The following is a 54,055-nucleotide window of genomic DNA, read 5'->3' on the forward strand; positions in this document are numbered from 1 at the left end:
CCACCCCGGCCCGGGCAATCCAGCATGGCCCAAACGGACCGCAATGTCATAAGACAAGCGTTTTCGAAGCAGATAGAATCATCTGCTGACTCGGAAAACGCGGCAAAACAGAGACCTAGAGCAGACGAGCCGATGCAATCGGATCGGATTCTGCTCTAGGACGCCCGCCCGGCGCGCCTCAAAGCTCCCCGATCATCTCCGCCAGCACCGCCAGGCAGTCCTTGGCCAGTTGCTTCGACCGCGCCGGGGACCAGCCAAATTCCGGATCGGGCAGATCGTCATTGTCCTTGAACGGCATCTCCAGCGTCATCGCGACCGCGCCGAAACGCTCAGCGACCTGATTGGTGGACATGGTCAGATTGCCCTTGCCCGGCGCCGATGAAGGATAGCCACGCGCCGTCTGGAAATCGGGCGTTCGGGCGGCGAGCGTGTCGCGGAACCGATTATAGAGCATAAGCTGCCGCTCGCTGAGCGACGGGATGCCTTCGAACCCAGCCAGGAACACGGCGGCAATGGCTTCATCGCCATGCACGTCCATCGCGAAATCTACGCCGGTTCGGTCCATTTCCTGCCGGACAAGAAAGACCTCCGGACTACGCTCCATCGATGGCTCATGCCATTCGCGATTGAGGTTCACGCCCGCCGCATTGGTCCGCAAATGCCCCCGGCGGCTGCCGTCAGGGTTCATGTTGGGCACGATATGCAATGTCGCCCGCGCCCGGAGCAATCTGGCGACGGCGTCTTCCTTGTCGCAAAGCCGCTCAAGCGCGCCCTCCATCCACCACTCCGCCATCGTCTCGCCCGGATGTTGGCGGGCATAGAGCCAGATCTGCTTTGGCCCATCGCCCAGCGTCAGCAGGTCAAGCGGCTGCTTGTCGAGCGTCACGCCCAATTCCCGATGCTCGACGCCGGGCTGACAGGCTGCCCAGGCGATCAGGTCATGATGCCGTTCCATCGAATAGGGCGCGAAATAGGCGACCCAGAGCGCGTTGCGATCCGGCGAGAGGTTGATCGTGAGCACCCCGTCGGCATAGCTTGTATCCGCCTGCGTCCAGACCTCCCGATCCTCGCTGATGCGCGCCTTGTAGCCGGGCCAGCCATCCGGATAGGCGGACGTTCCGCCATTGACGATCGCCAGCTCCACCTCGCGCCCGGCAACGCCCGCGATGCGGAAGTGGAACCATTGGTAGAAGTCGCTCTGCCTGTCCTTGACGATTTCCAGTTCGGCCCGGACCCTGTCGCCGGTATCGACGATGGAGAGGACACGAATATTGCCGCTGTCGAAGGCATTGCTGATCGAGATGGTCATTTGACGGTTATAGTGCGCCCCGATTCCCCCGGATAGCCCCCGATCAACGCATTGGCGAGCTTTTGCGCGGCTATGCCGGGCTGCGCGGCGGGCGTGCCTTCCCGCGCCTGGGTGAAGGCGCGCCCCTCCCAAATCGTGGTCGAATCGGATCGCCTGCGGATCTGCACCTGCAACTCCGTCGTCACCACATCCTTGGGCCGCCCCGAAAGATTGATGCCGATGCCGACGCCCAGTCCCGAATAGCCGCCGCTGCCAACCCCGCCGCCCACACCGACGCTGACCGGCCTGCCGTCATTCCCGTAGCCAGCGGGTCGGAACGAGCGCCGGAAGCCAACCGACGCGACATATTCACTGCGCGTAACGGCAGGCACGGCGCTGAAGCCCGCCCGCTGCAACTCCTGTTCCACCGCAGCAGCATAAGTGCGAAATTCCAACCCGGCGTCGGGATTTGCGGGCATTTCCTCTACCGCCACCGTACCGCTTCGCGCCGGATTGCCGACATGGAAGCGTGTCACTTCGACCGGCGGCACAGCCGTCGCGCATCCAGCGAGCGAGAGGGCGAGAAATGAGGGCAGGATCATCTGCTTCATCATGCTAATCTCCGACAAAGATGCGGTGGTCCATAGAGAATGCAGCACCGTGCTTACCATCAACGCGTGAAGCCATGTCTTTGCTGCACATGGCGTGAACAGGTCAAAAGTAGCGCTGGCCGCCCTTGACTTTCAGCCGCCTCAGCCATAGGGGCTGCGCTTCGATTTTCCGATCACGCAAGATTCTTAAAAGGCTGGCTTCCATGAAGATCCGCAACTCGCTCAAGTCGCTCAAGGGCCGTCACCGGGACAACCGCGTGATCCGCCGTCGCGGCCGCACCTATGTCATCAACAAGACCAATCGCCGCTTCAAGGCCCGCCAGGGCTAATCAAAGCATCGCGAGGAAAAGTGGGAACCGGTTTTCCGCTTAAGCGATGCGATGGTTAAAGCGTGCGAGCCGATCTCCGCCGTCATATTCGACGTCGGACAGGTTCTGTACCATTGGGAGCCCCGGCTCCTCTACGAGCGCCTGATCGACGATGATCGGGCGCTCGACGCGTTTCTGCGCGACATCGTGTCGATGGAGTGGCATTTCCAGCATGACATTGGCCGCCCCTTTGCGGAAACCAGCGCCGAACTGATCGCTTGCCATCCTGAACATGAGGCGCTGATCCGCATCTGGGGTGAGCGTTTCATCGACAGCGTTCAGCCCGCCGTTGCTGGCATGGCACAACTGGTCGGCGAGCTGCACGAACAAGGCATCGCTCTATACGGCCTCACCAATTTCAGCGCGGAATTCTGGGAGCCGTTCCACGCGCGAGAGGCGGAATTCTTCGCGCATTTCCGTGACATTCTGGTGTCCGGCGCCGAAGGGCTGGTGAAGCCTGACCCTGCCATATACAGGCTGGCGCTCAGTCGATTTGGCCTAAGCGCCGGAGAAACATTCTTCATCGACGATCGCGAAGAAAATGTCGCGGCGGCGCAGGCGTTGGGCATTCGCAGCCACCTGTTCCAGGACGCAGCGACCCTGCGCCGCGCCCTTGTGGCCCACCGCCTGCTGGACGCTATTCCCGCCCTCTAAGCTCGTCACCCCGAATCGTTGCGACATGCAGCACGTTCGTCGATCCCGGCGTGCCGAACGGTACGCCCGCCAGCACGACGATCTTGCCGCCCTTCTGCGTCATGTCGTGCCGCAAGGCCATGCGCCGCGCCTTACCCACCATCTCCTCGAAATTGCCGATATCTTTGGTACGCACCGCATGCACGCCCCAGGTGAGGCCGAGCTTGCGCGCCGTGTCGAGCCGCGGCGTCAGCGCCAGGATAGGCGTCAATGGCCGTTCACGCGCCACCCGGCGCACCGTGCTGCCCGACAAGGTGAAGCATGTGATCGCGCTCGCCCCCACGACCGAGACGATGCTGCCCGCCCCTTCGGCCAGCGCGTCGGCGGTGGTGGCGTCGGGCTTGGTCTCGGTAAAGTGCAGGCGCGCAAAATAGCCGGGGTCGCGCTCGACGCTGTGCGCGATGCTGTCCATCATCGCCACCGCCTCTTCCGGCCAGTCGCCCGCCGCCGTTTCCGCCGACAGCATGATGGCGTCGGCACCGTCATAGACGGCGGTGGCAACATCCGACACTTCGGCGCGGGTTGGCGTAGGCGCCTTGATCATCGATTCGAGCATCTGCGTTGCGACCACGACCGGCCGCCCCATGCGCCGCGCCGTCGCCACGATCTGCTTTTGCAGCGGCGGCACGGCCTGGGGCGGCAATTCGACGCCCAGATCGCCGCGCGCGACCATCACGCCATCGGCGAGCTCCAATATCTCCTCCAGCCGCTGGACCGCCGCAGGCTTCTCGATCTTCGCCATCAACGCGCCGTGTCCGCCCATCAGCTTGCGCGCTTCCGCAAGGTCCTCCGGGCGCTGCACGAAGCTCAATGCAATCCAGTCGCAACCCTGCTCCACAGCGAAGCTGAGGTCGCGCCGGTCCTTCTCCGTCAAGGCCGGGACGGGCACGACCACGTCCGGAACGTTCACGCCCTTGCGGTTGGAAAGGGTGCCGCCCACTTCAACGACCGTGTCGATCCGCTCGTCGGATACTTTCTTCACCCGCAGCACCAACTTGCCATCATCGAGCAGCAGCCGGGTTTCAGGCACCAGCGCCGCGTAGATTTCCGGATGCGGCAAGTTCACGCGCCGCGCGTCGCCCGGCTTTTCATCACGGTCGAGTATGAAGGGCGCGCCTACCTCCAGAACAGCCAGACCGCTCTTGAAGGTGCCTACCCGCAGCTTGGGTCCCTGTAGGTCGCCCAAGATGGTGGTCGGCCGCCCAAATTCCTTTTCAAGGCTGCGGATGATAGCGATGCGGGCCGCATGATCCTCATGCGCGCCATGGCTCATGTTGATGCGGAAAGCGTCTGCCCCGGCAACAAACAGCGCGCGGATCACCTCCGGCGTGTCGCTCGCGGGTCCAAGGGTCGCGAGGATACGGACCTTGCGCGAACGGGGCGGCAGTTTCGTCATTCCCAAAAAGCTCCTGGCAGTGATGGTCAGCCCTCGGCTTGCCAGGGCGCCGTTTTCGATTATCCCTACTGCACGACAGGATGATGTAGATCAGCGAAAGGATCGCCGTGGCCGACAATATGCTCAACGACGCGGTGGCTGCAACCGCCTTCCGCCGCCTGATCGCGCATTTGCAGCACAGGACCGACGTCCAGAACATTGATTTGATGGGGACGGCGGGCTTCTGCCGCAACTGCCTTGCCGACTGGATCGCCGAAGCGGACGGCAATCTCGGCAAGGAGCAAGCGCGCGAAATCATCCACGGCATGCCCTTTTCCGAATGGAAACAGCGACACCAGAACGAGGCGACGCCGGAACAGATCGCAAAGATGCAGGAGAGTGTGGCGAAGAACGCCGACAATCATTAGGAGCGTGCGTCAACCCGATTCACATTCTACCGGAGACATATTCATATGAGCGAGGGCAACGTCGCCGCCGATCAGCTACGCCTTCTTATCGAACGCATCGAGCGTCTGGAGGAGGAGAAGAAGGGTATCGGCGACGATATCAAGGACGTTTATCTGGAGGCGAAGGCCAACGGCTATGACCCCAAGATCATGCGCCAGATCGTCCGCCTGCGCAAAATGCCCCAGCATGACCGGCAGGAAATGGAAGCGATCCTCCAGACCTATCTATCTGCCCTGGGCATGGAATAAACTGCTGATCCTCCGTTTGCGCTGAGCTTGTCGAAGCGCCTCTCTTTCTTCAAGACAGGCGCTTCGACCAGTCAACGGGAGCAGGGAGGCACATCATGTCCGAGATCATCGTCAGCACCACCAGCCGCCTCGAAGGACGTCCGGCGAAAGAGTATCTCGGCATCGTCACCGGAGAGGTGATCGTGGGCGCCAATCTTTTCCGCGATCTGTTCGCCAGCGTGCGCGACATCGTCGGCGGGCGTTCGGGCGCTTATGAGGATGTGCTCCAGCGGGCGCGTGAACAGGCCATCGGGGAAATGCGGATGCGGGCGGCGACGCTGGGCGCGAATGCGGTGGTCGGCGTCGATCTCGACTATGAAGTGCTGGGCTCCAACGGATCGATGCTGATGGTGTCGGCATCAGGCACCGCGATCCTCGTCTAGTTGCGCTCGGGCGGGACGCTCGCTAGAGAGCGCGCTTCGGATCACAGACAAGTTTAGGAGCAGGCCGTGGCCGGCCATAGCAAATTCAAGAACATCATGCATCGCAAGGGCGCGCAGGACAAAAAGCGCTCCTCGATGTTCTCCAAGCTCAGCCGCGAAATCACCGTGGCCGCGAAGATGGGCATGCCCGACCCGGACATGAACCCCCGCCTCCGCCTCGCCGTCAACGCGGCCAAGGCGCAGTCCATGCCCAAGGACAATATCCAGCGCGCGATCGACAAGGCGATCGGCGGCGACATGGAGAATTATGAAGAGATCCGCTACGAGGGCTATGGCCCCGGCGGCGTGGCCATCATCGTCGAGGCGCTGACCGACAACCGCAACCGTACGGCGACCAATGTCCGCACCGCCTTCTCGAAGAATGGCGGCAACCTCGGCGCGTCGGGCGCGGTCAGCCATGGCTTCGACCGCATGGGCCTCATCACCTATCCCGCCAGCGCGGGCGACGCCGACGCTATCTTCGAAGCCGCTCTGGAAGCAGGCGCGGATGACGTGTCGTCCAACGAAGATGAGCATGAAATCTGGACCGCCATGGACGCGCTGCACGAAGTCGCCAAGGCGCTCGAAGCCAAGCTCGGTCCCGCAGAAGGCGCAAAGCTCGCCTGGAAGCCGCAGACCACCGTCGAAGTCGACGAGAGCAACGCCGCCACGCTCATGAAGCTGGTCGACACGCTGGAAGATGATGACGACGTCCAGACCGTCTGGGGCAATTATGAAGTGTCCGACGAGGTGATGGAGAAGCTGGGTTAGTGCAGGCCGATGAGCCGCTCCCTTCCGGTCCAAGCAAGGCAAGTGACTTGTTTGGAGGGTTGGGGTGCGGCTTGAGCGCCATCCCATGATCATCCTGGGACTTGACCCTGGCCTTGGCACCACCGGCTGGGGCCTGATCGCCGCCGCTGGCAACCGCCTCACCCACATCGCCAACGGGCAGATCAAGACCGACGCGGAGATGGCGCTGGCGACGCGGTTGCTGGCGCTTGATCTAGCGCTAACGGACCTCATCCTCGAACATCAACCCAATGGCGCTGCGGTCGAGGAGGTGTTCGTCAATGTGAACCCGCAATCGACGCTGAAACTGGGTCAAGCACGGGGCGTCGTGCTGCTGGCGGCATCGCGGTCGGGCATGGAAGTGGGCGAATATGCCGCCCGGCTCGTCAAGAAATCGGTCGTCGGCGTCGGCAACGCGTCCAAGGAGCAGGTTCACGCCATGGTCACACGGCTTCTGCCGGGCGCGAAGATAGCGGGACCGGACGCTTCGGACGCGCTCGCCGTCGCTATAACGCACGCCCATCATCTCGCCAGCGCCCGCCGTATTCCACGCGGTTGAGTGAACAAAATCCGCCGTCAGACCGAAATAACTGACGCCGTTAATGCCAGTCGAAGCTCAGCGGCGCTTCCCGGAAGGCGAAGCGGTCAAGATGCTCGGCCACGACCTGCTTGAAGCGGTCGACGTCAGCGCCCTCCGTGGGTTCGATGGTCACGACCAGCGCCTCTTCACCAGCCGCCATGCGGATCGGGCCCATCGGAAAGGCGATCATGCCTCGATCGGCATCGAAGTCTGTTTCAAACTTGTGGCTCCAATGCTTGCAAAGCTGCTGGAGATAGCGGCTGCCGTTTTTTGTCGGCACATTGGCGGTCAGGGTCATGGGTCAGAGCCTTTCAATCTTGCTGGCCGCTTCGTCGATCAGTGCGGCAACGTCTAACATGGTTTGGGAATCGGCCCCTTCCCTTTCAAGCCGCCCGCGCACCGCCATGGAAAGGTTGTGCATCGCCCGGCGGATCGGGGCTCCATCGACGCGCTCCGCGCGCTGAGCAAGGGATGCCAGCCGCCCCAACGCCTCTTCGACGGCAAAGGCTTGCTCGGCCAGACGATCTGTCCCGGCTTCCGTGATCTCGAACAGCTTGCGGCCGGAACCGCCTGGCTGTTCGGCGATGAGCCCCATGTCGGCAAGTAAGGTCAGCGTCGGATAAACGACGCCGGGGCTTGGCGCATAGGCTTGACCGGACAGGCTTTCGATCTCCCGGATCAGGTCATAGCCATGGCGCGGCCCCTGCGCGATCAGCTTCAAGAGGATGAGTTGCAGCGCATCGTTGGTGAACAACCGCCTCCGCCCCCCACCGCCATGGCCCCCGCCGCCATGGCCCCCGCCCATCGGACCCCTGCCAGATCGGCCGCCCTGCCCATGAGCAGAACCATCGCCGAAGCCTCGTGGGCCGAAGAAATGGCCGCGACCGTGCAGCAGGTGCCTGCCTTTATGAAAATGATGATGATGCATGTGCGTCTCTATTAACTGCTTCATGATGCATCTAGATATATCTTAAATCTGCAAGGCGTCAAGAGTTGAGATATATCTTATCTGCTCTCCCCCATGATTTCTCCCGTGCGTACGAAAAAACCCGCCGGAACAAGCCCGACGGGTTTATCGCATTGTGATCAACAGGGCCGATCAGTCGGGCTTTTTAGCGACACTCACCAAAGCCGGACGCAGCAGGCGATCGCGGATCGTATATCCAGCCTGCATTTCCACCAGTACGGTGCCAGGCTCGGCATCGTCGGATGGCACTTCCATCATCGCCTGATGCTTGTTGGGATCGAGCGGCTGTCCGACGGACACCAGCTTCTCAATGCCGTTGCGGCCGAAGACGCTCTCCAGCTCACGACCAGTCGCTTCGAGGCCAGCCACCAGCCCCTTGAACTTCTCATCCTCGCGTAGATCGGCCGGAATGGCCTGCAACGCGCGGCCGAGATTGTCCGCGACGGACAGCATGTCGCGCGCGAAGGACGTCGCCGCATAAGCGCGCGTGTCGGCCAGTTCCTTTTCCAGCCGCCGCCGCACATTCTGCGTCTCGGCATGGGCGTACAGCGCGTCCTGCTTCGCTGCCGCCAACTCGCCCTCCAGCGCTGCCAAACGTTCTGCCGCAGCATCCCCTGCGGGCGCCGCATCCTCGGGCAGTTCGTCAACGACTTCGGTATTTTCCATATTCAGCTTGTCTTCGCTCATCTCATCAATCTCGATAACGTCTGCGCGGTGAAGTCCACCATGGGGATCACCCGCGCATAGTTCAAGCGCGTCGGGCCGATCACGCCGACCACGCCAACGACACGGCCGTCAACGCCCCGGTAGGGCGCGGCTATGACCGAAGAACCGGACAGGGAAAAGAGCTTGTTTTCCGAGCCGATGAAGATTTTGGTCGCGCTGCCCGCCAGCGCGCTTTCCAGCAGGCGCGAAATTTCCTGCTTGCCTTCAAGCTGCTCCAGCAACTGCCGCACGCGCTCCAGGTCAGCCGCCGTGCCGTCGTCCAGCAGGTGCGCCTGCCCCCGCACGATCAGCACCGGGCGATCGTCGGCATCCTGCGACCAGACGGCGATGCCCCGCGCCACCAGTTCGCGAGCGGCTCCCTGCAACGCGGTCCGTTCGCCCTCCATTTCCCGCTGAAGAGCATCGCCCGCTTCCCGAAGCGTCATGCCGGAAAAGCGCGCCGACATGAAATTCGCCGCCTCGGCGAGCATGCCGGGCGTCACGCCCGCAGGCATGTCCAGCACGCGATTTTCGACCGAGCCATCCTGCCCGACCAACACCGCCAGCGCCTGCCGGTCATTCAGCGGAACAAAGCCGAATTGCCGCATCACTGGTTCCCGCTTGGGCACCATGACGATGCCCGCGCAAGCCGAAAGCCCCGATAACGCAGCGGTGGCGGCGGACAAGGCTTCCTCGATCGGGCCGCCTTCGGCCACGCCCGCCTCGATCGCGCGGCGTTCCTCGGGCGACGGCTCGGCCGCCTGCATCATGCCGTCGACGAAGAGCCGCAAGCCGGTTTCGGTGGGCATCCGCCCGGCCGAGGTATGCGGCGCGGCGAGCAGCCCCAACTCCTCCAGATCCTGCATCACGTTGCGGATGGACGCGGGCGACAGGCTGAGCGAGGCGATCTTGCTGATGGTACGCGAGCCCACAGGCAGGCCGGTGCCGAGATAACTCTCAACCACCAGGCGGAAAACGTCGCGCGCCCGCTCATTCAATTCGGTAACCGGTGTGACCGCCATGCGCCCCTATCTAGGGGAGCAACTGGCCGCACTCAAGCCGGGCCAGGGCCGATCGACCCTAGCGAACGGCGGAGGGCTTCACCATGGCGTCGATGTCGAGCATGCGGGGAATGGCGGCGATGGTTGCCCGCAGCTTTCCATAGTTGGGGTCCATGCACCCCGACTGGAACTCCAGCCGCGTGGCTGGCCGCTCCTCCCTCGTCCATTCGATGGTGTAGCCCGGCATGTCTGTCGCAAAGCGCGTGCAATTCTCGCCATGGGAAATGCGCTTTACCGTCCCCGCCGGCGGCTGGAACTGCGCAAGCGCGGCACGGAAGCGGCGATATTGCGCGGGCGTGACGGTGAAACGCGTGGCGCCGGGGACAGTCGTGAACCGCTCGGGCTCCAGCAGCCCCGATCCGTCAGGCGTCACTTGCAGGCTGTAGCTCGGGCAGACGCCGAAGCAGGGCCCCGCCGAAAAACGGATCGTGTCACCGGCGGCCACAGGCTTCTCCAACTCGGGCCGCTCTGCCGCACAGCCCGCCGTCAGGGCCGCGCCCGCGAAAATCATCATCCAACGCAATTGCATGGGGTGCTTCCTAGCATTTTTCTGGCCGATCGCCACTGGCATGACGGCACGCCCCGCGAAGTTATTTCGTCATCGCATCGCTTTTTTCGAAAAACCGGTTCCCACTTTTTCGCGCGATGCTCGCAGTTATTTAAGCGCCGCATCCCTTTTTTGCGAAAAACCGGTTCCCACTTTTTCGCGCGATGCTCTAAGCCCCTCGCCGACTGAACCCTTCGGAGAAAAATATCATGCGTCCTTCCGGCCGCGCGCCAGACCAGATGCGCGCCATTACCATGGAGCCCGGCTTCACCATTCATGCCGAGGGCAGTTGCCTCGTCAGCTTCGGCGATACGCGGGTGCTCTGCACCGCTTCGGTGGAAGAGAGGGTGCCGCCCTTCCTGCGGGGCAAGGGTTCGGGCTGGGTGACGGCAGAATATGGCATGCTGCCCCGCGCCACGCACACGCGCGGCAGCCGTGAAGCGGCGAAGGGCAAGCAGTCTGGCCGCACGCAGGAGATTCAGCGGCTGATCGGCCGGTCGCTGCGCACCGTGGTCGACCTCAAGAAGCTGGGCGAGCGGCAGATCGTCGTGGATTGCGACGTCATCCAGGCCGATGGCGGCACCCGCACCGCCGCCATTTCCGGCAGCTGGGTCGCGCTGCGCATCGCCATCGACAAGCTGCTGGCGTCGGGCGCACTGACGGAAGACCCGATCATTCAGAAGGTCGCCGCGATCAGCTGCGGCATTTATGAGGGCACGCCGGTGCTCGACCTCGACTATGCCGAGGACAGCAATGCCGAAACGGATGCGAACCTGATCCTGACCGGCGACGGCAAATTTGCCGAGGTGCAGGCGACTGCCGAGGGCGCGGCCTATGATGAGGAAGAGCTGCTGCGCCTGCTGCGCCTCGCACGGATCGGCTGCGCGCAGATTTTTGCCGCGCAGGACAAGGCGACGGGACGATAAGGTCTTTCACCCGTTCGCTTCGGGTGTTTCGAGAAATGCTATCTATGCACTGCGCGCTTCTCGACTATGCTCGGAGCGAACGGGGAGAATGACTTGATGAGCGACGATTTCGGACAGGAACAGGCGATCCGCAAGCTGGGGCCGGGCAAGCTGGTGATCGCCAGTCACAACCCCGGCAAAGTGCGGGAGATCGGCGACCTGCTGGCGCCGTTCGGGATCGAAACGGTGTCGGCGGGGGAGCTGGACCTGCCCGAGCCCGACGAAACCGGCACGACCTTTATCGCCAACGCGGAACTGAAGGCGCTTCAGGCAGCGGACCTGTCGGGACTACCCGCTCTGGCTGATGACAGCGGGCTATGCGTTGAAGCGTTGAATGGCGATCCGGGCATCTTTTCCGCGCGTTGGGGCGGTGAGACGAAGGACTTCGGCATCGCGATGCAGCGCGTTTGGCAGGCGATCGAAGCCAAGGGGCCCGATGCCGGGCACGGCGCGCACTTCATCTGTGCGCTAGCGCTCGCCTGGCCCGATGGGCATGTCGAAGCGTTCGAAGGGCGTGTGGACGGCATCATCAGCTGGCCGCCGCGCGGCGACAAGGGGTTCGGCTATGACCCGATCTTCCAGCCGCTCGGCCACACGATCAGCTTTGGCGAGATGGACCCGCAGAAAAAACATGCGATGAGCCATCGCGCCGATGCCTTCGCGCAGCTCGTGGCGGCGGTTTTCTAAAGCATCGTGCGGCCTGGGCGTTATTCGCCTACGCCCGCAAATTGCGCGCCACGCGGATTCTCCTCCAGGTCCAGCGGCCCCTTGCCGAAACTGTTGCCTGCCGGAAAATAGCGGCAGACGAGATAATCGTAATTCTGCCCCTCGGCGACGGCGCACCCAAGCTTGCGCGTGCCGCGCCAGATCATCTGCGTATAATGGCCGACATCCTCCCATCGGCCTGACATGCTGATATCCGGCAGCTTGCCAGCAGTGCGAAGCAGCCGCTTTTCCTCGAGGAACGCTCCGATCATGACGCCGTAGCCATAAAGACGGCGCGGCCCCATCCAGAGATTCTCGCCGCTGGGGATGGCGCGAGACGCGCGTGGAGAATGCTGGAACCGGTTGGTGACGGCCATCTCCCTGGCGTAGCGGGCCGCATCCTGCGCAAGCGCATTGTCCCAGGCGAGCGGCGCAAGGCCGAGCGATGCGCGCTCTTCATTATGCATGCCAAGCACGACCTCGCGCAGGAGCATGTCGCCACGCTTCGCTTCTTCCATGCCATAATAAGCGGCGGGCATGACCCTCTCCATCGGCGCGGCCCGGCCGGAAGGGGACGCCACCGCAGCAGCGGAAATCCCCACGCTCATCATCACCGCCATTGCTGGCCGTGCGGTACAAAGCCGTCTAAGAACGCCCCCACTCATGTCCCTGCCCCTTATCGATTCTACGGCCCGCGCGCCTGAACCCATTGCCCTATATGTGCACTGGCCATTTTGCGTTTCGAAATGTCCCTACTGCGATTTTAACAGCCATGTTCGGGCCGAGATCGACAATGATGCCTGGCGCGCCGCGCTGATGGACGATCTTGCCCATGAAGCGGAGCTGATTGGCGGACGGCCGCTGTCCTCGATCTTTTTCGGCGGAGGCACGCCATCTTTGATGCCGCCCCAAATCGTGTCGAGCATCATCGACGCTGCGGCCAGCCATTGGCAACCGACGCCCGACATGGAGATCACGCTGGAAGCCAACCCCAGTTCAGTGGAGGCAGCGCGCTTCGCGGACCTGGCCAGCGCTGGCGTCAACCGTGTGTCGTTGGGCGTGCAAGCGCTGGATGATCAGGCGCTGCATTTCCTCGGCCGTGCCCATGATGTCGGCGAAGCGCTGGCGGCACTGGATGTGGCGCAGTCGGTATTCGGCCGGGTGAATCTGGACCTCATCTATGCCCGGCCGGACCAAAGCGAGGCAGACTGGGAAGCGGAGTTGAAGCGCGCCCTTACCTTCGGCACCGATCATATGTCGCTTTATCAGCTGACGATCGAGCCCGGCACGCGGTTCGCGACATTGGTGGCGCAGGGCAAGCTGACGCCCGCTGATCCAGATCATGCCGCCACTCTCTACGAGCAGACGCAGGCGATGACGGCGGCGGCTGGACTGCCCGCCTATGAGATCAGCAACCATGCCAAGCCGGGTCAGGAAAGCCGCCATAACCTGACCTATTGGCGTTACGGCACTTATGCGGGGGTCGGTCCCGGCGCGCATGGACGGCGCGGGGGCATGGCGACGCTCAGGCACAAAAAACCGGAAAACTGGATGGGCGCGGTACAGCGCAACGGCCACGGGCTTCAAAGCGAGGAGAAGCTGACGCCCGAAGATCGCGGGCGCGAAGCACTGCTGATGGGATTGCGGCTGGCCGAAGGCGTCGACCTTGAACGCATATCAGCGCTGTCGGCCTTGCCGGTCGAGCAGTTGATTGATGAGGCGGCGGTGGCGCGGCTTGCGCAGCACAGTCTGATCGAGCGGCAGGGCCAGCATTTGAGGATCACGCCAGCGGCCATGCTGCTGCTGGACGCAATCCTACCGGAAATCGTGAAAGTTTAGGACAGCATGTTTCTATTCCGGGTCCTCAACCCGTTCGGGCTGAGCTTGTCGAAGCCCGTCTGAGCGCCTGCTGCAAATGCAAGTCGAAAGAGCCGTCCTCTTGCTAAAGAAGTGATGCCCTTCGACAGGCTCAGGGCGAATGGCCCTGAGCATTTCCGATCCAAAGCGTGAAGCTCTGAACGACAATCCTAATCAGTTAGCTGCAGCAACCCCTTGGTCGGCCATAAGCTGCTGAAGCTCGCCAGCCTCGTACATTTCCATCATGATGTCGCTGCCGCCGACAAATTCGCCCTTCACATAAAGCTGCGGGATCGTCGGCCAGTCCGAAAATGCCTTGATGCCCTGCCGCACCAGCTGATCCTGCAGTACGTCGACCGATTCATAGGCAACGCCCAGATGATCGAGGATGGCAATTGCACGGCTGGAAAAACCACATTGGGGGAACAGCGGCGTGCCCTTCATGAAGAGAACCACATCGTTGCTGTTCACAATATCGGCGATCCGTTGATGCACGGCGTCGGTCATGGGTTGGTCCAGTCCTGTCGGGCGCCGCAATCACCGGCGGCGCGCATGATAAATGATAGCGGTTAGTTGGGAACGGCAGTGGTCAGTTGCAAGGCGTGGAGCACCCCGCCCATGCGGCCGCCAAGCGCGGCATAGACGGCCCGCTGCTGCGCGACCCGGCTCATGCCGCGAAAGCTTTCGGCCACGACTCGCGCCGCGTAATGATCGCCATCACCGGCAAGGTCGGTGATTTCGACCTCAGCGTCCGGAATGGCCGTCCGGATCATATCCGCAATGTCTTCGGCAGCCATCGGCATGGGACGCGTCCGTTCTGCTTACTGGGCTTCGATGAAGTGGCGGCGCGCGATCACCTGCTGCTCTTCCAGAGCAGAGCGGACGCCCGCCTCGTCAATGTCGAGACCAGCCTGCGTCATGTCACCGACCAGCTTGCGGATGACATCCTCGTCACCTGCTTCCTCGAAATCGGCCTGGACCACGGCCTTGGCATAGGCGTCGGTTTCTTCCGGCGTCAGGCCCATCTTGGCTGCGGCCCATTCGCCGAGCAGCCGGTTCCGCCGCGCCTGGATGCGGAACTGCATCTCCTGGTCACGAGCGTACATATTTTCAAAGGCCTTTTCGCGATCATCGAAAGTGGTCATGCCTATGCCTTGTAAAAAGAAGCTGAAGTCTCAATCCAGATAGGAAAGTCGGGCCGCTTACGCAACGGCGGGAACAAGCCAGGGGCGTGCCCCCGCGTCCTTCGCCTCGAACTGGCTGATCGTGTCGGCCTGTCCCAGCGTCAATCCGATCTCGTCTAACCCGCCGAGCAGGCAGTGCTTGCGGAATGGATCGATCTCGAACTGAAAGCGGTCCTGGAACTGGGTCGTCACGGTCTGATGTTCCAGATCGACATGGATAGGGTCGGTCTTCGCGACCTCCATCAGCCGGTCGATCGCTTCCTGGGGCAGGACGACCGTCAGAATGCCGTTCTTGAAGGCGTTGCCCGAAAAAATGTCGGAGAAGCTGGGCGCGATCACGACCTTGATGCCAAGGTCGGCAAGCGCCCAGGCGGCATGTTCGCGGCTGGAGCCACAGCCGAAATTGTCGCCAGCGATCAGGATCGGACTGCCCGCATATTCCGGGTCGTCGAAGACGTTACCCGGTTCCTTGCGCAGCACCTCGAACGCGCCCTTCCCCAGGCCCGCACGCGAAATGGTCTTCAGCCAATGCGCCGGAATGACGATGTCGGTATCGACATTCTTCATCCCGAACGGATAGGCCCTGCCCTCGACGATATTCAGCTTGTCCATCAATGCGCCCGCTTGGTCTCCAGGGAGCGGCTGTCTTCCGCCCGCCCGAGGGTCGCCGCCATGGCGGCACTGGCCAGCGCGCCAAGCGCCAGCACCCAGAATACCTTCTTCATGCGACCACCTCTCCCTGCTTTTCTTTCAGTAACTCCCGGACGTCGGTCAAATGGCCGGTGATGGCCGCCGCCGCCGCCATTTCAGGCGAAACGAGATGCGTCCGCGAACCCGGACCCTGACGGCCCATGAAGTTGCGGTTGCTGGTGGAAGCACAGCGTTCGCCGGCAGGAACCTTGTCCGGATTCATGCCCAGGCACGCCGAGCAACCCGGCTCGCGCCATTCAAAGCCTGCCTCGGTGAAGATGCGGTCCAGCCCTTCGGCTTCCGCCTGCTGCTTGACGAGGCCGGAGCCGGGAACGACCAGCGCCTGCTTGATGCGTTCCGCGATATGGCGCCCCTTGAGCAGAGCGGCGGCTGCGCGGAGGTCCTCGATCCGGCTGTTCGTGCAACTGCCGATGAAGATATGCTCGACCGTCACATCTTCCATCCGCTGCCCGGCAGTCAGGCCCATATAATCGAGCGACTTTTGCGCGGCGGCGCGCTTGGACGCGTCGGCGAAGCTTTCCGGATCGGGAACCACGCCCGTCACTGGCACGACGTCCTCGGGGCTGGTGCCCCAGGTGACGTTGGGCACGATATCTGCGGCATCGATGACCACCGCCTTGTCGAACTGCGCGCCTTCGTCGGTGGCCAGCGTCTTCCAATAAGCGACGGCGGCATCCCAATCGGCGCCCTTGGGGGCCATCGGGCGGCCCTTCAAGTAAGCGAAAGTCTTTTCATCCGGCGCGAAGAGACCCGAGCGCGCGCCCGCCTCGATCGACATGTTGGCAACCGTCAGCCGCCCTTCGATCGACATGTCGCGGAAGACGGAGCCACGATATTCCATGACATAGCCGGTGCCGCCTGCCGTGCCGATCCGGCCGCAGATAGCCAGCGCCACATCCTTGGGCGTTACGCCAAAGCCCAATTCCCCCTCCACCACGACTTCCATCGTCTTCGACTGCTTCAGCAGCAGCGTCTGCGTGGCGAGCACATGCTCGACCTCCGACGTGCCGATGCCGAAGGCCAGCGCGCCCAGCGCACCGTGCGAGCTTGTGTGGCTGTCGCCGCAGACCAATGTCGTGCCCGGCAGGGTGAAACCCTGCTCCGGCCCCACGACATGGACGATACCCTGCTCCCGGTCAGCGTCGCCGATCAGGCGAACGCCGAACTCCGGCGCGTTCCGCTCCAGCGCGGCGAGCTGCTGCGCGCTTTCGGGATCAGCGATGGGAATGCGGTTGCCCTGCGCATCGCGGCGCGGCGTCGTGGGCAGATTGTGATCCGGCACCGCAAGCGTCAGGTCAGGACGCCGCACCGGGCGGCCCGCCATGCGCAGACCTTCAAAAGCCTGGGGACTCGTCACCTCATGAACAAGGTGGCGGTCGATATAGATGAGGCAGGTTCCATCGGGGCGGCGTTCAACGACATGCGCGTCCCAGATCTTTTCGTACAACGTGCGAGGCTTGACCATGATATTTTCCCCCTAGACCCAGAGCGGGCGCGGCGAAAGGGGGCACGAACCAATATTTGCTGTTTCCCGCCCATGGCCCGCTTGGCATCGGAAGTCAGGACGCACGATGATCCTCGATGATCCGGCCAGCGGCACCCACTTCCGCCTCATGGCTTTCTTCCCGCCAGGTTTCCGCGAGCGCGGCGGCTTCCCATTCGCGCATGGCGGGATGGTCCAGCATATGATCGGCCCACCCGCGCGCCACGGGCCCGACATCAAGACCATAGGTTCGCACCCGGAACACGACCGGCGCGTAAAAGGCGTCGACCGCGCTGAACTCCGGGCCTGCGAGGAACGGCCCGCCGAAGCGCTTCAGCCCCTCCCCCCACAGTTCCGACAGCCGGGCTATGTCGCGGTTGAGGTGGGGCGAGGGCATATCCATTTCCACGCGCACGCCCACATTCATCGGACATTCGTTGCGCAGCGTCGCAAAGCCGCTGTGCATTTCCGCGACGGCGCATTGGGCAAAAGCGCGGGCAGCCTCATCCTGCGGCCAGACAGCCGGATGGCGATCGGCAAGATAGAGGGTGATGCCAAGGGAATCCCACAAGGTTCGCTCCCCGTCGATCAGCACCGGCACCTGTCCGGTGGGGGAGAAGGAGCTGAAGGCGGCATAGTTGGTGCTGTGCGCAAACGGCTCGATCCGATCATCGAACGGAATGGCGAGCGCCTTCATCAATACCCATGGACGCAGCGACCAGCTGGAATAATTCCGGTTCGCGGTGATGAGCGTGTAGGGCATGGGGGCTCTCCCATCGGTTCAGACGCCTTCAGGATAAGCGTCTGCCCGTTTGGACGGAAGCGCAAAGTCGGCGAAAACCCGCCGCCGAGAGCCGTCGGCGGCGGGCTCCCTGTCACCGGCAACGGCAATCAGCGCAAGCGGCCGAGCCGGTGATAGAGGTTGGCGAACTTCACCGAATCCGGCGTGTCCTTCACCTTCTGAAGATATTCCGCCACGGCGATCCTCAGCAGCGAGAAATCCTCGGTCGAGAAAACCGCGCGGGATCTTGCAGGTTCAGTCATTTCCTTCCTCCTTCTCTCGAAGCTCAGGCCGCAAACTGGTTCATCGTGTTGTGCGCGCCGCCAGCCTTCAGCGCCGCCTCGCCAGCGAAATATTCCTTGTGATCGTCGCCGATGTCGCTGCCCGCCATATTCTGGTGCTTCACGCAGGCAATGCCTTCGCGGATTTCGCGGCGCTGGACGCCCTCGACATAGCCGAGCATCCCGGCCTCGCCGAAATAGTCCCGCGCCAGATTGTCGGTCGACAATGCAGCCGTGTGATAGGTCGGCAGCGTGATGAGGTGATGGAAGATGCCCGCCCGCGCCGCGGCGTCCCTCTGAAAGGTGCGGATCTTTTCATCAGCCTCGCGGCCAAGGTCGGTGGCGTCATAGTCCGCGCTCATCAACCGGGCGCGATCATAGGCAGACACGTCCCTGCCCTCGGCCTGCCAGCGGTCGAACACTTGGCAACGGAAGTTCAGCGTCCAGTTGAAGCTGGGCGAATTGTTGTAGACCAGCTTGGCATTGGGGACGACCTCGCGGATGCGATCGACCATGGCGGCGATCTGTTCGACATGCGGCTTTTCGGTTTCGATCCACAGCAAGTCCGCGCCGTTCTGAAGCGAGGTGATGCAGTCCAGCACGACGCGATCCTCGCCCGTGCCGGGGCGGAACTGGAAGAGGTTGGAAGCCAGACGCTTGGGCCGCAGCAGCTTGCCGTCGCGGGCTATGACGACATCGCCGCGCAGGGTGGACAGGTCGGCGACCTCTTCCACATCAAGGAAGCTGTTATACTGGTCGCCAAGGTCGCCGGGCTCGCGGCTGAAGGCGATCTGCTTGGTGAGGCCCGCGCCCAACGAATCGGTGCGAGCGACGATGATGCCATCGTCGATGCCGAGCTCCAGAAAGGCGTAGCGGCAGGCGCGGATCTTCGCGAGGAAGTCCTCGTGCGGAACCGTGACCTTGCCGTCCTGATGGCCGCACTGCTTTTCGTCCGAAACCTGATTCTCGATCTGGAGCGCGCAGGCGCCTGCCTCGATCATCTTCTTGGCGAGGAGATAGGTCGCCTCGGCATTGCCGAATCCGGCGTCGATGTCGGCAATGATCGGGACGATGTGGGTTTCGTGATTGTCGATCGCCGTGGTGAGGCGATGGACCTCAACCTCGTTGCCCGCCTCGCGCGCCTTGTCGAGGTCGCGGAACAGCATGCCAAGTTCGCGGGCGTCAGCCTGACGCAGGAAGGTGTAGAGTTCCGCGATCAGCGCGGGAACGCTGGTCTTTTCATGCATCGACTGGTCCGGGAGCGGGCCGAATTCGGAACGCAGCGCCGCGACCATCCAGCCCGACAGGTAGAGATATTTGCCCTTGGTGGTGCCGAAATGCTTTTTGATGCTGATCATCTTCTGCTGGCCGATGAAGCCGTGCCAGCAGCCCAGCGACTGGGTGTAGTTAGCGGGATCGGCATCATAGGCGGCCATGTCGCGGCGCATGATAGCGGCGGTGTGGCGCGCGATGTCGAGGCCGGTGGGGAAACGGTTCTGGAGGCGCATGCGGGCGACCGAGTCGGCAGCGATGCCGTTCCAGTTTGGCTCGTCGCTCAGGAGCGAGGAAGCGCGGGTGATCTGTTGGGCGTAGGTCATGGAAATCCCCTGAATGAAGTAGCGAGTTGAACGCGTTTTGGGGGAAGGCGGGCCGGGCCGGGAGGGGTCGTGCGGTTCAGTTGTCGATCTTTACAAACTTCTTCTGTATAGTTGTAAGGTCTGCACAGGAGCCCCGCACCCATGGCCAAGGATCGTCCCGTCTATATGGGCCCGCGCTTGCGGCGGCTGCGGCGGGAGCTGGGGCTGACGCAGTCGGACATGGCGGCGGACCTCGAGATATCCGCATCCTATGTCGCGCTGCTGGAGCGCAACCAGCGGCCCCTGACCGCCGACATGCTGCTGCGGCTGGCGCGTACCTACCGGATGGACATGAGCGAACTGGCGGGAGACGGCGGCGCGGAGCAGACGGCGCGGCTGCAGGCGGTGCTGAAGGACCCGATGTTCGCAGACATCGACCTGCCCGCGCTCGCCATGCAGGATGTCGCGATCAACTATCCGGGGTTCAGCGAAGCGCTGCTGCGGCTGCACACCGCCTATCGGGAAGAGCAGCTGGCACTGGCGGACCGAAGCAGCGATCGCACGCAAGCAGCGGAGCAGGCCCCCGATCCTTCGGCCGATGCCCGCCGGTTCCTGGGCGCGCGGCGCAACAGCTTCCCGCCGCTTGACGATGCGGGCGAACGGCTGGCGGCGGATATCGAGCAGGCAGGCGGCACGGCAGCGTGGCTGAAGAGCAAACATGGCCTGCGCATCCGCCGCCTGCCGCCCGACGTGATGGCGGGATCAATGCGCAGGCTGGACCGGCATCGCGACGCGGTGCTGGTCAATGACGCGCTGGACGGACCAAGCACCGCGTTCCAGCTGGCGATCCAGATCGCCTATCTGGAAATGCGCGGCGAAATGGAGACGCTGCTGAAGGACGGGCAGTTTTCGAGCGCGAGCGGGCGGCAACTCGCGCGCCAGGGCCTCGCCAATTATGGCGCGGCGGCCATCCTGATGCCCTATGGCAGCTTCGCCAAGGCAGTGGAGGCACGACGCTACGATGTCGAGGCGCTGGCCCGGCAGTTCGGGACGAGCTTTGAACAGACGGCGCATCGGCTGACCACCCTGCAGAAGCCGGGGCAGGAACGGGTGCCCTTCTTTTTCCTGCGCGTCGACAAGGCGGGCAATATCAGCAAGCGGCTGGACGGCGCGGGCTTTCCCTTTGCCCGCCATGGCGGATCATGCCCGCTCTGGTCGATCCATCATGTGTTCGAGCGTCCGGACGAAGTCGTGACGCAATGGCTGGAGCTGCCCGATGGACAGCGTTTCTTTTCGATTGCGCGCAGGGTGACTGCTGGCGGTGGCGGCTGGGGCGCGCCGCGCGTCGAGCGGGCGATTGCGCTCGCCTGCGCCGCGGACCATGCCCATCGGCTGATCTACACGCAGGGAATGGGGCCGTCCGAGCCGACGCCCATCGGGCTCACATGCCGCCTGTGCCACCGGAACCAGTGCATGGCGCGGTCAGCGCCGCCGATCGGCCGTGAAATGCTGCCGGAGGATTTCCGCCGTGGCTATACGCCGTTCGGCTTTGCGGATGGGTGAATATCAGCCTTTAAGCCCCCGTTTCCGTCGCTCCCGGACTTGATCCGGGTTCGACTGCCTCGCAGCGTCCAGAAAAGCGAGACCCCGGATCAAGTCCGGGGTGACGATCACATCATGGTCGCGCACTGAAGGCGCTGATGATCGCCTCAGCCAGCGGCGCGGGTCGGCGACGCCGCCGCTTCGGCAGGTGTCGCGAGCCAGTCGAGGGCTTCCTGTTCGGTTGCGAAATAGCCGTAGCTGGTGATGACATTCTCCAACCGCTTGGTCTGCATGCGCAGCAGCATCGAAGGCGAGACGACGGCGATCCGGCCCGATTCTGAATCCTTGTGAGAATAAGCGAGGCGGCCCAGCGCTTCGCTAACTTCCGCCGAGTGGATTTCCGTGCGGCTGTTGACGAGAGTATCACACAGGGGATCAGCGGTGCGCATGACATCGGCTATAGCGCGACCGAACTGATCGACCACATCCAGATTCCAGAAGCCGAAAGTGGAGATAAGCAGGAGGTTGCGATCGCTGTCATAGCGGACTTCGAAAAAGCCATCCAACTTGCGCATCTATCCCTCCTACTTCGAAGGGCTCGTCAGTCCCCCCGCAAATCCAACCAGGCAACCACATCATTGTCGGTGGCGATGAAAAGCCCGTCCTGAATCTCTTCGGGCTGTTGCTGCGCGATATGCACGGCTTCGCTTAACGGGCCGTAAAAAAGCGTCGTGGCGGCGCCGCCTTCTTCGCTGTCGCTCAAATGATAGAGGCGGACGGTGGCGGAATCATAGGTCGTGCGCATGCCGCATTATCGGTTCCGGCTTTGCCGCGCGCAAGACGGCCGGTCAGCGGAGGGCCAGTCAGCGGCGATCCGTGACCTTGATGCCGCCCGCCAACCGATTCGCACCGATCTTCACCGGGTCAGCGGTGAAGTTGGCGACGAAGCTGCTGCCCCGTTGCAGTCCAGGCACGAAAGATGCGCTGTTGCCGGTGATCGAAAGGCCGCTGCTGTCATGTTCGCGCCCTTCGGGTGCGACGGTGATGAAGGCGCTGTGATTGTCCTTGTCCCGGCCCTGCACCATTTCATTGCCGCTGATCTCTCCGCTCGCGCCGTTGGAGAGGTCGATCATATAGTTGGTGAGATGGCCATGGCTGTCGTCGAAACTGTTGCCGGTGATCGTGACGCGCGCCGTGCGGGTTTTCAGATAATGGCCGCCATCGCCCTGGTCGAAGCGCGAGCGCGTGACCTTCAGGCTGCCATAACGGCCGATATAGATGCCATGGGCGCAATCCAGATCACGGTCGCACCGGCCAAGATGGCGGAAGGTGGATTTGTCGATGGTGACGCTGTTGCCCGGCGCATCGCCGCTCAATATGCCCTGTTCGCTGTTGCGGAACAGGCTGTTGGTGACGGTGAGGTTGCCGCTTTCCAGCCGGATGCCCGCGCCATTGCCGTCCGGCACGCGCAGATTCTGGAAGATGATGCCATCGATGCTGCTCGACCGGCCACGCAGCACCAGCGCCGCCTTGCCCTCGCACGGCACGCCGTCGAGAATGACGCTGCCCGGCGCCTGGGCGCGGAAGGCGACGTCGCCGCCCTGCTGCACCGCGCATTGGGCATAGGTGCCGGGCGCGATCAGGATCGTGCCCTTGCCATTGCCGATCGCCGCCACCGCATCCTTGAGCGCGCTGTAGCCGCGCCCGCTTTCCGCCACGGTAAAGGGCGTCGGCATCCCTTGCGCCAGGGCAGCGGCGCCAGCGGCGGCGGAAACGAGCAGGATCGTGGACAGGATGCGCATATCCAAAGACATAGGCGCGGCAGGCAGAGCGGCCAATGCGGAGTCGTGGTTAACAAAATCCTGTTCCGGGACAGGTGAGATAAGGGCCTATCTTCCTAGGCCGACGGGAACGGCGCGCGCCCGAGCCGCTTTAATGCATGTACATGCTTCAACTTCACCGCCATTGACCCTAAGCCAGTCATAAGAATGACCGTGGCTGCTCCCCTGCTTCGATCCATGGCTGTCCTTCTGGGCACGGCCGCGATGATCGCGGGCTGCTCACAGGAGGCGAGCGGGCCCGTGACGGTGAGCGTGATCGGATCGCCCGCCGACTTTTCCAAGCCGCTCGAAAACCTGCCGGACCCCGGCGCGAAGCTGATGCTGGAGGCGACGGCGCAGGGACTGGTGGCCTTCGACGCGAGCGGCGAGATCTTGCCCGCGCTCGCCCAGCGGTGGATCGTCGAGGAGAATGGGCGAAGCTATATCTTCCGCCTGCGCCGTGCCGAATGGCCCGACGGGTCGAAGGTGACGGCGGGCGATGTCACACGGCTGCTGACCGCCCGGATCGATGCGTTGCGGCGGCTTGACCCCGACGGGCCGCTGGACGCGGTGGAGGCGGTCGTGCCGATGACCGGCGAGGTGATCGAAATCCGCCTGTCCCAGCCTCGGCCCTATTTGTTGCAGATGCTGGCGCAGCCGCAGATGGGCCTGTTGTCGCGCCAGGGCGGCACTGGCCCCTACCGGCGCGAAAAATGGGGCAAGGCGCTGATCCTGACGCCGGTCGACAGGGCAAGCAACGGCGAAGAGGGCGAGGAAGCGAAGGCGGCGGGCTGGGAAACGCGTATCCTGCGCGCGGAACGGGCGGCGCTGGCGATCATCCGCTTCCGTGAAGGCAGGGCGGAGGCAGTGCTGGGCGGGCGCTTCGCCGATCTTCCGCTGCTGGTGCCCGCAGGCGTGGACCGCGATGCCGTGCGGGTCGATCCGGTGCAGGGGCTGCTGGGCTTCGCGGTGACGGGCAAGGGCAAGCTGCTCGACGATGACGGCGTGCGGCGGGCGATCAACATGGCGATCGACCGCAGCCAGTTGCCGATCCTCTTCCCCTTGGGGGGGTGGGCGATCACCGAGCAGATCGTGCCTGCGCAGATGGACCTGCCGCGCATGCCTACGGCACCGGATTGGCCGGGGCTTTCGCTGGATGACCGGCGTGCAGCGGCAAGCGCCGTCATCCGCCGCTGGCGCAGCGACAATGGCGATCCGCCGCCGCTGCGCGTGGCATTGCCCGAAGGACCGGGCGCGACCAGCCTGTTCGCGCTCATTCGCCATGACCTGGGGCTGATCGGCCTTGATGCCGAGCGGGTGGGGATGAAGGCGGACGCCGACCTGCGCTTGATCGATGAGGTCGCCGCTTATGACAGCGTGCTCTGGTATCTCGGCCGGGTGGGCTGCGCGCGGAAGGTGCATTGTTCGCAAGAGGCCAATGCGCAGTTGCACGCGGCAAGTCTCGCGACCAGCGCGGCAGAGCGGATGGCGCGGGTGGCGCAGGCCGAGGCGCTGATGCAGGCGCATAACGGCTATATTGCGCTCGGCGCGCCTGTCCGCTGGTCGCTGGTTACGCGGCGGCTGACCGGCTTCATGCCATCGCCTCGTGCGCGGCATCCATTGAACCATCTCTTTCGCAGCACCAATTAGGGGCCAGGAGGATCAGCCATGGCGTTATCGCAGGACCAGTTCGACCGGATGGTGCGGGACATGCCGGGCTTTGGCCGCGATCCTGCGTCCGTGCGGCGGCGGATCGAGGCGATGGAAGCGATGCTGGAGGGGATGTTCGTCATCCCCGGCACGAATCGGCGCGTGGGACTTGATAGCCTGGTCGGCCTGATCCCGGTTGTCGGCGACATCGCTACTGCGGCCATGGGTGCCTGGATCGTGTGGGAAGCGCGCAACCTCGGCATGCCGAAATGGCAGCTGACCCGGATGGCGGCCAATGTCGGGTTCGACACGCTGGTGGGCGCGATCCCGTTCGCGGGCGATGTGTTCGATTTTCTGTTCAAGTCCAATACGAAGAACCTGCGGATCATCCGCAAGCATCTGGACAAGCATCATCCTTCGACGGTGACGATCGACGCCTAGGCGGCGTTAGTCGGAGGGGATTTGCGCGTTGGGATCAAGGTCCAGCTTGAGCGCCGGGCGGCGGGCAGGTGCGGCGCGGGCCTTGGGCGGCAGGATGTTGGGGCCGGGCCGGATGCGCAAGCTCGCCGCTTCGGGCGCACCGCGCTGACTGGCGGGGCAGCGGGCATAATCCATCGCGCGGTCCATGCAGAGCGAGACTTCGCTCAGCCAGCCGCCACGCGCGGTCTTTACCCGGATCATGCCGGGCGAAAGCCCCTTGTTCGCGCGGGCGAACGCGGCGGTGAACTGCTTGACGGTGAGTGTGTCGCGCCGGGCCAGTTGAGCCATGTCGGGATAGCGGATGCCCTCGTACAAGGCGCGGGCGAGGTTGAAATAGAGCTCCGGCCGCGTCGTCATGCAGCTGCCATGCTTGGCCCATTCATGCTGGAGCAGCTGGGCAGACGGCGTAACGCAGAGATTCTGGCGGATGACTTGCCGAGGCAAAAGATCGGCGGCGCGGCAATATTGCGGCCAGTCGCGCCCTGTCCCCTCAGGCCAGAGGCCGTGCAGGATGAAGCCGAACTTGCCGTTGCGCCCGCCGCACTGGAACGCGCTGTCGCCGCCTCGCGCGGTGGCGCAATATTGCGGGGACCAGCTGAGCGCGAGCGTGTAGCCAGCGATTGGGATCAGGCGGCGCGGCTCGTTGGACGGCGGCAGTTCGATGCGCGGGCGGGGAACTTGCTGCGGGATCGAACAATAAGCCGCCTGCGCCAGCGCGGGGGCTGGCGCGGCGAGCAGGAGCAGGGCCAGCAGCCCTTTATGCAAAGGCGAAGTCCAGGCCGATGTCGGCGGCGGGGGCGGACTGAGTCAGGCGGCCGACGCTGATATAGGTGACGCCGGTTTCCGCCTTGGCGCGGATGGTCTGGAGCGTGACGCCGCCCGAGGCTTCGGTCGGTACGCGGCCTCCCACCAGCGTGACCGCGCCGCGCAGGGTGGGCGCGTCCATATTGTCGAGCAGCAGGTGCGTGGCCCCCGCGGCGAGCGCGGGTTCGATCTGGTCGACGCGGTCGACTTCGACGATGATGCGCTCGATCCTCGCGGCGGTGGCGCGGCGGACGGCTTCCTCGACCGATCCTGCGACCGCGATATGATTGTCCTTGATCATCGCCGCGTCCCACAGGCCCATGCGGTGATTGGTCGCGCCGCCCTGCCGCGTCGCATATTTTTCCAGCACGCGCAGGCCGGGGATGGTCTTGCGCGTGTCGAGCAGCGTCGCGCCGGTGCCCATGATCGCATCGACATAGGCGCGGGTCATGGTGGCGATGCCGGTCAGGTGCTGGACGGTGTTGAGCGCGGAACGCTCCGCCGTCAGCATGGCGCGCGCCTTGCCCCGGATGCGCATGATGTCGGTGCCCGCCGCAACGCGATCGCCGTCCTGGCGGAGCAGCTCGATCTCCACCTCCGGGTCGAGCGTACGGAAGAAGGCGGCGGCAATAGGGAGCCCCGCCAGCGTCACCGCGTCGCGGCTGTCCATCACCCCTTCGAAGATCGCATCGGCGGGAATGACGGCCTCGCTCGTGACGTCGCGGCCGTCAGGGCCGAGATCCTCGGCGAGGGTGGAGGCGATGAAGGCGTCGAGGTCGAAGCCGGGCAAGGTGAAGGTCATGGAAATCCCCTTAGGGTCCAGATGAAATTTTGACCCCGTTCGCCCTGAGCCTGTCGAAGGGCTCTCCCTCCTTGCCAGGAAAGGGGCTTCGACAGGCTCAGCCCGAACGGATTATTGTTCGGTAACAGAAACTTAGCGGTTGCCCACGTCGCCCTTGCCCACCGTGCCGCTGGCGAGTTCCAGCATCCGGTCGAGGCTCTTCTTGGCGGCGAGGCGCAGGCCTTCCTCCATCTCGATGCGGGGCTGGAGGTCGCGCAGCGCGAGGTAGAGCTTTTCCATCGTGTTGAGCGCCATGTAGGGGCACACGTTGCAGTTGCAGTTGCCGTCGGCACCGGGCGCGCCGATGAAATTCTTTTCCGGCACCGCCTTGCGCATCTGGTGGATGATGTGCGGTTCGGTCGCGACGATCAGCGTGTCGCCGGTCATCGTCTTGGCATATTGCAGGATGCCGCTGGTCGAACCGACATAATCGGCATGGTCGACGATATAGGGTGGGCATTCCGGGTGCGCGGCGATCGGCGCGTCGGGATGCTGGGCCTTGAGCTTGAGCAGCTCGGTCTCGCTGAACGCCTCATGGACGATGCAGACGCCCGGCCACAGCAGCATGTCGCGGTTGAACTTGCGCTTCAGATAACCGCCCAGATGCTTGTCGGGACCGAAGATGATCTTCTGGTCGCGCGGGATCTGGGACAGGATGGTTTCGGCGGACGAGCTGGTGACGATGATGTCGGACAGCGCCTTCACCTCGGCCGAGCAGTTGATGTAGCTCAAGGCGATATGATCGGGATGCGCCTCGCGAAACGCCTTGAACTGGGCGGGCGGGCAGCTGTCCTCAAGGGAGCAGCCGGCGTCCATGTCGGGCAGGACGACGATCTTTTCCGGGCTCAATATCTTCGCGGTTTCGGCCATGAAGCGCACGCCGCAAAAGGCGATGACATCGGCGTCGGTTTCCGCCGCCTTGCGCGATAGCTCAAGGGAGTCGCCGACAAAGTCGGACAGGTCCTGAATTTCCGGCTTCTGGTAGTAGTGGCCGAGGATGACGGCGTTGCGTTCCTTGCGCAGCCGGTCGATCTCCGCGCGCAGGTCAGTCCCCTGCGGAATTCCAGTGATGGCGTTCATGTCCCTAACTCCTCACGGGCCTTGCCCTGCGCGCCCCTAGCGGGCGGCGCGGCGGTTGGCCAGTACCTCATTGATCGGCGTCGTAACGTCCCATTGGTCGCGATTGTCGCCAGCGCGCTCCGCCGGGAAGGTGACGATCACCCGCGCGCCACCCTGCCCGGCCGCTTCCAGTGGCGCCGCCATCAGCTTTGCGAGCGCGGCGCGGCCATATTCCCGGGCGCGCGCCATGCGGGCGGGAGAGCGCGCCTCCTGCTCGGCCCGGCCCTGCGCATGGGCGGACACACGGCGGCTCAATTCCTCGCCCGCCTGCCGAGTGACGAACAGGCCGCTGGTGCGCACCAGCGTCCTTGCCGCCTCATCGACATTGGGCTTGGCGGGCTTCACGTCCGGTGCGTTGACGATCAGCGTGCGGCTGTCGGCATTCCATTCCAGATCGTCCGCGCCGATGCGGCTGACGTCGATGAAATAATCCACGGAAAAGGGCATCTTCACGACCTGATCCGACTTCAGCAAGCCAAAGCCGCGCACGTCGCGCGCCGTGCTCTGGATCGTCCCGGACATTTCGGACACCTTGAGGCTCGACGCGCCCGCAAAGCGGTCCGCGATGATCTTCGTGACGGCCGACCCATCATCCTCGACGCTGACCACATAATCGCGGTCATAGCTGCGCAAGCCGAGCAGCAGCGCGCCGCCGATCATCAGGACCAGCAGGGCGGCAAGGATGGGCGTCCCAAACCTGTTCAGCGCAACCGCCATCGGCCATCCTCCGCCGCAGCGGCAATGCCGCGCCCGTCGAGGTCGATCAGATGGGCAAGGACCGATCGTCCCGCCGCCGAATAGAGGCGCGGATCAACGCCCTTGTACATCTCCGCCACCATGGCGGGGATCTGTGACGCGCCGTTGCGCTCAAGGAAGCGGACGATCTGGCCTTCGCGCTGCTTGCGATGGCCCATCATGCCGCGCACCAGCCGCTGCGGGTTCTGCACCGGCTCACCATGGGCGGGATAATAGATAGCATCCTGCCGGTCGAGCAGGCGCTGCATCGATCGCATATAGTCGGCCATGTCGCCGTCCGGCGGCGAGATGACGCTGGTCGACCAGCCCATCACATGATCGCCGGTGAACAGCGCATTTTCCTCCAGCAGCGCGAAACAGAGATGGTTGGAGGTGTGGCCAGGCGTCGCCAGCGCTTCGAGCGTCCAGCCTTCCCCCGACACCTGTTCGCCGTCGCCAAGGATGCGGTCCGGACTATAGGTCGGGTCGAACGCGGCGTCCGCTCGCGGGCCGTCATCGTCCAGAACGAGCGGCGCGCAACCGATCACAGCCGCCCCGGTCTGCGCCGAAAGCGGCGCGGCGGCGGGGCTGTGGTCGCGATGGGTGTGGGTGCAGAGGATCGCCCGGACGGGCCGGTCGCCGATGGCGGCAAGCAATGCGCCCAGATGCGCTTCATCCTCCGGCCCCGGATCGATGACGGCGAGGTCGGTCGTGCCGATCAGATAGGTCTGCGTGCCCGTATAGGTGAAGGGCGACGGATTGGGCGCGAGGACGCGGCCGATGCGCGGCGCAATCTGCAGCAGCGTGCCGGTGGGCATGTCGGCCATGTCAGGAGCGGTTGCCATGCGCCTCATGTGCCCATCTGGCGCGGATTTTCAAGGTCCGGTGCGTGGTAAGGGATTCCGTTCGGGCAAGTCCTGGCCTAGAATTCAGGTCATGAGCGCGGGCAGAGACATGGTTGAAGGATGGCGTCGGCATCTGGCGCTGGACCGGCGGCGCTCCACGCATACGGTGCGCGCCTATATGGCGACGGCGGAGCGGCTGATCGCCTTCCTCGAAGAACATCGCGGCGAGGCGGCAACGGCGGCCCTGTTGCAGAGCGTGGAACAGGCCGATCTCCGCGCCTTCCTGACGGCGCGGCGGATGGACGGCATCGGCAATGTGTCGGCGGCGCGGGAATTGTCGGCGGTGCGCGGCTTCCTGAAGTTCATCGGCGGCGAGGATGCGCGGGTCCCTGTGCTGAAAGGCCCGAAGGTGAAGCGCGGCCTGCCCCGACCGATTTCGCCTGACGAGGCGGTGGCGCTGGCGCAGGATATTGCCGAAACCGCGCGCGAGGGGTGGATCGGCGCACGCGATTGGGCGGTTCTGCTGCTGCTGTACGGCGCGGGGCTGCGCATTGGCGAAGCCATGGGGCTGATGGGCGATGTCCTGCCGCTTGGCGATACGCTGCGGGTGACGGGCAAGCGTGGCAAGAGCCGACAAGTGCCGCTGCTGCCGCAGGTGCGGGCGGCGATCGAGGCTTATGTGGCGGCCTGTCCCTATCCGGCTGGCCGTGGCGAGCCCTTGTTCCGTGGCGCGCGCGGCGGGCCATTGTCGGCGGCCTTGATCCGGCGGGCGGTGCAGGGCGCGCGGGGGCGGCTGGGGCTGTCGGATCGGACGACGCCGCATGCGCTGCGGCACAGTTTCGCGACGCATTTGCTTGGGCGCGGGGCGGACTTGCGGTCGCTCCAGGAACTGCTGGGGCATGCGAGCCTCTCCTCGACGCAAATCTATACGCAGGTGGATGCGGCGCATTTGCTGGATGTGTATCGGAATGCGCATCCCCGGGCTTGAGGGGGCGGGCGGACACATATTCCCCTCCCGCAGGCGGGAGGGGTTAGGGGTGGGCTGGCGCGACGCCAGAGGCATTATCCAACGGCTAGGTCGAAGCTCGCTCCGCTCGCGCCCACCCCCTAACCCCCTCCCGCCTGCGGGAGGGGGAATAGCGCTACCCCCTCGGCTTCCAGGTCGCCAAGCGCCAGAGGTACAATATCACCGCCCCGACGACACAGGCCGTCGCCACGGGCCCTACATATTTATCGATATCACGAAAATTCTGACCCAGCAGATAGCCCGCATAGGCCAGGATGATATTCCAGATCAGCGCCCCGCCCGCCGTCCAGGCGAGAAAGCGGACATGCCCCATGCGGAACAGCCCGGCGGGGAGCGATATCATCGTGCGGAAGGCGGGCAGGAAGCGAAAGACGAACACGACAATCTGACCATATTTGCCGAAAATATGGTCGAGCTTCTCCACGTCCCGCCATTCCAGCGTGGCCCAGCGGCCATAGCGGTCGACCAGCGGCTTGAGGCGATGAAAGCCCAATATGTGCCCGACCAGATACCAGAAATAATTGCCGACGGTGGTGCCGATGGTGCCCGCCAGCAGCAGCCACTCCATCGCCATCCGGCCCTGCCCCACCCGGATGCCGCCGATGCCCATGATGAGTTCGGACGGCACGGGCGGGAAGACATTTTCGAGCACCATGAGGAGGAAGATGCCCCAATAGCCGCCCGCGTCGATGAGGTGGAGGACCCAGTCAGTCATGCGACAGGCCGCCCGGCACTGTTACGTGCTCCTGCGAAGGCAGGAGCCCAGTTCGACCGGGGGGCCTGGGCTCCTGCCTTCGCAGGAGCACGCTGCGCCATTCTGATCAGGCAGCCACCCGCTCGGCGAGGCGCGCGTCGATCGCGTCCCAGATCATGCCGCCCGTATCCGTCCCGTTGAACGCGTCGATCGACACGATGCCGGTGGGCGATGTCACGTTGATCTCCGTCAGCCATTCGCCGCCGATCACGTCGATGCCGACGAACAGCAGCCCGCGCCGTTTGAGTTCCGGGCCCATGGCCGCGCAGATCTCCAGCTCGCGGTCGGTCAGCTCCGTCTTCGCCGCCGATCCGCCCACCGCGAGGTTGGAGCGGATTTCACCTGCGCCGGGAATGCGGTTGATCGCGCCTGCGATGTCTCCGTCGATCAGGACGATGCGCTTGTCGCCTTGCGCCACGCCGGGAATGAAAGCCTGAACCATGAAGGGCTCGACCCACGAAGCGTTGAACAGTTCCACCAGCGCCGAAAGGTTCGCGCCCGATTGCCCGACATGGAAGACCGCGTTGCCCGCATTGCCGTAGAGCGGCTTGACGACGATCTCGCCATGTTCGGCAAGGAAGCTCTTCACCTCGGCCAGGTCGCGGGTGATCATCGTGGGCGGCATGAAGCGGGCATAATCGAGCACGAACAGCTTTTCCGGCGCATTGCGGACGGCGGCGGGATCATTCACCACCAGCGTTTCCGCCTGCACCCGCTCCAGCAGATGAGTGGCGGTGATGTAGCTCAGGTCAAAGGGCGGGTCCTGCCGCATCAGCACGACATCGACGTCGCGGCCGAGGTCGAGCATTTCCGGCTCACCAAAGGCGAAATGGTCGCCGTCCACCTTCTGCACCTTCACTGGGCGCGCCTTTGCCAGCACGCGGCCGTCGCGATAGGTAAGGTCGGGCGCGAGATAATGGTATAGCCGGTGCCCCCTCGCCTGCCCCGCCAGCATGATGTGGAAGGTGGAATCGCCCTTGATGTTGATCCCTTCCATCGGGTCCATCTGCACGGCGACGGTGAGAGGGTTGAGTTCGGTCATCTGCTTTTACGTCTCCGTTCGGGCTGAACCGGACGAGAGCGGGTCAGCCCCCATGCCAGACATTCGCCAGATGGCGCGGCGGACGGCCCGGCGCAAGGAGGATCACATCGATTCGCATGTCATCGCCCGGCTTGGCGAGGTCGTAGAACAGCATTTCCGCAGCCGCAGCCACGCGGGACAGGCGGCGTTCGTCGATCGCGAGGTCAAGATCAGCACCGGTCGCGCGGGCCTTCACCTCGACAAAGGCCAGCATCGCGCCGCGCCGGGCGACAAGGTCCACCTCCCCCGCAGGCGTGCGGAGGCGGCGGCCGACGATCTGCCAGCCCTTGAGCCGCAGCCACCATGCGGCGATCCGCTCCGCCTGGCGTCCGCGCTTTTCAGCAGCCTGCCGCTTCACCCCTTCAGTTCCAGCGCGCGATCGTACAGCGCGCGGCGATCGAGGCCGAGCTTCTTGGCAACCTCCCCCGCCGCCTTGGAGACCGGGAGCCGCTCCATTGCTTCGATGAGGGCAGCGTCGGCATCTTCTGCGCTGGCAGGCGGGGCTTCGCCGGGCGGGCCGACGATGACGACGATCTCCCCCTTGGGCGGCGCGTCGGCATAGCGGGCGGAAAGTTCGCTCAAAGTGCCGGTGCGGGTTTCCTCGAACGCCTTGCTGATTTCGCGGCTGACGGCGGCGTCGCGGTTCCCCAGCCCCTGCGCCATGGCGGCGAGGCTTTCGGACAGGCGCGGGCCGCTTTCGTAGAAGATGAGCGTGGCGCGCAGGGCCGCGACTTCGGCGAGAGCATCGGCGCGTGCCTTCTGCTTCACTGGCAGGAAGCCCATGAAGAGGAAGCGGTCGGTCGGCAGGCCCGACAGGGTGAGCGCGGCGATGGCGGCGCTGGGCCCCGGCAGCGTCACGATGCTCCGCCCCGCCGCGCGCGCATCGCGGACCAGCTTGTAGCCCGGATCGGAGATGAGCGGCGTGCCAGCGTCGGAAAGCAGCGCGACCGATTCGCCCGCCATCCTCTCGATCAGGCGCGCGCGGACGCCCTCGGCGCTATGGTCATGATAGGGGATCATCGGCCGATCCGACCCGGCATGGCGCAGCAACCGTGCGCTCACCCGTGTATCTTCCACGGCGATCACATCGGCGCGGCGCAGGACATCGGCCGCGCGCGGGCTAAGGTCTCCAAGGTTGCCGATCGGCCCCGCAACGATGTAAAGCCCGGGTTCCAGCCCAGAAGTTGTATTTTCCATAAGGACGCCAGATGACAGAGACGGATGCCCTCCGGCAAGCGGACATGTTCGCGGCAATGAAGCGCGGCGCGCGCATCCTCTTCGCCGCCAGCGCCCTGGCGCTCGCTGCCTGTCAGTCGATCGTGCCCCGTGGACCCGCGCCCGTCCGTCCTTCCGAGCCTGTCCCGACCGGCCCCGACGTGACGCAGGGCCTGCCCACCGATGCGCAGCGGCACCGCGTCGCGCTGCTGGTGCCGATGAGCGGCCCCAATGCGGGCGTCGGCCAGTCGATCGCCAATGCCACCACCCTCGCCCTCCTGGATACCAAGGCGGACAAGGTGCGCATCACCACCTATGACACCAGCATGGGCGCGGCGGCGGCGGCGAACCGGGCGCTGGCGGAAGGCAATCGCCTGATCCTGGGCCCGCTGCTGGCAGAAGACGCACGGGCCGTCGGGCCGATCGCGGCGCGGGCTAACGTGCCGGTCATCAGCTTTTCCAACGATGTGAGCGTTGCCGGGAACGGCGTCTACATCATGGGGTACAATCCGGGCCAGTCGATCGAGCGCGTGGTCGATTTCGCCAGGGGCAAGGGACTGTCGAAGTTCGCCGCGCTGGTGCCCAAGGGCATGTATGGCGAGCGCTCCGGCACATCGCTGCTGCGCGCAGTAGAGGGCGCGGGCGGCACGGTCGTGTCGATGCAGACCTTCGACCGAACGCCAGCGTCGATGACGGCGGCGGTCAAGAAGTTGCAGGCGTCGTCCAGCTATGATGCGCTGCTGATCGCCGACAGCGGGCGGGTGGCTTTGCAGCTTGCCCCCATCGTGCGGAAGAATGGCGGCGCGACGGCGCGGCTGCTCGGCACGGAATTGTGGAATACGGACAGCAGCCTTGGATCCAGCCCGGCGCTGCGCGGCGCCTGGTTCGCCAGCGTGTCGGACGGCCTCTACGGGCAACTGGCGACCAAATATCGGGCGCGTTACGGCAGCGCGCCGTTCCGGCTTTCCGCGCTGGGCTACGACGCGGTGCTGCTGACCGTGCGCATCGCGCGCGACTGGCGGCCCGGCACCCCCTTCCCGGCGGCGCGGCTGCGCGATGCGGGCGGCTTTTCCGGGATCGACGGGGCGTTCCGCTTCGGACGCAGCGGGATAGCCGAGCGAGCGCTGGAAGTGTCGGAGATTGGCGCGGGCACCTACACGGTGGTGGCTGCGGCACCGAAGGCTTTCGGGGAGTAGTAACCACCTTTCGCCCAAACTCTTCCGTTCGGGCTGAGCCTGTCGAAGCCCTTGTCTTCCAAGGGGGGAAGCCCTTCGACAAGCTCAGGGCGAACGGAGGTAGCGCTTAGCCTTTGATCCGCCCAGTCGGCAGGATCAACGGCCACGCCCCACCAGCCTCGATACAAGCCGAAATGCCGTAGACTTGGGCAAGGCTCTGCTCCGTCAGCACGTCCATCGGCTTGCCGTCCGCGACCAGCCGCCCCTTGTCCATCAACAGCAGCCGGTCGCAATAGCGCGCTGCCATACCCAGGTCGTGCAGCACGGTGACAACCAGCGATCCTGCCCGCGCCTCGGCCTTCAATAAGTCCATGACATCAAGCTGATGCCCCGGATCAAGCGCGGCAAGCGGTTCATCAGCGATGAGCGAGGGCGCTCCCACCGCCAATGCGCGGGCGAGGAGAACACGGGCCCGTTCGCCGCCTGACAATTCTGTCGCGATTCGTCCCTTCAGATGCAGCACGTCAGCGCGGGCGAGCGCGGCATCGACCATCGCCTCATCCTCTGACGACAGCCGCGACAGCGGGCCCAGATGCGGCATCCGCCCAAGCGCCACCAGCCGCTCCACCATCAAGGGCCAGTGCAATGTCTGCCCCTGCGGCAGATAGGCAACCAGCCGCGCGATGTCCTTGCGGCCGATACTGGCGATCGGCTTTCCATTGACCGACACCGTTCCACTCTCCACGCGGGCAAGGCCGAGCATCGCTCGGATCAGCGTCGATTTGCCCGCGCCATTGGGGCCGATGATGCCGACCAGCTGCCCCGGCTCCAGCGCCGTAGTGACGCCGCGAACCGCAGCGTGACGGCCAAGGCGCACCGACAGCTCCTGCGTGCGGATCGTCACCATAGCCGCCGCTCCCGCATCAGGTGGACGAGGAAGACCGGCACACCCAACAGCGCCGTCAGAACGCCCAGCTTCAATTCGCTGCTGGTGGGAATGAGCCGCACGCCGATGTCCGCAAGCGTCAATAACGCCGCGCCGCCGAGCAAGGACGGAAGCAGGATGGCTGACGGCGAGCGATCGGTCAGCGGCCTGACGAGATGCGGCACGATCAGCCCGACAAAGCCGATCGCGCCAGACACCGCGACCGCGCCGCCGACGCCGATGGCGACACCCAGCATCATGCGCAGCCGCGCCTTGGTGAGGTCGACGCCCAATGCCTGCGCGCCCTCCTCCCCCAAGGTCAGCGCGTCGAGGCTGCGCCCGTCGGCGATCAGCAGCGCGGCTCCGACAAGCACGCAGGGCAAGGCGATCCAGACATGCGCATAGCTGCGATTTTCAAGGCTGCCCATCAGCCAGCTCATGATCTCCATCGCGGCGAAGGGATTGGGCGACAGGTTGAGCGACAGGCTGATCCCTGCCCCCGCCAGCGTCGCCACGGCAATGCCGGCGAGGATCAGCGTCAGCGGACTCTCCGATGGTCCCGCCAGCAGGAACAGAGCGCCGATCGCGATCAGGCTGGTGGTGATGGCAAGGATTGGCAGGATCACTGGATGAAGCTGTGCCAACCCGAAATAGAGCGCGCCCACCGCCCCGAGCGCGGCTGCATTGGATGCGCCGAGCACGGAAGGTTCGGCGAGCGGATTGCGCAGATAGCCCTGCAATGCCGCTCCGGCGAGACCGAGCATCGCGCCGACGATCAGCCCGAGCAGCATGCGCGGCAGGCGCAGATCGATCAGGATGGCGCGGGCGACCTCATCGCCTCCGCCACTCAGGACAGCAAGGATGCGAGCGGGGGCGAGCGGGACGGCGCCCAGCGTGAGGGAGCCGAGCGCTGCGATGAGAGTCAGCGCAATGAGGACAGGGAGCAGAAGCGGATGGCGGCGCGCGCTCATGGCTTGCGCACTCCAAGGCCGCTGATACAGGTCGTAGTGCTCCTGCGAAGGCAGGAGCCCAGTTCGTTCACTTGAGCTGGGCTCCTGCCTTCGCAGGAGCACGGCACGTTGCAGAGGCAGGATTGATGCGCGGAAAGATCATCGCGGCGCTTTGTGCGCTTAGCCTCACCAGCGCCGCCCCTGCCCCGCCGCGGCGAATCGTGTCGCTCAACACCTGTGCCGACCAATATGTGCTGGCGCTCGCTGATCCGGCGCAGATCGCGGCATTGAGCCCTTATGGCCATGATCCCGAATTGTCGGCAGCGGTGGCGAAGGCGCGGCGCTTTCCGGTGCTGAAGCGCCCGGCCGAAGAGGTGCTGGCGTTGCGGCCCGACCTCGTCATAGGCTTTCCCGATGGCGCGGGCGGCGTGGTCGGCGCACCCGATGGGCGATGGCGCAAGCTGGGCCTCGCGAGCGCTACCAGCTTCGCCGCCATCCGCGATCAGGTCCGTCAGGTCGCGGCGGCGGTCGGCCAGCGCGCGCGCGGCGAAGCGTTGATCAGGGGCATGGAGCGCGACCTTGCCGCCCTGCCCCGGCGCAAGGGCGGCGGGGTCGCGGCCTATTATCAGCGGCGCGGCTATATGACGGGCACGGGCACCCTGGTCGATGAACTGATCCGGCGCGCGGGCCTCGTCAATCTGGCGGAAAAGCTCGGCAAGCCCGCGCTGGCGCAAGTGCCGCTGGAACAGATGATAGCAGCCAGGCCCGACTATCTGATCGTGGAAGAAGGCAGCGAAAACATCGTCGATCAGGGGACGGAGATGCTGCACCATCCCGTGCTGCGATCCATTCCCCGCATCCGTGTGCCGCAAGCCTGGACGGTCTGCGGCGGCCCCGCCTATGTGCAGGCCGCGCACAGCATCATTGCCCAGGCGGATGCTGCGGGCAAAGACAGGGCGCAGCCAAAGGCCGCGCCCCGGCGATGAAGCGGGGCGGCCGCCCACCCCCGTCACCTTTTACCGTCAAAAGCGGACACGCACGCCGCCATAGGCCGATCGGCCATAGGTGCTGTAGCCATAGACGGTCGCATATTCTTCGTCCGTGACATTGTCGATGCGCCCGTAAATCTCCAGATGCTCGTTGATCGGCAGCGAGGCGCGGAGGTCCAGCCGGGCGTAGCCGTCGAGACGCTGGGTGTTGGCGGCATCGTTGAAGCTGTCGCCGACCATGGTCACCGTTGCGCCAGTCGACAGGCCGAACGACCAATCATAGTCCGCCGAGACGCTGACGGCATCCTTTGCGCGGCGGGGAAGGCGCCTGCCTTCGTTGAGCCCGCCTTCGGAACGGTCGATAGCGTCGATATAGCTGTAGGCCGCTACGACCGTCAGCGCATCGACGGGCTTCAGCGTCAAGGCTGCTTCCACGCCCTTTGCACGGGTGCGGGTGAGGTTGACATAGCGGCCGAAAGGCAGGGCGAAGCCGTCGAAATAAATCTGGTCGCGGGTGTCGCGGCGAAACGCGGTGACAGAGATCATCGCGCGGCCCTCATCCAGGCTCTGATCAAAGCCGATGTCATAGCTTTTCGACCTTTCGGGCTTGAGGTCGAGATTGCCATAGGTGGCGTCGTAGATCTGGTACAGCGAAGGTGCGCGAAAGCCTTCGCCATAGCTGGCGCGGATATTGGTGCGGCCTTCATTGGGCGTGTAGTTGGCGTTGGCGCCAAAGGTGGTGGCGCCCCCGAATTGGCTGTGATCGTCATGGCGTACGCCGCCGGTAACCGACAAGCCAACAAAAGGCTTTACGACCGCAAGCGCATAGACGCTGTCGATGTTTACCTCTGCTCCGCTGACGACCTTATCGCCCGTGAAGAAGTCGTAGAAGAACGAGTCATATTTGGGCCGCTCATGCTCGTAGCCAAAGACCAGTTTGGCTTGATCCACCGGCTGATAGACGCCTTCATATTCAAATCGCAGGTTGGTGCCTGAATAGCCATAGTCAGGCGCGGAACTGGGCGCGAAGAAATAGTCGCGGTCATTGCGGAACCAGGTCACCGCCGCACGCTGCGTCAACTTACCGTCGAAAGAGGAAAGGTTGAGCCCCGCATAGCCGACATATTGGTCAAGCTTGCTGCTATCCGTTGATTCAGCCGGCGCGCCAAAGAAGATGTCGGTATCGAGGTCCGCATGGATGTAATAGCCACGCAGGTCGAGGCTGAGATTGTCGGTGAAGGCAAGCTTCAGCTTCGCGTGGGTCGCGATATTTTCATAACCGTCCTTCTCCGTGCCGCCCTGTGCCGCGGAGATGCCATCGGTACGGAAATAGGCTACGCCCGCGCTGCCCGATGCGATGCCGGTGCTGCCCGATATGTCAGCCTTTGCATTCAGCGTGTCGGCATAGCCATAATCCACCGATGCGCTGCCGCCAAAGCCTTCGCCTGGCTCGGCCGACATGATGTTGACGACGCCGCCGATCGCCTGGCTGCCGTACACCACCGAGTTGGAGCCACGCAGGATTTCGATGCGGCGGATGTTGCCGGTGAGCAGATTGCCGAAGTCGTAGGCATCGCCAATGACGCTCGGATCATTGATCTTCACGCCATCGAGCAGCACCAGCGTTTGCGTCGTTTCCGCGCCACGGATCGAAATGCCGGTGACGCCGCCCACGGCATCGGCGCGGTTGAAACGGACGCCGGGCGTGGTGATCAGCAGGTCCGCGATGCTGACATTCTGGCGCGTCTCGATCGTCTTTTCATCGATCACCGTCACGGCCTGCCCGACTTCATCGGTCGGCTGCTCGATGCCGAGCGCAGTGACGACGATTTCGTCTGCATCTTCTGCAAGCGCGGGGGTGGCGGCAAGCAGCGCCAGCAGCGAGATTCCGGTCCTGATCATATTCTGTCTTCCCTGAGCGCCATGCGACATGAGGCCAGGGCTTCCGCGCGAGCGGCCGGTGCGCGAGGGAGGGAGACGCCAATCCCGTCACGCGCACCGATGCGGCCCTGCGCCGCTTCGTCGCTCAGACGGAAAACCGTGCCCGGGCCGATCCCTGGACCCAGGCAAGAGCGACCATGCGCCGGCAGGTTTCCTGGCTCGCGGGTCGTCGCGGCGATGCACGGGCCTTCCCGGACGCGTGTCCAGTGGCTGGTCCCCCTCGCCTTCCCCTTTTGAAGGCATGCGGGTTTCCGGGTGCATCGCGCTCACCGCTTACAGTTGCAGGGGCAGCTGCGGACTTGGACGGATGAACCGTCCCCACCGCATTCCCTTTCCGGCGCGATCTTTCGTGAACGGTTGCCCGCTCACGCCGCGCGCCATAGGGGAAAGCGAGGGTTCTGCCAAGGAGTGGATCGATGCGATTACTGGGCGCTGTGCTTGCCGGGGGACGATCCCGTCGGTTCGGGAGCGACAAGGCGCTGGCGCTGATGGCGGATGGGCGCATGCTGATCGACCATGCGGTGGCGGCGATCGCGCCCCATGTGGAGACGGTGGTGGTCTGCGGGCGGACGGTCGAGGGGATGACCAGCCTCTCCGACCGGCCCGGGCCTGATATGGGACCGCTGGGCGGGCTGAACGCGGCACTGCATCATGCGCGGGACGAAGGCTATGACGCGGTGCTGACGACCGGGTGTGACATGCCGGTCTATCCGGCGGCGTTGGTGGAGGCGCTGGCGGGAGAAGGCGCTGCGGTGTTGAAGGGGCAGCAATTGGCGGGGTTCTGGCCTGCCGGGCTTGCGGATGAACTGGACGCGCATCTGGCTGAGGAGAATAGCCGGTCGATATATGGCTGGCTGGAGCGGATCGGCGCGCGGATCGTGGAGCGGGCGGATATCGTCCTGCCGAATATTAATCGACCGCAGGATCTTGCCGGATTGCCGAAAAGCTAGCTGCGCCGTGCTCCTGCAAAGGCAGGAGCCCAATTCAGAGGGCGGGACTGGGCTCCTGCCTTTGCAGGAGCACGTTGCTTATCGTGCTGAGCGGGTTGCACCCTATCGCCGAGCTGAACTTGCCGAAGCCCCCTCCCTTCCTTCCAACTAAGTTCGGGGGCGTTCGGCAAGCTCAGGGCAAAGGTCGCGGAGAGCCGGTCTTCAAAGCTGAAGAGCGACGCTCGTGGCGGCCTCTACTGGCATGGTCGTGCCCGCCACCGCTTCACCAATCAGAAGCAGGGTCGGATCTTCGTCGCTGATCGTGGCCACCAGAAAGGCAAGCGCCGACAGCTTCCCCCGGATCAGGCGTTCGGTGGGCAGCGAGACATTGACCGCCACCATCACCGGCGTCTCGGGATCGCGTCCGGCGGCGATCAACTGGCGGCTGATCTCGCCAGCAGCGGCACGGCCCATATAGATGCCGAGCGTGCCGCCGGGACGGGCGAGCGTTTCCCAGTCGAGCTTGAGCGGCTCACCGGCTTTCAGATGCGCGGTCACCAGTGTCAGGCCGCGCGCCTTGCCGCGCAGGGTGAGCGAGGCGTTGCCGCTTGCCGCCGCCGCGCTGGCAGTGGTGATGCCGGGGCAGATGTGGGTGCGGATGCCGTCAGCGGCGAGATGATCCATCTCCTCGGCCGAGCGGCCAAAGACCGACGGGTCGCCGCCTTTCAGGCGCACGACGCGCTTGCCCGCCTTGGCAGCGGCGAGGAGCAGGTCGTTGATGCTTTCCTGATCCTTGCTGTGGCGGCCCGAGCGCTTGCCGACGCTGACACGCTCGATGCCCTGCGGGATGAGGTCGAGGACGCCCGGCCCGACCAGTGCGTCATAAAAGACGATGTCGGCCGCCGCCATCAGCTTTTCGGCCTTGCGGGTCAGCAGGTCCGGGTCGCCGGGACCTGCGCCGACCAGCCAGACTTCACCGGGGGCGATAAGTTCATTCGGCTGCATGGAGCGTCTCCTGCGGGATTTGGGCGAGGATGTTGGCAAGCGCGGGGCGGCAGGACCCGCAATTGGTGCCCGCGCCGATCGCCTTGCCGATGGCGGGCACGTCGACCAGGCTCTGGTCGCGAATCGCCGCAACGATCTGGTTGAGGCCGATGTCGAAGCAGACGCAGATGGTCGGGCCTTTGTCAGGCTGGCTGCCGGGGCCGCGCGCGGCGAGGACGGATGCGCCCACCTCTTCGGCTTCAAGCTGGCCGATGAGCCAGTCGCGCGAGGGGAGCAGGCCGGTGCGGGTCACGAAGAGGACGCCTGCCAGCTTGCCTTCGCGGATAATCGCGACGCGGCGGGTGCCGCGCGACATATCGACGGCCTCGACCCGGTCGCCCTTGGGCAGGCAGGCTTCGAGCCGGGCGGGATCGCCATTGCCCGCGACCTCGTAAAGCGCGCCGCCCGGCACGGTGACCTTTGTCGCCCACAGGCAGGGAACCCTGGCGGGCTGCTCGCCGCGCAGGATCAGGAAGCCCTTCCACTCGGTGGCGACCTTCTCGATGCTGGCGGGCGTCAGCTTGAAGCCGGGCTGACCCGAATGCGGATCGACCAGCGGACGGGGCAGCAGGCCGGTGCGGCCGCCGGTCGAGATTTGATCGGTCCAGTGGATGGGGGTAAAAATCTCGCCCCTGCGCTGGCCCTCGCTGAATGCCACGCGGAAGATGCTGTTGCCCTGCGCGGTCTGGACGCGCGCCAGATCACCGTCGCAGATATCGAGGTCCCCGGCGTCCTGCGGGTGAATCTCGACCAACGGCTCCTCCCGATGACGGGCGAGCTTCGCCGACAGGCCGGTGCGCGTCATCGTGTGCCACTGGTCGCGATAACGGCCGGTGTTGAGCGTCATCGGCCACTGTTGGAGCGGCTCCTGAAGGTCCATCTGCTTGGCGAGTACCAGCCGCGCCTTGCCATCGGGGGTGGAGAAGCGACCATCCTCGAAGGGCTTGTCGCCGCCCCAACGGAAGGGCTCCATCGCCTCATAGGCTTCATTCCCGATGGTCGCCTGCGCGCGGAGGTTGAGGAGCCGTGCGCCATCATTCTGATAGGCGGTCAGGCGGGCATGTTCACGCCAGATGTCGGCGGGCCGGTCATAGGCGAAGGCGTTGCGCCAGCCCATGCGGCGGCCGACTTCCTTGATGATCCACCAGTCGGGCTTCGCCTCGCCGGGTAGCGCCATGAAGGGGCGCTGGCGGCTGATGGTGCGGTCGGAATTGGTGACGGTCCCGTCCTTCTCTCCCCAGCCAGCGGCGGGCAGGCGGACGTCGGCATGAACGCTGGTGTCGGTGTCGGCGATGATGTCCGAGACGACGAGGAAAGGCACGGCCTCCAGCGCCTCGCGCACGCGGTTCGCGTCGGGCAGCGACACGGCGGGGTTGGTCGCCATCACCCAGAGCGCCTTGATCCGGCCTTCGTTGATGGCGCGGAACAGGTCGACGGCCTTCAGGCCCGGCTTGGTCGCCATGGCGGGCGCGGCCCAGAAGCGGCCGACCCGCTCCACATTTTCAGGCGCGAAGTCCATATGGGCCGCCAGCGTCGAGGCGAGGCCGCCGACTTCGCGGCCGCCCATGGCGTTGGGCTGGCCGGTGATGGAGAAGGGCGCAGCGCCGGGCTTGCCGATCCGGCCGGTAGCCAGGTGGACGTTGATGATCGCGTTGACCTGATCAGTACCGCGGATCGACTGGTTGATGCCCTGGCTGAACAAGGTGACGGTGCGCGCGGTGGCGGCGAACAGCTTGAAGAATTGCTCCAGCAGCGCGGGCGCGATGTCGCAGGTCTTTGCCGTGGTCCAGAGATCATGGCCGGTGCGGATATGCTCCCAGAAGCCTTCGGGCGCATTGAGATGGTCGGCGATGAACGCAGGGTCGGTGACGCCTTCCTGATCGCACCAGGCGAGCAGACCGCTCATCAGGGCAACGTCCGTGCCGGGCTTTACTGGCAGATGCAGGTCCGCGCCCTCGCAAGTCTCCGTACGGCGTGGGTCGATCACGACCAGCTTGGTCCCGCGCTCCGCCCGCGCGGCCTGAATGCGCTGATAGACGATCGGGTGGCACCAGGCGGTGTTGGACCCGACCAGCACGATCAGGTCGGCTACGTCCAGATCGTCATAGCTGGCGGGCACGATGTCCTCGCCAAAGGCGCGATTATGACCGGCAACCGCGCTCGACATGCAAAGGCGGCTGTTGGTGTCGATATTCGCCGTGCCGATGAAGCCCTTCATCAGCTTGTTGGCGACATAATAGTCTTCGGTCAGCAACTGGCCCGAGACGTAGAAGGCGACGCTGTCGGGGCCGAAGCGATCGACGGTGTCGCGAAATTTCTTCGCAACGAGGTCCAGCGACTTGTCCCAGCTGGCGCGCTTGTTGCCGATCATGGGGTGCAGCAGGCGACCGGTCAGGCCCACCGTCTCGCCCAGATGCGTGCCTTTTGAGCAGAGCCGCCCGCCATTGGCAGGATGCGCCTCATCGCCCTTGATCGTGACCGACCGGGGGCCGGTCGGCGTGGCCGAAATGCCGCAACCGACGCCGCAATAGGCGCAGGTGGTGCGGATGGCCTCTGTCATGCTCTTACCTCTTCTTCCCGAGGAACAAGAATTGGGTGGAGGCGCTTGCCGCAAGGGATGGCCAACAAGACACCCCCACCCAGATCCCCGCCATTATGGCTGGGGACCGGAAGCTCGATGCCGGTTTCAGGCAGCCGCCTTCAGCGCCGTGGGCCGAGCGATCAGGATGCGACCGCCTTCCTCCTTCACGGCGATGGTCGGCGTGCAACCTTCGTCATTGCCCTGCGCCTCACCCGTTTTCAGGGCGATGTTCCAGTTGTGGAGCGGGCAGGCGACGCTGTGGCCATGGACGATGCCCTGGCTCAGCGGGCCCTTCTTGTGCGGGCATTCATTGACCAGCGCGAAGACCTTGTCATCGCTGGTGCGGAACACGGCAATTTCCTTTTCGCCCGTGATCTGAACGGTGCGAGCGCCACGCTGGGGAATGTCGGCCAGCGTTCCGATGTCGATCCAATCGGTCATGGGTGTCACTCCGCAGCGATGGCAATGGGTTCAAGGTGCTGGTGCAATTCGCTTTCCGCACCGGCGGCGCGCTGCGCCCAGGGATCTTCCTGGCTGAAGCTCTGCGAATAGAGGAAGCGTGCGCGCAGAGCCTCGCGGCCTGCGTCGTCCTCGACGATGCGCTGCTTCACATAGTCGACCCCGACGCGCTCGATCCAGGGCGCGGTGCGCTCCAGATAGCGCGCTTCCTCGCGGTAGAGCTGGGTGAAGGCGGCGCAATAATCGAGCGCTTCCTGCTCGGTCGAAACCTTGCAGAGCAGATCGGTGGCGCGGACATGGATGCCCCCATTGCCGCCGACATGCAGTTCATAGCCCGAGTCCACGCAGACCACGCCAAAATCCTTGATCGTCGCCTCCGCGCAGTTGCGGGGGCAACCGGATACGGCGATCTTGAACTTGTGGGGCATCCACGACCCCCAGGTCATCCGCTCCGTCTTGACGCCAAGGCCGGTCGAATCCTGCGTGCCGAAGCGGCACCATTCCGAACCCACGCAGGTCTTCACCGTGCGCAGCGACTTGCCATAAGCGTGGCCCGACACCATGCCCGCGGCATTGAGATCGGCCCAGACGGCGGGCAAATCTTCCTTCTTGATGCCGAAGATATCGAGACGCTGGCCACCGGTGACCTTGACCATCGGCGCATCATATTTCTCGACCACATCGGCGATCGCGCGCAGTTCCTTGGGGTTGGTCAGGCCACCCCACATGCGCGGGACGACCGAGTAGGTGCCGTCCTTCTGGATGTTGGCGTGCATGCGTTCGTTGACGAAGCGGCTCTGCTGGTCATCGACATATTCGCCCGGCAGCGCGCACAGCAGATAATAGTTGAGCGCGGGGCGGCAGGACGAACAGCCGTCCGGGGTGGACCAGTGCAGCTTCTGCATCACTTCGGGGATCGAGCGCATATTCTGCGCCACGATCTCGCGGCGGACATCGTCATGGCCGAAGCTGGTGCATTTGCACATCGTCTTGGGACCCGACTGGACGTCATCGCCCAGCACCACCGCCAGCAAATTCTCGACCAGACCAGTGCACGAACCGCAGCTGGCCGAAGCCTTGCAGGTGGCGCGCACGGCATCCAGGCTGCATGCGCCCTTTTCGATACAACCCACGACCTGGCCCTTGCTGACGCCGTTGCAGCCGCAGATCTCGGCATCGTCCGAGAGCGCCGCAACGGCCGCCTTAGGGTCCAGCGCGCCTCCTCCAGAGGCGAAGGCCTGACCGAAGATCAGCAGGTCGCGGATTTCGCCGACATCTTCCTCGCGCTTCAGCAGGTCGAAATACCAGCTGCCATCCGCCGTGTCGCCATAAAGGACCGCGCCGATGACCTTGTCATCCTTGACCACGACGCGTTTGTAGACGCCGCGTGATGCGTCGCGCAGCACGATGTCCTCGCAACCCTCACCGCCCGAGAAATCACCGGCGGAGAAGACGTCCAGACCGGCGACCTTGAGCTTGGTGGAGGTGACGGAGCCCTTGTATCCCGTGTGCTGATCGGTCAGCCCATCAGCCAGGCTGCGGCACATGTCCCACAGCGGCGCGACAAGGCCATAGACATTGCCGTCATGCTCGACGCATTCGCCGACCGCCAGCACATCGGGGTCGCTGGTGACCATATGGTCATCGACCTTGATGCCGCGATTGACGTCGAGGCCAGCTTCGCGGGCCAGAGCGGTCGAAGGGCGGATGCCCACCGCCATGACGACCAGGCTCGCCGGGATTTCGGTGCCGTCCTTCAGGCGGACGCCCTCGACCTTGCCATCGCCATAGATGGATTCGGTGTTGGCGCCGGTCAGGATGGTCTGGCCCCGGCCCTCCAGCGCGGTCTTGAGCAACCAGCCCGCCGCTTCGTCCAGCTGACGTTCCATCAGCGTGTCCATGAGGTGGATGACCGTCACCTTCATGCCGCGCAGGGTCAGGCCGTGCGCCGCTTCCAAACCGAGCAGGCCACCGCCGATCACCACTGCGTTGCCGCCCTTTCCGGCAGCTTCCAGCATCGTATCGACATCCTTCATGTCGCGGAAGCTGATGACGCCGGGCAAGTCCTTGCCCGGAACCGGGATGATGAACGGATCGGAACCCGTTGCGATCAGCAGCTTGTCATAGCCAACAGTGCGACCCGACTGGCTCGTGACGGTCTTGGCGGTGCGGTCGATGCCCGTCACCGGATCACCCGCGATCAGTTCGATCTGATTGTCGTCATACCATTCGCGGGTATTGATGATGATGTCATCGAAGCTCTTCTCACCAGCCAGAACTGGCGAGAGCATGATGCGATTATAGTTCACATAAGGCTCTGCGCCGAAGATGGTGACGCGATAGCGCCCCGCATCCCGCGCCAACAGTTCCTCGACCGCGCGGCAACCGGCCATGCCGTTGCCAACAACCACCAGATGTTCGCGAACATCCTCCGACGGCACGAAGATATCCTCTTCGTTGGCCGTCTCCGGTCCGGCGTTGTTCTGAAAATCCATCCCTTGACTCCAGACAATAAAAAAGCCGCCATCCGGACCCCTGGGCTTTGAACCCAGAGGTCTGGATGGCGGCTTTGCCATCATTCACGCTTTGACGATCCGTCCGTGGATCACCGCAGCTATGTCAGTTGAGGACAACCTTGTCCTTCGCAGTGCAGCATAGATGAATGGAAAATGGGGTCAAGGTGATTCGGGAGAAACTTTCGCTCGAAATCCCAGAACACTTCCACCCGTTCGCACTGAAACAAAGGGCGGCGGCTCCTCTTCCGAGTGCCGCCGCCTCCCTCTCCAATCACTCTCTGATCAGATGCGCGCGCCGCTGCTCCAGGTCGCCCGCCATCGTGCACGAACCATCGAAATGCCAAGGAAGGCCACCACGCAAAGCCCCGCGAAGATCAGGAAGCCCGGCGCAAAACTGCCGGTGAACTGCTTGGCGATACCCAGCGACGAAGCGAGGTAAAACCCACCAATGCCGCCCGCCATGCCGACCAGGCCCGTCATCACGCCGATTTCCGCCTGGAAGCGCTGCGGCACCAGCTGGAACACCGATCCGTTACCGGCACCCAGCGCCAGCATCGCCGCGACGAAGAAGCCAAGCGCCGAAACCAGCGTGTCAGCGTAGGATACAGCCGCCAGCGCCAGAGCGGCGGCGATATAGACCATCATCAGCGCCTTTACGCCGCCGATCCGGTCGGCCAGCGCGCCGCCCATCGGACGGACCAGCGATCCGGCGAACACGCAACCGGCAGTGCAATAGCCTGCGGTGATCGGCGTCAGCCCGAACTGATCGGTGAAGTAGATTGGCAAGCTCGCGGCAAGGCCGACGAAACCGCCAAAGGTCACGGAATAAAAGCCCATCAGCCACCAGGCATCCGCGCTCTTCAAAGGCTGGAAATAATCCACCAGCTTCTTGGGCGCAGGCGCGTTGGGCGCATTCTTCGCCATCATCATATAGAGGACGAACACGATGGTCAGCGGGATGCAGGCGAGGCCGAGCACAGCGTTCCATCCGAACAGCTTGGCCAGGATCGGCGCGAAGAGCGACGCCAGCACCGTGCCCGAATTGCCCATGCCCGCAAGGCCCATGGCCTTCCCCTGATGTTCAGGCGGATACCAGCGGCTGGCCAGCGGCAGCGCGATGGCGAAGCTTGCGCCTGCAAAGCCCAAAATCACGCCTAGTGCCAGCGTACCGCCAAAGCTGTTGACGCCCATGAACCAGGCGGTGAAGAGGCCCAGGATCACGATGACCTGGCTGATTGCCCCCGCCTGCTTGCACCCGATGCGGTCGACCAGCAGGCCGTTCACCACCCGCAGCAGCGCGCCCGCAAGCGTCGGCACCGCGACCATCAACCCCTTTTCAGCAGGCGTCAGACCCAATGTCTTGGAGATGGACGGGGCGAGTGGCCCCAGCAGCACCCACACCATGAAGGCGAGGTCGAAATACAGAAAGGCAGCGATCAGCGTAGGCGTGTGACCAGCTTTCCAGAAGCTGGTCGAACCCGCTTCCCCCTCACCGCTTTTGTCGCGGTCCCAATAAGCAGTTGCCATCATGCAAGTCCTTCAATCTAAATGAAATGGACATAAAAAAAGCCGCTCTCCGGACGATCGCTTTCACGACATCCGGCCAGCGGCTTTGCTGCAAAATAATGTTGAGGAGAGCGTGCACCCTCTTTGGGCAGGCTCATCCATAAACGCGCATCGTCGCGCGACCCTTATCTTATCCGATGATTCGTTTCATGTTGCAAGGCACAATTTTTCGTCGTTCGCTGGCTTCAAATCCTGCCCATCAAGGATGGGGAGCATTTAGAAACTCGCGAGAAAATCCTCGATCCGCTCAGGATCGAACACCCGCCCGTCGAAGAAGCGATCCGGCCCCAGCGTCAATTCGCCGCGCTTCGATCCCACCGCCAATGGCGAGGCGACAGCGCCCTCCACCTTCATGCTTGCGCCGGGTATCGGCACATTGCTGTCCGCCAGCGCTCGCCGGAATATGTCGGGGCGGAACACGGACCCGGCCTTGGCGGCATTTTCCGCTGTGTGCTCAACCATCTTCCACCGCACGAGCTGCGAATAGAGCCATAGCGCCTGACTGCGCCACGGAAACGGCGTAGCCTCCCGCGAAAAGAGCAGGAAGTCGGGCATATCCACCGGTGGCATATCCGCCCGCGCGGTGATGCGCCCCGATAGCGCCCGCCCGATCACATCGGCAGGCTGGTCGACCAGATGCGGCTGGGACAGCAGGTGCGCCAACGCCTCATGGTTGGCCGGATCGTCGCACCAAGCCGCCGACCGCACCAGCGCGCGGATCAGCGCATCGACGGCCTGCGGATTTTCCTCCAGCCAGGGCGTGCGGAAAGCCAGCACCTTTTCCACCCCGCGCCGCCAGATCCGCTCGCCGATCGCCACCGCTTCGGCAAGGCCCGCATCCACCGCCGCGCTGCCCCAGGGCTCGCCCGCAATGAAGCCGTCAATCTCGCCCGCGCGCATCGCCTCCACGGTCAGCGACGGCGGCACCACGCGCAGCAGCACGTCGCGGTCCGGATCGACGCCAGCGCTCGCCAGCCAATAACGCAGCATGACCGCATGGCTGGAAAAGCGGTGGACGACGCCGATCACCGGCTTGCGCTTCCACAGGCCAATGGCGGCAGCGAAATCATGCGCCGTGCCCAGCGGATCGTCGAGCCGCGCGACCACATCGGGGTCGAGCGCCTGCGCGAATTCGCGCGCCATCACCAGCATATTGCCGTTGACGTTGAGCTTGTAGGGCGCGGCCAGCGGCGCGGGCTGCTGGCTCAACCCCAGCGTCACCGCGATGGCGAGCGGCGCCAGCATGTGGGCGGCCTGCACCTGCCCGAACACCAACCGGTCACGCAATGTAGCCCAGCTGGTCGCGCGGACGAGGTCAAGGGCGATGCCCTCCTCTTCCGCAAAGCCCTTTTCCCGCGCCACCGCCAGCACGGCGGAGTCGGTCAGCGGCAGATAGGCGATGCGCAGGGACGTCGTCATAACCCTCCTCCCAACAGGTCGCTGGCGGTGATCAGGGCCTGGGCGACATCCACGATCTTCTTCCCCTGGTTCATCGCGCCCGATCGCAGCAGCGCATAGGCGTCCGGCTCGCTAATGCCACGCTGGCTCATCAATATGGATTTGGCGCGGTCGATGATCTTGCGGTCGGACAGCGCCGTGCGCGCCTCGTCCAGTTCCGTTTGCAACTTGGCGAAGGCGTTGAAGCGACGCACGGCCAGTTCCAGCACCGGCTTCACCCGTTCCTTGCGCAGGCCATCCACGACATAGGCGGACACGCCCGCATCGATCGCCGCGCCGATCATCGATTCGTCGGATTGATCGACGAACATCGCGATCGGCCGGGCCAGCGCACGGCTGACCGACAGCATTTCCTCCAGCATGTCGCGGCTGGGGCTGCCCAGGTCCATCAGCACGACGTCGGGCGCCATGCGCTCCAGCCGCGCGACGAAGCCGCCGCGCGGGGGAACGATGTGGATATCGTCATAGCCCGCCTCGCGCAGTCCTTCTTCGAGTACCGTCGCGCGCAGGCCGCTGTCATCGATGATGACGATTCGCATGTGGACCCCGACCCTTTTGCCCTTTCAGTGACGGCGATGCTGCGCCGCGTCAATCGGGCGAGCGCGGCAAGGTTGCCTGCGCGCCGCACCTGCTGTACCGCTGCAGACCAATATTCGGAGGATCGACATCATGGACATCAACCTGATCGCACAGCCCCAACGCTTTGCTTTCAGCGAGATTTTTGCCCATGCCTTCGATCACATTATCGCACATCAGCTGGTCCGCGCCTGACGGGACAACCGTCCTTTCGGACATAGATTTTCGTTTCACTCCTGAGCGGATTGGCCTTGTCGGACGCAATGGCGTCGGCAAATCGACGCTGCTCGCCCTCATTTCCGGCAGGCTGAAGCCCACCAGCGGCAGCATTCAACGGGACGGGACCATCGCCGAACTGCGCCAGACGGTACAGGTCGCGCCTGACGAGACCATCGCCGATATGTTCGGCGTGTCCCAAGCGATGGCGCTCCTTTCCAAGGCCGAACGCGGCGAGGCTGACATGGCCGAGTTGGAAGCATGCGACTGGACGCTGCCATCCCGCATTGAGGAGGCTCTGGCGGACACCGGCCTCGAAGCCTTGCCCGAAACGCCACTCAGCCAATTGTCGGGCGGGCAGCGGACGCGGGCGGCGCTTGCCGGAGCGGTCTTCGCCCGGCCCGATTTTCTGCTTCTGGACGAACCGACCAACAATCTCGACGCCGATGGCCGGGCCGCGCTGATCGCCCTGTTCGTACGCTGGCGCGCGGGTGCGATCGTCGTCAGCCATGACCGCGCGCTGCTGGAGGAAATGGAGGCGATCGCCGAACTGACGACGCTCGGCATCAGCCGCCATGGCGGCAATTTCTCCTCCTGGCGGGCACGCAAGGCAGTGGAACTGGCCGCTGCCGAGCAGGACCTCGCCAATGCCCAACGGCATCAAAGAGAGATCGCCAGGCGCACCCAGATCGCTACCGAGCGCAAGCAGCGCCGCGACGCCGCAGGAGCCCGCAAGGGCGCGAAGGGCGACATGCCGCGCATCCTGATCGGCATGAGGAAAGACCGCGCCGAAGGGTCAGGTGGGGAGGCGGCGCGGCTGGCCGAGCGCCTGCGCCGCGAGTCGGAACAGGCAGCGCAAGCCGCCCGGCAAAGGATCGAAGTGGTCGAAAGCCTGACGGTCGCCCTCCCTTCCACCGCTGTGCTGCCGGGGCAGCGGATAGTGACGCTCGATCATGTCACGGCGGCGCATGACCCCGACGCACCGATCCTCAAGGGGCTGTCCTTCACCGTCAACGGCCCGGAACGCATCGCGATCATCGGCCCCAATGGCGCGGGCAAATCCACGCTGCTCCATGTGATCGCCGGTAGCCTTCCGCCGCTGTCCGGACAGGTCGATCGGCACGTCGCCTGCGCGCTGCTGGACCAGAAGGTGGAGCTGCTCGATCCGGCCGCCAGCATCGCGGACAATTTCGCGCGGCTGCATCCGGACGCCACCCATAATGAGGTGCGCGCCGCCCTTGCCCGCTTCCGGTTCCGCGCCGACCTCGCGCTGCAAAAGGCGGGGAGCCTCAGCGGCGGGCAGCTGCTGCGCGCGGGGCTCGCCTGCGTGCTGAGCGGCGCGATGCCGCCGCCGCTGCTGATGCTGGACGAGCCGACCAACCATCTGGACCTGGACAGCATCGCGGCGATCGAACAGGGCCTGCTTGGCTATGACGGCGCGCTGATCGTGGTCAGCCACGACCCGGCCTTCCTGCGCGCCATCGGCATCGATCGGGAGATCAGCCTGCCTTAATGCGCCGCCGACATGTCCACGCGCGCCACCGGCTTCGGCGCGACCCATACCAGCGCGGCTGCCACGAACAGGATCAAGGATGCGATGAAGAACACATGGTTCATCGACAATACCGTCGCTTGCTGATCAACCAGATTGGCGAGCATTTGCGGCGTCTGCTCAGACGAAAGTCCGGTTCCGGAGAGCCGCGAACCCACATCGGGCGCGAGCGCCGACACCATTTCATTGCGCGCGGTCCGCTGGCCATTGCCCCAGCCTGTGAGGACGACGGAGGTTGAGATCGCCACGGCCATGGTGCGCAGGAAATTCTGCATGCCCGCCGCTGATGCCGTCTCTTCCGGATTGACCGAACCCAGGGTCAGCGTCGTGAGCGGAATGATGAAGAAGGGCATCGCCAGACCCTGCACGACCTGCGGCAGCGAAAGCGTCCAGAAATCAGCTCCGCTCGTCCACCCGGCGCGCCACATCGTGACCATGCCCATCCACGCGACAGACGCCGATATCAGGATGCGCACATCCACTTTGCTGACCGCGCGGCCCGCCAGCGGCGCGACAAGAATGGACGTCATGGCGGTGAAGGCCGTGACGATCCCAGCCCAGACGGCGGTGTAGCCCATCGATATCTGGAGCCATTGGGGAATGATGACGATCCCCGCGAAATAGGCCCCGAAGCAAAGCGAATATGTCAGCACCCCCGATGTAAAGCCGACATGGCGGAACACGCGCAGGTCGACGATCGGATGCTCCTCGGTCAACTCCCAGATGATGAAGACGAGGAAGCCGATGCCCGCCAGCACGGCGAGCGCCAGGATCATGGGATCGGCGAACCAGTCATGATCCCGGCCGGTGTCCAGCATGATCTGAAGACAGCCGATCCAGAATATCAGCAGGGCAAGGCCGATATAATCGATCGGCAGCTTCTTGCGCTCCGTTTCGGCTGGAGCGAGCAGCACCATCGCTGCGAAAACGCACAGCACGGCGATCGGCAGGTTGATGAAGAAGATCCAGTGCCAGCTCCAATTGTCGCTGATATAGCCGCCGATGATCGGCCCCAAGGCTGGCCCGGCGAGCGTCGTCATGGCCCAAAGCCCCATCACCCTTCCGCGCTGCTCGGGCGGAAAAATGCGCATCAGCAAGGTCTGCGACATCGGCATCAACGGCCCGCCGCACAGCCCTTGGCCAATGCGGCACACGACAAGCATGCCGAGCGTCATCGACAGGCCGCAGAGCAGCGAGAAGATGCCAAAGCCGATCATCCCCCCGATGAAGAGCCGCACCGTCCCGAACCGCTGCGCCAGCCAGCCGGTCAATGGCACGCAGACCGCTTCGGCCACCGCATAGGATGTGATGATCCATGTGCCCTGGTCAGGGGAAATGCCCAGATTACCGGCGATATGCGGCACCGACACGTTCGCGATCGTCAGGTCGAGCACGACCATGAAATTGCTCAGCGCCAGCACGAACCCCGCCAGCATCCGCCGCCGGGGGTCCATGAAGAATCTTTCGGCCGCCTCGGTCACGCGCCCGTCCTCAATGGCGCGACAGGTCGATCTCGACCTCGGTCGAGAGGCCTACGCGCAGCGGATGGGCGGCGAGTTC

General features: G+C 64.4%; 59 protein-coding genes and 1 riboswitch (1 of these 60 cut by a window edge). Of the genes, 18 read left to right on the top strand and 41 right to left on the bottom strand.

The genetic code is table 11. The features are described from left to right. Positions 1–178: 178 nt before the first annotated feature. Positions 179–1,309, bottom strand: coding sequence for a M14 family metallopeptidase (locus tag MU848_RS15535; RefSeq protein ID WP_247234017.1), 1,131 nt, complete (start codon positions 1,307–1,309; stop codon positions 179–181). Beyond that, positions 1,306–1,902, bottom strand: coding sequence for a hypothetical protein (locus MU848_RS15540; RefSeq protein ID WP_247234019.1), 597 nt, complete (start codon positions 1,900–1,902; stop codon positions 1,306–1,308). Before MU848_RS15540 ends, MU848_RS15535 begins: the two co-directional genes overlap by 4 nt. 200 nt (positions 1,903–2,102) lie before the next feature. Here MU848_RS15540 and ykgO point away from each other — a divergent pair, with 200 nt between their 5' ends. Both ykgO and MU848_RS15550 read left to right on the top strand, forming a co-directional pair. Next, positions 2,103–2,228 (top strand): type B 50S ribosomal protein L36, encoded by a 126-nt coding sequence (gene ykgO, locus MU848_RS15545; protein WP_004210176.1) that lies wholly within the window; start codon positions 2,103–2,105, stop codon positions 2,226–2,228. A gap of 51 nt (positions 2,229–2,279) precedes the next feature. Next, positions 2,280–2,921, top strand: a complete 642-nt coding sequence (locus tag MU848_RS15550; RefSeq protein ID WP_247234021.1) for an HAD family hydrolase — start codon at positions 2,280–2,282, stop codon at positions 2,919–2,921. Here the strand turns inward: MU848_RS15550 and pyk are convergent. Beyond that, positions 2,905–4,356, bottom strand: coding sequence for a pyruvate kinase (pyk, locus tag MU848_RS15555; protein WP_201515037.1), 1,452 nt, complete (start codon positions 4,354–4,356; stop codon positions 2,905–2,907). The genes MU848_RS15550 and pyk overlap by 17 nt on opposite strands. A 119-nt stretch (positions 4,357–4,475) precedes the next feature. On the opposite strand from pyk, the gene MU848_RS15560 reads away from it, so the two are divergent. The 5 genes from MU848_RS15560 (at position 4,476) to ruvC (ending at position 6,860) form a co-directional block, all read left to right on the top strand. After that, entirely contained in the window at positions 4,476–4,763 is a 288-nt protein-coding gene (locus MU848_RS15560; RefSeq protein WP_281494513.1) for a DUF1244 domain-containing protein, read from the top strand. Between the two features lie 45 nt (positions 4,764–4,808). Beyond that, entirely contained in the window at positions 4,809–5,051 is a 243-nt protein-coding gene (locus MU848_RS15565) for a DUF2312 domain-containing protein (protein ID WP_097090934.1), read from the top strand. Between the two features lie 95 nt (positions 5,052–5,146). Beyond that, positions 5,147–5,473, top strand: a complete 327-nt coding sequence (locus MU848_RS15570) for a heavy metal-binding domain-containing protein (protein ID WP_174525906.1) — start codon at positions 5,147–5,149, stop codon at positions 5,471–5,473. 66 nt (positions 5,474–5,539) lie between these two features. Then, complete coding sequence (locus MU848_RS15575) at positions 5,540–6,283, top strand: YebC/PmpR family DNA-binding transcriptional regulator (protein ID WP_201515039.1); 744 nt, start codon at positions 5,540–5,542, stop codon at positions 6,281–6,283. A gap of 85 nt (positions 6,284–6,368) precedes the next feature. Next, positions 6,369–6,860: a crossover junction endodeoxyribonuclease RuvC gene (gene ruvC, locus MU848_RS15580; RefSeq protein ID WP_201515473.1), complete on the top strand. Its 492-nt coding sequence runs from the start codon at positions 6,369–6,371 to the stop codon at positions 6,858–6,860. Between the two features lie 40 nt (positions 6,861–6,900). Here the strand turns inward: ruvC and MU848_RS15585 are convergent, their stop codons facing one another. The 5 genes from MU848_RS15585 to MU848_RS15605 all read right to left on the bottom strand — a co-directional run bounded on the left by MU848_RS15585 (position 6,901) and on the right by MU848_RS15605 (position 10,143). Further along, positions 6,901–7,179, bottom strand: a complete 279-nt coding sequence (locus MU848_RS15585; RefSeq protein ID WP_247234023.1) for a DUF2218 domain-containing protein — start codon at positions 7,177–7,179, stop codon at positions 6,901–6,903. A gap of 3 nt (positions 7,180–7,182) precedes the next feature. Next, positions 7,183–7,833 (bottom strand): PadR family transcriptional regulator, encoded by a 651-nt coding sequence (locus MU848_RS15590; RefSeq protein WP_247234026.1) that lies wholly within the window; start codon positions 7,831–7,833, stop codon positions 7,183–7,185. Positions 7,834–7,980: 147 nt separating this feature from the next. After that, the gene (grpE, locus tag MU848_RS15595; RefSeq protein WP_097090929.1) at positions 7,981–8,535 is read right to left on the bottom strand and encodes a nucleotide exchange factor GrpE; all 555 of its coding nucleotides are present in this window, start codon (positions 8,533–8,535) and stop codon (positions 7,981–7,983) included. Next, positions 8,532–9,575, bottom strand: coding sequence for a heat-inducible transcriptional repressor HrcA (gene hrcA, locus MU848_RS15600; RefSeq protein WP_097090928.1), 1,044 nt, complete (start codon positions 9,573–9,575; stop codon positions 8,532–8,534). The genes grpE and hrcA overlap by 4 nt, the downstream gene beginning before the upstream one ends. A gap of 58 nt (positions 9,576–9,633) precedes the next feature. Further along, positions 9,634–10,143 (bottom strand): DUF6438 domain-containing protein, encoded by a 510-nt coding sequence (locus MU848_RS15605; RefSeq protein ID WP_247234028.1) that lies wholly within the window; start codon positions 10,141–10,143, stop codon positions 9,634–9,636. Positions 10,144–10,370: 227 nt separating this feature from the next. Here MU848_RS15605 and rph point away from each other — a divergent pair, with 227 nt between their 5' ends. Both rph and rdgB read left to right on the top strand, forming a co-directional pair. Further along, on the top strand, positions 10,371–11,087 hold the full coding sequence (rph, locus tag MU848_RS15610; protein ID WP_247234030.1) for a ribonuclease PH: 717 nt from the start codon (positions 10,371–10,373) through the stop codon (positions 11,085–11,087). 96 nt (positions 11,088–11,183) lie between these two features. After that, positions 11,184–11,813, top strand: coding sequence for an RdgB/HAM1 family non-canonical purine NTP pyrophosphatase (gene rdgB, locus MU848_RS15615; RefSeq protein WP_097092673.1), 630 nt, complete (start codon positions 11,184–11,186; stop codon positions 11,811–11,813). Between the two features lie 20 nt (positions 11,814–11,833). On the opposite strand, the gene MU848_RS15620 is transcribed toward rdgB, so the two are convergent. Beyond that, positions 11,834–12,370: a CAP domain-containing protein gene (locus MU848_RS15620; protein WP_247234032.1), complete on the bottom strand. Its 537-nt coding sequence runs from the start codon at positions 12,368–12,370 to the stop codon at positions 11,834–11,836. Positions 12,371–12,494: 124 nt separating this feature from the next. Between MU848_RS15620 and hemW the strand changes: the two genes are divergently transcribed. Further along, positions 12,495–13,670 carry a radical SAM family heme chaperone HemW gene (hemW, locus tag MU848_RS15625; protein WP_247234357.1) on the top strand — a complete coding sequence of 392 codons (1,176 nt, stop codon included), beginning with the start codon at positions 12,495–12,497 and terminating at the stop codon, positions 13,668–13,670. Between the two features lie 192 nt (positions 13,671–13,862). Here hemW and grxD read toward each other — a convergent pair whose 3' ends face one another. The 8 genes from grxD to MU848_RS15665 all read right to left on the bottom strand — a co-directional run bounded on the left by grxD (position 13,863) and on the right by MU848_RS15665 (position 19,726). Next, positions 13,863–14,195 carry a Grx4 family monothiol glutaredoxin gene (gene grxD / locus MU848_RS15630; protein ID WP_097090924.1) on the bottom strand — a complete coding sequence of 111 codons (333 nt, stop codon included), beginning with the start codon at positions 14,193–14,195 and terminating at the stop codon, positions 13,863–13,865. 62 nt (positions 14,196–14,257) lie between these two features. Continuing rightward, positions 14,258–14,491 carry a BolA/IbaG family iron-sulfur metabolism protein gene (locus tag MU848_RS15635; RefSeq protein WP_247234034.1) on the bottom strand — a complete coding sequence of 78 codons (234 nt, stop codon included), beginning with the start codon at positions 14,489–14,491 and terminating at the stop codon, positions 14,258–14,260. 18 nt (positions 14,492–14,509) lie between these two features. After that, positions 14,510–14,833, bottom strand: coding sequence for a DUF1476 domain-containing protein (locus MU848_RS15640; protein ID WP_097090922.1), 324 nt, complete (start codon positions 14,831–14,833; stop codon positions 14,510–14,512). Between the two features lie 57 nt (positions 14,834–14,890). After that, on the bottom strand, positions 14,891–15,484 hold the full coding sequence (gene leuD / locus MU848_RS15645) for a 3-isopropylmalate dehydratase small subunit (RefSeq protein WP_097090921.1): 594 nt from the start codon (positions 15,482–15,484) through the stop codon (positions 14,891–14,893). A gap of 109 nt (positions 15,485–15,593) precedes the next feature. Further along, the gene (leuC, locus tag MU848_RS15650) at positions 15,594–17,048 is read right to left on the bottom strand and encodes a 3-isopropylmalate dehydratase large subunit (protein WP_247234036.1); all 1,455 of its coding nucleotides are present in this window, start codon (positions 17,046–17,048) and stop codon (positions 15,594–15,596) included. A gap of 94 nt (positions 17,049–17,142) precedes the next feature. Further along, the gene (locus MU848_RS15655) at positions 17,143–17,829 is read right to left on the bottom strand and encodes a glutathione S-transferase family protein (protein ID WP_247234038.1); all 687 of its coding nucleotides are present in this window, start codon (positions 17,827–17,829) and stop codon (positions 17,143–17,145) included. Positions 17,830–17,957: 128 nt separating this feature from the next. Beyond that, positions 17,958–18,110, bottom strand: coding sequence for a hypothetical protein (locus tag MU848_RS15660; RefSeq protein WP_247234040.1), 153 nt, complete (start codon positions 18,108–18,110; stop codon positions 17,958–17,960). A 23-nt stretch (positions 18,111–18,133) separates the two neighbouring features. Next, the gene (locus tag MU848_RS15665) at positions 18,134–19,726 is read right to left on the bottom strand and encodes an isocitrate lyase (protein WP_247234042.1); all 1,593 of its coding nucleotides are present in this window, start codon (positions 19,724–19,726) and stop codon (positions 18,134–18,136) included. A 141-nt stretch (positions 19,727–19,867) separates the two neighbouring features. On the opposite strand from MU848_RS15665, the gene MU848_RS15670 reads away from it, so the two are divergent. Then, the gene (locus MU848_RS15670; RefSeq protein ID WP_247234044.1) at positions 19,868–21,268 is read left to right on the top strand and encodes a helix-turn-helix domain-containing protein; all 1,401 of its coding nucleotides are present in this window, start codon (positions 19,868–19,870) and stop codon (positions 21,266–21,268) included. A 146-nt stretch (positions 21,269–21,414) separates the two neighbouring features. Here the strand turns inward: MU848_RS15670 and MU848_RS15675 are convergent, their stop codons facing one another. From MU848_RS15675 to MU848_RS15685, 3 genes are read right to left on the bottom strand one after another with little or no spacing between them, the layout of a single operon-like run. After that, positions 21,415–21,822 (bottom strand): hypothetical protein, encoded by a 408-nt coding sequence (locus tag MU848_RS15675; RefSeq protein ID WP_247234046.1) that lies wholly within the window; start codon positions 21,820–21,822, stop codon positions 21,415–21,417. Between the two features lie 26 nt (positions 21,823–21,848). Continuing rightward, positions 21,849–22,052: a hypothetical protein gene (locus tag MU848_RS15680; RefSeq protein ID WP_097090915.1), complete on the bottom strand. Its 204-nt coding sequence runs from the start codon at positions 22,050–22,052 to the stop codon at positions 21,849–21,851. Between the two features lie 58 nt (positions 22,053–22,110). Next, a complete protein-coding gene (locus MU848_RS15685) occupies positions 22,111–23,049 on the bottom strand; it encodes a right-handed parallel beta-helix repeat-containing protein (protein ID WP_247234048.1) in 939 nt (312 codons plus the stop codon). 216 nt (positions 23,050–23,265) lie between these two features. On the opposite strand from MU848_RS15685, the gene MU848_RS15690 reads away from it, so the two are divergent. Together MU848_RS15690 and MU848_RS15695 are read left to right on the top strand one after the other, a co-directional pair. After that, entirely contained in the window at positions 23,266–24,717 is a 1,452-nt protein-coding gene (locus MU848_RS15690; RefSeq protein ID WP_247234050.1) for an ABC transporter substrate-binding protein, read from the top strand. Positions 24,718–24,735: 18 nt separating this feature from the next. Further along, entirely contained in the window at positions 24,736–25,158 is a 423-nt protein-coding gene (locus MU848_RS15695; protein WP_097090912.1) for a DUF4112 domain-containing protein, read from the top strand. Between the two features lie 6 nt (positions 25,159–25,164). On the opposite strand, the gene MU848_RS15700 is transcribed toward MU848_RS15695, so the two are convergent. The 5 genes from MU848_RS15700 to MU848_RS15720 form a co-directional block, all read right to left on the bottom strand. Continuing rightward, positions 25,165–25,962 (bottom strand): ribonuclease T2, encoded by a 798-nt coding sequence (locus MU848_RS15700; RefSeq protein ID WP_247234052.1) that lies wholly within the window; start codon positions 25,960–25,962, stop codon positions 25,165–25,167. Next, on the bottom strand, positions 25,955–26,803 hold the full coding sequence (gene nadC / locus MU848_RS15705; protein ID WP_247234054.1) for a carboxylating nicotinate-nucleotide diphosphorylase: 849 nt from the start codon (positions 26,801–26,803) through the stop codon (positions 25,955–25,957). Before nadC ends, MU848_RS15700 begins: the two co-directional genes overlap by 8 nt. A 132-nt stretch (positions 26,804–26,935) precedes the next feature. After that, entirely contained in the window at positions 26,936–27,922 is a 987-nt protein-coding gene (gene nadA, locus MU848_RS15710) for a quinolinate synthase NadA (RefSeq protein WP_097090909.1), read from the bottom strand. A 36-nt stretch (positions 27,923–27,958) separates the two neighbouring features. Then, the gene (locus MU848_RS15715; protein ID WP_247234056.1) at positions 27,959–28,678 is read right to left on the bottom strand and encodes a DUF4230 domain-containing protein; all 720 of its coding nucleotides are present in this window, start codon (positions 28,676–28,678) and stop codon (positions 27,959–27,961) included. After that, positions 28,663–29,541: an MBL fold metallo-hydrolase gene (locus MU848_RS15720; protein ID WP_247234058.1), complete on the bottom strand. Its 879-nt coding sequence runs from the start codon at positions 29,539–29,541 to the stop codon at positions 28,663–28,665. Before MU848_RS15720 ends, MU848_RS15715 begins: the two co-directional genes overlap by 16 nt. Positions 29,542–29,632: 91 nt before the next feature. On the opposite strand from MU848_RS15720, the gene MU848_RS15725 reads away from it, so the two are divergent. Further along, complete coding sequence (locus tag MU848_RS15725) at positions 29,633–30,529, top strand: tyrosine recombinase XerC (RefSeq protein ID WP_247234060.1); 897 nt, start codon at positions 29,633–29,635, stop codon at positions 30,527–30,529. Positions 30,530–30,683: 154 nt separating this feature from the next. On the opposite strand, the gene MU848_RS15730 is transcribed toward MU848_RS15725, so the two are convergent. The 4 genes from MU848_RS15730 to rsmI form a co-directional block, all read right to left on the bottom strand. Next, on the bottom strand, positions 30,684–31,283 hold the full coding sequence (locus tag MU848_RS15730) for a DedA family protein (protein ID WP_097092671.1): 600 nt from the start codon (positions 31,281–31,283) through the stop codon (positions 30,684–30,686). Between the two features lie 106 nt (positions 31,284–31,389). Further along, on the bottom strand, positions 31,390–32,364 hold the full coding sequence (gene gshB / locus MU848_RS15735; protein WP_097090905.1) for a glutathione synthase: 975 nt from the start codon (positions 32,362–32,364) through the stop codon (positions 31,390–31,392). Between the two features lie 43 nt (positions 32,365–32,407). Then, a complete protein-coding gene (locus MU848_RS15740) occupies positions 32,408–32,761 on the bottom strand; it encodes a YraN family protein (protein ID WP_201515057.1) in 354 nt (117 codons plus the stop codon). After that, on the bottom strand, positions 32,758–33,600 hold the full coding sequence (gene rsmI, locus MU848_RS15745) for a 16S rRNA (cytidine(1402)-2'-O)-methyltransferase (RefSeq protein ID WP_247234062.1): 843 nt from the start codon (positions 33,598–33,600) through the stop codon (positions 32,758–32,760). Before rsmI ends, MU848_RS15740 begins: the two co-directional genes overlap by 4 nt. Before the next feature lie 11 nt (positions 33,601–33,611). Here rsmI and MU848_RS15750 point away from each other — a divergent pair, with 11 nt between their 5' ends. After that, positions 33,612–34,814, top strand: a complete 1,203-nt coding sequence (locus MU848_RS15750; protein WP_380801015.1) for a penicillin-binding protein activator — start codon at positions 33,612–33,614, stop codon at positions 34,812–34,814. Between the two features lie 106 nt (positions 34,815–34,920). Here the strand turns inward: MU848_RS15750 and MU848_RS15755 are convergent, their stop codons facing one another. Together MU848_RS15755 and MU848_RS15760 are read right to left on the bottom strand one after the other, a co-directional pair. Further along, complete coding sequence (locus tag MU848_RS15755; RefSeq protein ID WP_247234065.1) at positions 34,921–35,700, bottom strand: ABC transporter ATP-binding protein; 780 nt, start codon at positions 35,698–35,700, stop codon at positions 34,921–34,923. Continuing rightward, positions 35,694–36,689: a FecCD family ABC transporter permease gene (locus MU848_RS15760; protein ID WP_247234066.1), complete on the bottom strand. Its 996-nt coding sequence runs from the start codon at positions 36,687–36,689 to the stop codon at positions 35,694–35,696. Before MU848_RS15760 ends, MU848_RS15755 begins: the two co-directional genes overlap by 7 nt. 125 nt (positions 36,690–36,814) lie before the next feature. On the opposite strand from MU848_RS15760, the gene MU848_RS15765 reads away from it, so the two are divergent. Next, the gene (locus MU848_RS15765; RefSeq protein ID WP_247234068.1) at positions 36,815–37,654 is read left to right on the top strand and encodes an ABC transporter substrate-binding protein; all 840 of its coding nucleotides are present in this window, start codon (positions 36,815–36,817) and stop codon (positions 37,652–37,654) included. Between the two features lie 36 nt (positions 37,655–37,690). Here MU848_RS15765 and MU848_RS15770 read toward each other — a convergent pair whose 3' ends face one another. Beyond that, on the bottom strand, positions 37,691–39,559 hold the full coding sequence (locus MU848_RS15770) for a TonB-dependent receptor plug domain-containing protein (protein WP_247234070.1): 1,869 nt from the start codon (positions 39,557–39,559) through the stop codon (positions 37,691–37,693). Positions 39,560–39,725: 166 nt separating this feature from the next. Further along, a riboswitch (cobalamin riboswitch) is annotated at positions 39,726–39,987 on the bottom strand. A 27-nt stretch (positions 39,988–40,014) separates the two neighbouring features. On the opposite strand from MU848_RS15770, the gene mobA reads away from it, so the two are divergent. Beyond that, on the top strand, positions 40,015–40,548 hold the full coding sequence (mobA, locus tag MU848_RS15775; protein ID WP_247234071.1) for a molybdenum cofactor guanylyltransferase: 534 nt from the start codon (positions 40,015–40,017) through the stop codon (positions 40,546–40,548). Between the two features lie 201 nt (positions 40,549–40,749). Here mobA and cobA read toward each other — a convergent pair whose 3' ends face one another. The 7 genes from cobA to MU848_RS15810 form a co-directional block, all read right to left on the bottom strand. Beyond that, the gene (gene cobA, locus MU848_RS15780; RefSeq protein ID WP_247234073.1) at positions 40,750–41,532 is read right to left on the bottom strand and encodes a uroporphyrinogen-III C-methyltransferase; all 783 of its coding nucleotides are present in this window, start codon (positions 41,530–41,532) and stop codon (positions 40,750–40,752) included. Continuing rightward, positions 41,519–44,131 carry a nitrate reductase gene (locus MU848_RS15785; RefSeq protein ID WP_247234075.1) on the bottom strand — a complete coding sequence of 871 codons (2,613 nt, stop codon included), beginning with the start codon at positions 44,129–44,131 and terminating at the stop codon, positions 41,519–41,521. The genes cobA and MU848_RS15785 overlap by 14 nt, the downstream gene beginning before the upstream one ends. Positions 44,132–44,257: 126 nt before the next feature. Further along, a complete protein-coding gene (nirD, locus tag MU848_RS15790) occupies positions 44,258–44,593 on the bottom strand; it encodes a nitrite reductase small subunit NirD (RefSeq protein ID WP_097090896.1) in 336 nt (111 codons plus the stop codon). A gap of 5 nt (positions 44,594–44,598) precedes the next feature. Further along, positions 44,599–47,106 (bottom strand): nitrite reductase large subunit NirB, encoded by a 2,508-nt coding sequence (gene nirB, locus MU848_RS15795; protein ID WP_247234077.1) that lies wholly within the window; start codon positions 47,104–47,106, stop codon positions 44,599–44,601. Between the two features lie 303 nt (positions 47,107–47,409). Further along, positions 47,410–48,654 carry a nitrate/nitrite transporter gene (locus MU848_RS15800; RefSeq protein WP_201515067.1) on the bottom strand — a complete coding sequence of 415 codons (1,245 nt, stop codon included), beginning with the start codon at positions 48,652–48,654 and terminating at the stop codon, positions 47,410–47,412. 255 nt (positions 48,655–48,909) lie between these two features. After that, positions 48,910–50,112: a CmpA/NrtA family ABC transporter substrate-binding protein gene (locus tag MU848_RS15805; protein ID WP_247234079.1), complete on the bottom strand. Its 1,203-nt coding sequence runs from the start codon at positions 50,110–50,112 to the stop codon at positions 48,910–48,912. Further along, entirely contained in the window at positions 50,109–50,690 is a 582-nt protein-coding gene (locus MU848_RS15810; protein WP_097090892.1) for an ANTAR domain-containing response regulator, read from the bottom strand. The genes MU848_RS15805 and MU848_RS15810 overlap by 4 nt, the downstream gene beginning before the upstream one ends. Before the next feature lie 188 nt (positions 50,691–50,878). Here MU848_RS15810 and MU848_RS15815 point away from each other — a divergent pair, with 188 nt between their 5' ends. Beyond that, on the top strand, positions 50,879–52,456 hold the full coding sequence (locus MU848_RS15815; protein WP_247234081.1) for an ABC-F family ATP-binding cassette domain-containing protein: 1,578 nt from the start codon (positions 50,879–50,881) through the stop codon (positions 52,454–52,456). Here the strand turns inward: MU848_RS15815 and MU848_RS15820 are convergent. Both MU848_RS15820 and MU848_RS15825 read right to left on the bottom strand, forming a co-directional pair. After that, a complete protein-coding gene (locus MU848_RS15820; protein WP_247234361.1) occupies positions 52,453–53,949 on the bottom strand; it encodes a DHA2 family efflux MFS transporter permease subunit in 1,497 nt (498 codons plus the stop codon). The genes MU848_RS15815 and MU848_RS15820 overlap by 4 nt on opposite strands. A gap of 37 nt (positions 53,950–53,986) precedes the next feature. Then, positions 53,987–54,055 carry the final stretch of an EmrA/EmrK family multidrug efflux transporter periplasmic adaptor subunit gene (locus MU848_RS15825; RefSeq protein ID WP_201515070.1) on the bottom strand. Its footprint extends 1,095 nt past the window's final position, so the window shows 69 of its 1,164 coding nt (coding positions 1,096–1,164); the start codon falls outside the window, past its right edge; it ends in the stop codon at positions 53,987–53,989.

Origin of the sequence: Sphingobium agri (assembly GCF_023051225.1) — a bacterium.
GTDB classification, from domain to species: Bacteria; Pseudomonadota; Alphaproteobacteria; order Sphingomonadales; family Sphingomonadaceae; genus Sphingobium; species Sphingobium agri.

What these genes read in the sequence shown, in the direction of transcription:
- MU848_RS15535 (WP_247234017.1), bottom strand. Translation starts at nt 1,309, where the DNA reads ATGACCATCTCGATCAGCAATGCCTTCGACAGCGGCAATATTCGTGTC.
- MU848_RS15540 (WP_247234019.1), bottom strand. Translation starts at nt 1,902, where the DNA reads ATGATGAAGCAGATGATCCTGCCCTCATTTCTCGCCCTCTCGCTCGCT.
- ykgO (WP_004210176.1), top strand. Translation starts at nt 2,103, where the DNA reads ATGAAGATCCGCAACTCGCTCAAGTCGCTCAAGGGCCGTCACCGGGAC.
- MU848_RS15550 (WP_247234021.1), top strand. Translation starts at nt 2,280, where the DNA reads ATGGTTAAAGCGTGCGAGCCGATCTCCGCCGTCATATTCGACGTCGGA.
- pyk (WP_201515037.1), bottom strand. Translation starts at nt 4,356, where the DNA reads ATGACGAAACTGCCGCCCCGTTCGCGCAAGGTCCGTATCCTCGCGACC.
- MU848_RS15560 (WP_281494513.1), top strand. Translation starts at nt 4,476, where the DNA reads ATGCTCAACGACGCGGTGGCTGCAACCGCCTTCCGCCGCCTGATCGCG.
- MU848_RS15565 (WP_097090934.1), top strand. Translation starts at nt 4,809, where the DNA reads ATGAGCGAGGGCAACGTCGCCGCCGATCAGCTACGCCTTCTTATCGAA.
- MU848_RS15570 (WP_174525906.1), top strand. Translation starts at nt 5,147, where the DNA reads ATGTCCGAGATCATCGTCAGCACCACCAGCCGCCTCGAAGGACGTCCG.
- ruvC (WP_201515473.1), top strand. Translation starts at nt 6,369, where the DNA reads ATGATCATCCTGGGACTTGACCCTGGCCTTGGCACCACCGGCTGGGGC.
- MU848_RS15585 (WP_247234023.1), bottom strand. Translation starts at nt 7,179, where the DNA reads ATGACCCTGACCGCCAATGTGCCGACAAAAAACGGCAGCCGCTATCTC.
- MU848_RS15590 (WP_247234026.1), bottom strand. Translation starts at nt 7,833, where the DNA reads ATGAAGCAGTTAATAGAGACGCACATGCATCATCATCATTTTCATAAA.
- grpE (WP_097090929.1), bottom strand. Translation starts at nt 8,535, where the DNA reads ATGAGCGAAGACAAGCTGAATATGGAAAATACCGAAGTCGTTGACGAA.
- hrcA (WP_097090928.1), bottom strand. Translation starts at nt 9,575, where the DNA reads ATGGCGGTCACACCGGTTACCGAATTGAATGAGCGGGCGCGCGACGTT.
- MU848_RS15605 (WP_247234028.1), bottom strand. Translation starts at nt 10,143, where the DNA reads ATGCAATTGCGTTGGATGATGATTTTCGCGGGCGCGGCCCTGACGGCG.
- rph (WP_247234030.1), top strand. Translation starts at nt 10,371, where the DNA reads ATGCGTCCTTCCGGCCGCGCGCCAGACCAGATGCGCGCCATTACCATG.
- rdgB (WP_097092673.1), top strand. Translation starts at nt 11,184, where the DNA reads ATGAGCGACGATTTCGGACAGGAACAGGCGATCCGCAAGCTGGGGCCG.
- MU848_RS15620 (WP_247234032.1), bottom strand. Translation starts at nt 12,370, where the DNA reads ATGCCCGCCGCTTATTATGGCATGGAAGAAGCGAAGCGTGGCGACATG.
- hemW (WP_247234357.1), top strand. Translation starts at nt 12,495, where the DNA reads ATGTCCCTGCCCCTTATCGATTCTACGGCCCGCGCGCCTGAACCCATT.
- grxD (WP_097090924.1), bottom strand. Translation starts at nt 14,195, where the DNA reads ATGACCGACGCCGTGCATCAACGGATCGCCGATATTGTGAACAGCAAC.
- MU848_RS15635 (WP_247234034.1), bottom strand. Translation starts at nt 14,491, where the DNA reads ATGCCGATGGCTGCCGAAGACATTGCGGATATGATCCGGACGGCCATT.
- MU848_RS15640 (WP_097090922.1), bottom strand. Translation starts at nt 14,833, where the DNA reads ATGACCACTTTCGATGATCGCGAAAAGGCCTTTGAAAATATGTACGCT.
- leuD (WP_097090921.1), bottom strand. Translation starts at nt 15,484, where the DNA reads ATGGACAAGCTGAATATCGTCGAGGGCAGGGCCTATCCGTTCGGGATG.
- leuC (WP_247234036.1), bottom strand. Translation starts at nt 17,048, where the DNA reads ATGGTCAAGCCTCGCACGTTGTACGAAAAGATCTGGGACGCGCATGTC.
- MU848_RS15655 (WP_247234038.1), bottom strand. Translation starts at nt 17,829, where the DNA reads ATGCCCTACACGCTCATCACCGCGAACCGGAATTATTCCAGCTGGTCG.
- MU848_RS15660 (WP_247234040.1), bottom strand. Translation starts at nt 18,110, where the DNA reads ATGACTGAACCTGCAAGATCCCGCGCGGTTTTCTCGACCGAGGATTTC.
- MU848_RS15665 (WP_247234042.1), bottom strand. Translation starts at nt 19,726, where the DNA reads ATGACCTACGCCCAACAGATCACCCGCGCTTCCTCGCTCCTGAGCGAC.
- MU848_RS15670 (WP_247234044.1), top strand. Translation starts at nt 19,868, where the DNA reads ATGGCCAAGGATCGTCCCGTCTATATGGGCCCGCGCTTGCGGCGGCTG.
- MU848_RS15675 (WP_247234046.1), bottom strand. Translation starts at nt 21,822, where the DNA reads ATGCGCAAGTTGGATGGCTTTTTCGAAGTCCGCTATGACAGCGATCGC.
- MU848_RS15680 (WP_097090915.1), bottom strand. Translation starts at nt 22,052, where the DNA reads ATGCGCACGACCTATGATTCCGCCACCGTCCGCCTCTATCATTTGAGC.
- MU848_RS15685 (WP_247234048.1), bottom strand. Translation starts at nt 23,049, where the DNA reads ATGCGCATCCTGTCCACGATCCTGCTCGTTTCCGCCGCCGCTGGCGCC.
- MU848_RS15690 (WP_247234050.1), top strand. Translation starts at nt 23,266, where the DNA reads ATGGCTGTCCTTCTGGGCACGGCCGCGATGATCGCGGGCTGCTCACAG.
- MU848_RS15695 (WP_097090912.1), top strand. Translation starts at nt 24,736, where the DNA reads ATGGCGTTATCGCAGGACCAGTTCGACCGGATGGTGCGGGACATGCCG.
- nadC (WP_247234054.1), bottom strand. Translation starts at nt 26,803, where the DNA reads ATGACCTTCACCTTGCCCGGCTTCGACCTCGACGCCTTCATCGCCTCC.
- nadA (WP_097090909.1), bottom strand. Translation starts at nt 27,922, where the DNA reads ATGAACGCCATCACTGGAATTCCGCAGGGGACTGACCTGCGCGCGGAG.
- MU848_RS15715 (WP_247234056.1), bottom strand. Translation starts at nt 28,678, where the DNA reads ATGGCGGTTGCGCTGAACAGGTTTGGGACGCCCATCCTTGCCGCCCTG.
- MU848_RS15720 (WP_247234058.1), bottom strand. Translation starts at nt 29,541, where the DNA reads ATGGCAACCGCTCCTGACATGGCCGACATGCCCACCGGCACGCTGCTG.
- MU848_RS15725 (WP_247234060.1), top strand. Translation starts at nt 29,633, where the DNA reads ATGAGCGCGGGCAGAGACATGGTTGAAGGATGGCGTCGGCATCTGGCG.
- MU848_RS15730 (WP_097092671.1), bottom strand. Translation starts at nt 31,283, where the DNA reads ATGACTGACTGGGTCCTCCACCTCATCGACGCGGGCGGCTATTGGGGC.
- gshB (WP_097090905.1), bottom strand. Translation starts at nt 32,364, where the DNA reads ATGACCGAACTCAACCCTCTCACCGTCGCCGTGCAGATGGACCCGATG.
- rsmI (WP_247234062.1), bottom strand. Translation starts at nt 33,600, where the DNA reads ATGGAAAATACAACTTCTGGGCTGGAACCCGGGCTTTACATCGTTGCG.
- MU848_RS15750 (WP_380801015.1), top strand. Translation starts at nt 33,612, where the DNA reads ATGACAGAGACGGATGCCCTCCGGCAAGCGGACATGTTCGCGGCAATG.
- MU848_RS15755 (WP_247234065.1), bottom strand. Translation starts at nt 35,700, where the DNA reads ATGGTGACGATCCGCACGCAGGAGCTGTCGGTGCGCCTTGGCCGTCAC.
- MU848_RS15760 (WP_247234066.1), bottom strand. Translation starts at nt 36,689, where the DNA reads ATGAGCGCGCGCCGCCATCCGCTTCTGCTCCCTGTCCTCATTGCGCTG.
- MU848_RS15765 (WP_247234068.1), top strand. Translation starts at nt 36,815, where the DNA reads ATGCGCGGAAAGATCATCGCGGCGCTTTGTGCGCTTAGCCTCACCAGC.
- MU848_RS15770 (WP_247234070.1), bottom strand. Translation starts at nt 39,559, where the DNA reads ATGATCAGGACCGGAATCTCGCTGCTGGCGCTGCTTGCCGCCACCCCC.
- mobA (WP_247234071.1), top strand. Translation starts at nt 40,015, where the DNA reads ATGCGATTACTGGGCGCTGTGCTTGCCGGGGGACGATCCCGTCGGTTC.
- cobA (WP_247234073.1), bottom strand. Translation starts at nt 41,532, where the DNA reads ATGCAGCCGAATGAACTTATCGCCCCCGGTGAAGTCTGGCTGGTCGGC.
- MU848_RS15785 (WP_247234075.1), bottom strand. Translation starts at nt 44,131, where the DNA reads ATGACAGAGGCCATCCGCACCACCTGCGCCTATTGCGGCGTCGGTTGC.
- nirD (WP_097090896.1), bottom strand. Translation starts at nt 44,593, where the DNA reads ATGACCGATTGGATCGACATCGGAACGCTGGCCGACATTCCCCAGCGT.
- nirB (WP_247234077.1), bottom strand. Translation starts at nt 47,106, where the DNA reads ATGGATTTTCAGAACAACGCCGGACCGGAGACGGCCAACGAAGAGGAT.
- MU848_RS15800 (WP_201515067.1), bottom strand. Translation starts at nt 48,654, where the DNA reads ATGGCAACTGCTTATTGGGACCGCGACAAAAGCGGTGAGGGGGAAGCG.
- MU848_RS15805 (WP_247234079.1), bottom strand. Translation starts at nt 50,112, where the DNA reads ATGACGACGTCCCTGCGCATCGCCTATCTGCCGCTGACCGACTCCGCC.
- MU848_RS15810 (WP_097090892.1), bottom strand. Translation starts at nt 50,690, where the DNA reads ATGCGAATCGTCATCATCGATGACAGCGGCCTGCGCGCGACGGTACTC.
- MU848_RS15815 (WP_247234081.1), top strand. Translation starts at nt 50,879, where the DNA reads ATGCCTTCGATCACATTATCGCACATCAGCTGGTCCGCGCCTGACGGG.
- MU848_RS15820 (WP_247234361.1), bottom strand. Translation starts at nt 53,949, where the DNA reads ATGGACCCCCGGCGGCGGATGCTGGCGGGGTTCGTGCTGGCGCTGAGC.